The following is a 57671-nucleotide window of genomic DNA, read 5'->3' as shown; positions in this document are numbered from 1 at the left end:
CCGGGTCCGGCGTCGGCTTCGGGCGCTGGTCCGGGAGCGGCTGGCCGTGCTGCCCGCCGGCAGCACGCTGGTCGTCCGAGCGCTTCCGGCCGCGGCCGAGGCGTCGTACCCCCGACTCGCCGCGGACCTGGACGCCGCCATCGTCGTGGCTCGGTCACCCCGCGAGCGGAGGTCCCGATGACCACGGAGCCGACCGCCCCCCGCCCCTCAACCGGTGCCAGGGTGCTGATCGCGCCCATCATCGCGTACCGTCGGTGGATAAGTCCGGCACTGCCGGCCCGCTGTCGGTTCTACCCGTCGTGCAGTGCGTACGCCCAGGAGGCGGTGGCCCGGCACGGCGCGCTCCGGGGAGCCGCGCTGGCGGTCCGGCGGCTGTTGCGCTGCCACCCCTTCCACCCTGGTGGACATGACCCGGTGCCGGAGCCGGGCGGTCGCCGCCGTGCCGATGTGACTGGAGCACCGAATTGAGTCTCGACTGGATCTACTTCGCGATTTCGTGGATCCTGCTGACCTGGCACTCCGCCTGGGACGCCATCGGGGTGCCCGTCAACGCGGTGATCGGCACCAACTTCGCCTGGATCCTGGCCATCGTCTTCCTGGTTGTCACGGTCCGGGTGATCCTGTTCCCGGTCTTCGTCAAGCAGATCAAGTCGCAGCGGGCGATGCAGGCGCTCCAGCCCAAGGTCAAGGAGCTGCAGGAGAAGCACAAGGGTGACCGGGAGACGCTCCAGAAGGAGATGATGGAGCTCTACCGGAAGGAAAAGGCCAACCCGCTGATGGGCTGCCTTCCGATGTTCCTCCAGATCCCCGTCTTCCTCGGCCTCTTCCACGTGCTGCGCCGGCTCGACCCGGCCAAGCAGAGCAAGACCCTCTACGGCTGGACGGTCGATCAGTTCGAGAGCGCTTCGCAGGCGAAGCTCTTCACCGCTCCGATCGCCGGCAAGTTCGGGTCCACCGCCGACGAGCTGGCCCGCCTGGGCGCCAACGGCACCACCGTCAAGGTGATCGCCGGCATCCTGGTTTTGATCATGATCGGCACCACCTACCTGACCAGCCGTCAGATGATCCTCAAGACCGGCTGGGCGGAGGACCCGCAGCAGCGGATGATCCAGCGGCTGATGCTCTACGGCATCCCCGCGTCGCTGCTGATCTCCGGTGCGATCTTCCCCATCGGCGTGATCATCTACTGGGTCACCAACAACCTCTTCACCCTCGGCCAGCAGCAGTGGGTGCTCCGCAAGTTCCCGCCGCCGGTCACCGCCAAGAAGGCCGCCACCCCCGCCACCCGTAACCCGGTGCAGCCCGCCAAGACGGGCGGCCTGTTCGGGCGCGGCAAGTCGGCCCCGCCGGCGCCGGTCAAGGCGACCGCGCCCAAGGTGGCCGGGCCGAAGCCGGGCGCCAAGCCGGTGAACCCCAAGAAGAGCCGCCCCGCCAAGCGGCAGGGCTGACCTCCGGGCCGTCGTCGGGCGACCGACGACGGCCCGTTCCGCACCGCGCAGCCGCCGTACGGCCGGCGCCGGACGGAACCGACCGCGCGCGACGCGGCCACGGGCGACACTGCCCGTACAGACGTGCCCGTGGGCACCGGCGACCTCCCGCCGGCCCCGGGAAACCAGCGGACCCGACGGTCCGGCCGAGCGAGTACGGAGATGAGACCGTGACCGAGACCAGCATCCCCCGCGCCGAGCAGTCCCTGGACGAGGAGGAGACCGCGCCGCTCGCGGTGGACGACGAGATCGAGGCCGACGACACGGAGGCCGACGACGACACCGAGGCACCCGCCGGCGCTCGGGAGAAGAAGAGCGCGGGCGAGGGCGAACTCTTCCGGCAGAGCGAGATCGCGGCGGACTACGTCGAGGGGTTGCTCGACATCCTCGACTACGACGGCGACATCGACGAGCTGGTCGCCGGCGGCCGGCCGGTGGTCGAGGTGGTCGGCGCCCGGCTGCAGAACCTGGTCGGTCAGCGCGGAGCCACCCTGGAGGCGCTCCAGGAGCTGACCCGTCTCGCGGTCTTCCGGGCGACCGGCACGCCGAGCCGCCTGCTGCTGGACGTCGGCGGCTACCGCGCGAACCGCCGCAAGGAACTCGCCGCGGTGGCCAAGAACGCGGTCGAGAAGGTCAAGGAGTTCGGCGAGCCGGTCCGGCTGGAGCCGATGTCCGCGTTCGAGCGTAAGTGCGTCCACGACGTGGTCAACGCCATGTCCGGCGTGGTGAGCGAGTCCGAGGGCGTCGAGCCGAGCCGGCGCATCGTCGTACGGCCGGCGGACTGACCGGGTGACCCACGACGACACCACGGCTGACGCCGTGTCCGGCCCGGGCGGCACGCCGCCCGGGCCGTCCGCTGTCCGACTCGACACCTCGGGCACGGAGGCCGATCGGACACCGGACGGTGACCGTACGCCCGCACCCTCCGACGCGGAGCTGCCGGCCGAGCTGGCCCCGGCCGCCCTGACCCTCTTCGGCGATCGGCTCGACGTGGCCGCCGCGTACGCCGAGCTGCTGGCCACCGACGGGGTGGTCCGCGGTCTGATCGGCCCCCGGGAGGCGCCCCGGATCTGGGACCGGCACCTGCTCAACTGCGCCGCGGTCGCGGAGCGGATCCCCGCCGACGCGACCGTGCTCGACGTCGGCTCCGGCGCCGGTCTGCCCGGTCTGGTCCTGGCCATCGCGCGCCCCGACCTGACGGTGACCCTGATCGAGCCACTCGCCCGCCGCACGTCGTTCCTGATCGAGGTGGTCGAGCGTCTCGGCCTGACCCGATCGGTGCGGGTGTTCCGGGGGCGGGCCGACGAGGCGGCCAGCGGGTCGAGCGGCCGGGAACCCATCAGCGGGGACGTGGTGACCGCACGCGCCGTGGCGCCACTGGATCGGCTGGCGACCTGGAGCCTGCCCCTGGCGGTGCGCGGCGGGCGGCTGCTGGCGCTCAAGGGCGCGTCCGCCGCCGAGGAGATCAACGAGCACGCCGCGGTGGTGGAGCGGCTCGGCGGCGGAGAGCCCACTGTGCGTCTCTGCGGCGTCGGGGTGATCGATCCACCCACCACCATCGTGGAGATCGTGCGCGAGCGGATGGTGGGTCCGGCCCGCCCGGCCGCCAGCAAGCGCTCCTGGGGCGGGCGGCCACGCCGCCGTTGACGCTTCGCGCCATCGGGCGTCCGGCCGGTGGGTTGTCTCGTTGTACCGGTACGGATGGAACGAGGGGATGAGAACCCGACGTGGACCGGCCACGCCCGTCCGCCGTAGGCTGACCGCGCGTCGATAGTGTGGAGCGGGCGACGGACGTCGCGGGCCTCCGACCGCTCCCGAGGGGCCGTACGCTCCGGGGGTGCGAGCGCGGGTGCGGCCAAGTTGACCGGGGCGCGGACCGACCATCCGAAGCGGGTAGGGATGACAGGTGCATGACGACGGCAGGTACGACGATCCACGCGTGACCGGGTCAACCAGCGACCCTGTTTCACGTGAAACCGACTACCCGAGCTGGTCGCCCGGCGCTTCCGGGCCTTCGCCCCAGCCGGCGGACGACGATCCGCAGGTGTCGCGCGACGAACCCACGGGCCAGCCGGCAGGACCCGACGCCACGGAACCGGCGGCTGTCCGTCGGGGACCGGATGCGGTGGTGACCCGACCGGTCAACGCCGCAGACGTACGGCCGGCCACGGGCCGGCGGAACACGGTGGCGGCGGTCCGCTTCGAGCCGGCGGTTCCGCACCAACCAACTGCGGCGGCGGCTCGGGACTCGGCGCCGGTGGTTGCCGATGTGCCGGTCGCGTCAGCCGAGTCGCTGGCCGCCGTGTCGGCCGACCCCACGTACGTTTCACGTGAAACCCCGACGCGCGAAGAGGATGACCCACCGTTGGCTATGGAGGCGATGCGCGCCGTGCAGATCCTGAATCCCAGTGGCGAGGTGACCATGCCTCGGCCGGACCGGACCCGGGTCATGTGCGTCGCGAACCAGAAGGGCGGCGTGGGTAAGACCACGACCACGGTCAACCTTGCGGTGGCGCTCGCCCTGCATGGCAACCGGGTGCTCGTGGTGGACCTCGACCCGCAGGGCAACGCCTCCACCGGTCTCAACGTCCCGCACCACACCGGCATCCCCGACGTGTACGACTGCCTGATCAACAGCGTGCCGCTGGCTGAGGTGGCGCAGGCGGTCGAGGGCATCCCCAACCTGTGGTGCGTACCCGCGACGATCGACCTGGCCGGCGCGGAGATCGAACTGGTGTCGGTGGTGGCGCGGGAGTCGCGCCTCGACCGGGCCATCGCCGCGTACCCCGGGCAGTTCGACTATGTCTTCATCGACTGCCCGCCCTCGCTCGGCCTGCTCACGGTCAACGCCCTGGTCGCCGCCCAGGAGGTGCTGATCCCGATCCAGTGCGAGTACTACGCCCTGGAAGGGCTCAACCAGCTGATCAACAACATCAACCTGGTGCGGCAACACCTCAACCCCAAGCTCGACGTCTCGACCATCCTGCTGACCATGTACGACCGCCGTACCCGGCTGGCCGACGCCGTCGAGCAGGACGTCCGTAACCACTTCGGCGACAAGGTGCTCCAGGCGGTCATCCCCCGGAATGTGCGGGTCTCCGAGGCACCCAGCTACGGCCAGTCGGTGATGACCTACGATCCCGGTTCGCGGGGCGCCACGAGCTACTTCGAGGCGGCCCAGGAAATCGCCGAGCGGGGCGTCAAGGAGCCGGTGGGCCGGAATGCGTAGTGCGGACGATTCGCTGGGAGGCGTGGCATGAAGAACCGTCCTCGGGGCGGTCTGGGTCGGGGCCTGGGGGCGCTCATCCCGACCGGGCCGGTGCCGGGTGCTGCGGGCACCCTGACGGACGAGCCGGAGAACGGGCACGTGGAGGACGAGTCGGTCGCGGCCGTATCGGCGGCGCCCGCCGGTCCGCCGGCCCGCGAGCCGGAGCCCACGCTCAGCCCGGTGCCGGGCGCTCGATTTGCCGAGATCCCGGTCGACGCGATCGTGCCGAACCCGAAGCAGCCCCGCCAGGTCTTCGATGAGGAGGCGCTGGAGGAGCTGAAGACGTCCATCCAGGAGGTCGGCTTCCTTCAGCCCATCGTCGTCCGGCAGCTCGACGACGAGAAGTACGAGCTGGTGATGGGCGAGCGGCGGTGGCGGGCCGCCCAGGCGGTGGGGCGGGAGAGCATCCCGGCGATCGTGCGGGACACCCGCGACGACGCCATGCTCCGGGACGCGCTACTGGAGAACATCCATCGGGCCAACCTGAACCCGCTGGAAGAGGCCGCCGCGTACCAGCAGCTACTTGAGGAGTTCGGTGCCACCCACGAGGAGTTGGCCCGCCGGATCGGTCGGAGCCGGCCGCAGATTTCCAACACCATTCGACTGCTGAACCTGCCGGCGCAGGTGCAGCGTCGGGTGGCGGCGGGGATCCTGTCCGCTGGCCACGCCCGGGCCCTGCTGAGCCTCGACGAGTCGGAGGCGCAGGAACAGCTGGCGCTGCGGATCGTGGCCGAAGGGCTGTCGGTCCGGGCGACCGAGGAGATCGTGGCTCTGACGCTGAACGACGGACCGGCGAAGGGTCAGGCCGCGAAGCGGCGACCGAAGCCGCATGCGCCCGCCCTGACGGACCTCGCCGACCGGTTGTCGGATCGGTTCGACACCCGGGTGAAGGTGGACATCGGCCGGAGCAAGGGCAAGATCACCATCGAGTTCGCGACGGTGGACGACCTGGAGCGCATCGTCGGCATCATCGGAGTGCAGCAGGAGGAGGCCGGGGACTGATCGCCTCTCCTCTTGCGGCCGCGCTTCCTCTCGGGGTGGCGCGGCCGTTCTGCATCGCGCCACCCGGTCTACGCGGGTCGTCAGCACCGCGTCGAAATTCGCCACGCTGTTTCACGTGAAACGGATGTGATCTGGCCCCCGTGGTTTCGCGTGTCGGGGCGGCGCCGACGATGGCCGCTGTCGTACGACGCTTCCGACGGCAGGTGCTGTGTTCGGTCTGGGGTCGAGTCTGCTTCCCGTGCTGTCGGTTTCACGTGAAACACGGCGGCGTGGGTCGTGCTTGCACGACTCGCCCTGTCAACGGTGACGGAAGGCCTCTCGCGCCCGCTCAGCCGTCCGCTGCGGCCTCGTACGCCTCGCGTGGTGGTCTTGGTCGGGTAGCGCCTGCTCTCCCGCTCCTGGCCGTCTGCTGACCGACGGCTCCTCGCATCGACTACGAGCCGAATCTGATCGGCTCGCAGTGGGAGGGCTGAGCCGGTGCTGGGACGCCTCACTCGGGCGGCCTCGCGCCGACCTGCGGCTGCTCGTCAGGTTCTGTTGCACCGACGGACGGGACGGCGGCCGGTGCGCTCGGGTCTCAGGTGCCGCTCGCCTGCGCGCCCGGCGCCTCCGAGCCCGTGTCTCTCCCCCCGTTCGGCGGACCGTGGGCTGGCGAGTTCCTCGTCCCTGCGCGCTGTGCCCAGTAGACGGCCCCGAACCCGTGTCGTTGTGCCACGCGCTGATGAGCCCCCTCGCCGCAACCGGCACCTCGCGCCCCGTCCGCCGCCCGCCGCTCTCGTTCTCGCGTGCCGGGCTTGCGTCTCGCGCCGGGCTTGCGGCTTGCGCCGGGCCCGCGGCTTGCGCTCGGCTGGCGCTTCCGGTCCATCCTCGCGCCTCGCGCCCGGCTCGCGTCCCCTCAGGCTCACGCCTTCCGTCCGGACAGGCTCGGCCCTGCCTTGCGCTTGCGTCCGCCCCTGCTTTGCGCCTGCGTTCGGCCCCGCTCGCGTGCGTCCGCCGCGGTGGCTGCCAAGGCTGCGCCGAAGGCCACCGCGTACCGGCGCCGCATCCCGCCGTCCGCCGCCGCTAGCGTCGCACGCCGGATCCGGCCACGCGCGCGCCTGGACTTGGGATTCGTGATCCCCGCCCCCGGTGCCCGAGCCGGGCTTGGCTGAGGGCCGATGGCGTGCGACCGGGGCGAGGGGCGGTCGGACGACGGTCATGCGCGTCCTCCGCCCGCTCTGCCCCAACGCCGACTGCGTCAGGCCAAGATCTGAACAACTTCAGGGATATTGCTGTCTCCGGCGCTCGCAAGACGACAACATCCCTGAAACTGCTGCCTCGACCGCCACGGGAGCGGGCGGGCGCATTGAGGCGCGGAGGCGGAGCCGGCGGGCAGCGCACAGAGTCGCTTCGACTCGATCTGCCCTGGGCGCGAGGCCACCAGCCGCCGATCACCTGCTCAGCGCCTGAGGACCTCCAGCCATGCGACTCGTGTCATCGAAGCCCGGACGCGAGCCTCACCCAGCCCGCAGCCCGCAGCCGCCGAGCTGTGGATGATTACACCGCCTGCCGTCGAGCCTCGGCACCCTCTCGGCACTCGGCGTCGGCGCAGTCGCAGCCGGCGCAGCCGAGCGGCTCGGGGGCAACGAAAGACTGGCCAAAAAGTTATCCACACCAGTTGTCCACAGGTACCCCCTGTTTCACGTGAAACACCGCGTGAAAGCGGGTGCCAGCCTGTGGATGACTGCCCGTGTTCAGGATCTCGGCAGCCTGTGGATAACCCTCCTTCCAGGCTTCGGCGCTTCACACATCGATCGACGATGAGCGCTGATCGGCTGGGCCGGGAAGGGATCAAACTGGTAGGGACAGCCGTGCCAGACTCGGTTAGGGTCAGCGTCGTGCACGACACCCCTCCCTCAGTCCCGGACTTCACCCAGTGGCCCTCGTTTCCCTTCGAGGGCGACCTCCGCGTAAAGCAGCTCGATGATCCGGTCCCGGTCGAACCGCCACGCAAGGGCGAGGGCCTCCGGGAATGCACCGCCTGCAATGCTCCTGACGACGCCTACATCTGGGTGGGAGAGCGGTGGCGGGTACGCGCCATGGACCGGCCCACCGGCCTGCCCATGGTGCTCATCCTGGAATCGCGGACCCACCTCGACCTGGGTGACCTGCCGAACCTGCTCGCCGCCGAGCTGGGCGTGATGACCGTCCGTCTGGAGCGGGCCATCCGATCGCTGGACGGCGTCGCTCGGGTGCACGTCAACAGGTGGGGCGATGGCTCCGCCCATCTGCACATGTGGTTCCTCGCCCGTCCGTACGGGCGGCTTCAGCTGCGGGGCACCTTCCTGTCGCTGTGGGACTCGATCCTGCCGCCGATCTCCGAGGCGCAGTGGCGGGAGAACTTGGCGCTCGTCGCCGCCTGGCTCGCCGAGTTCGGTGGCCGGCCGCTCGCCGAGCCACCCCGCATCCAGTGGCAGGCACCGTCCAGCCTGCTGGCACAGTCTGCCGCTGCGGACGCCGCCGCGGCCGCAGCGGAGGCGGTCTCCGTCATCGAGGCGGCAGAGGAGATCCCGGAACCGGCACCCGACGCCGACGATGCCGCCGGCACCGACGACGGCACCGACAGGAGCGACCCGGTCGACACGACCGACGGCACCCCCACGGACGACAGCGGCACGGACGACAGCGGCACGGACGCCGGCGACAAGGACGACAGCGGCACGGACGCCGGCGACAAGGACGACCGCACTGTTTCCGACACCGGAACCGTGCGGTCTGCCACCGAAACCGATCCAGCCGGAACCACCGCCGACCCGGCAACCGAACCGGCCGGCGCATCAGCGCCCGTCCCAGCGGACACGCCCGGCCCCGGCAGCCGCACCGCTGCGGCCGGCGCTCCACCCACCAGCACCCTCAGCACATCCGGGGACGCGTCCACCGCTCGCTGACAAACGACGTGATCATGAGGTTGGCGGCGGCACCGGGCCGCGTGACACTCGCCAACCTCATGATCGTCCGTTCGGTGGCCCGGGGTGGAGACGCTGAGCGTGGGGCCGGCCCGTCGGCAGCCGGGCGGAGGCGCTGAGCGTGGGGTCCGCCGGGCGGACGGGGGGATGCGCGCAGGGGCCTCGAGAGGCCGGACGCAGGAGACGCTTAGCGTGCGGGCGCCGCGTGGAAGCTCAGCGCGATGGAGCGGGGCTCAGGAGGCCGGTTGCCGGGCGGCGGCCCGGGTGACCAGGGAGCCGAGGAGCCGACCGAAGTCCAGGCCGGCGGCCTGGACAGCGAGCGGAAGCAGCGACGTCTCCGTCATGCCGGGCGAGACGTTGACCTCCAGCACGTGCGGCTGACCGGCGGCGTCGACGATCACGTCGACGCGGGAGAGGTCACGCAGGCCGAGCGCGGTGTGCGCGGCGAGGGCCACGTCGGCCACCCGGGCGGCCACCTCCGGCTCCAGGCGGGCCGGGGCGTGCCACGTGGTACGCCCGGCGGTGTAACGGGCGGCGTAGTCGTAGACCCCGTTACGCGGCACGATCTCCACCGGCGGCAGAGCCTGCGGTCCGTCGCCGAGGTCGACCACGGAGACCGCAACGTCCATGCCCGGCACGTACCGCTCCACGAGGGCCGTGGAGTCGTACGCGAAGCAACCGACCATCGCGGCCGGCAGCGATGCGGCGTCGCGGACCACGGCGGCGCCCAGCCCCGAACCGCCCTGCGCCGGCTTGACCATCAGGGGCAGGCCCAGCCGGTCGGCGATCCGGTCGAGCACGGCCACCGCGCCCAGCTCGGAGAAGCGGTCGTGGGGCAGGGCCACCCAGTCCGGCGTCGGGATGCCGGCCTCGCGGAGCACCGCCTTGGCCGAGGGCTTGTCCCAGGCGAGTCGGGATGCACGGGCGTCGCAGCCGACGTACGGGACGCCGCACAGGTCCAGCACCCCGCGCAGCGAGCCGTCCTCGCCGGTGGCGCCGTGCAGGGCGATCACCACGGCGTCCGGTGGGTCGACGGCGAGCGCCGGCAGCAGAGCCACGTCGGCGTCCCGCAACTCGGCCTCCACGCCGACGGCGCGCAGCGCGTCGAGCACCCGGCGGCCGGAGCGTAGCGAGACGTCCCGCTCGTAGGAGAGCCCGCCGGCGAGTACCAGCACGTGCAGGTCGGCCGCGACGGCGGAGGTGGTCACGTGGAGGCGCTCGGCAGCGGTCGTACCCATGCCGGCATCATGCCAAGTCGGGCCCCGGCACGTCGGAGCCGGCCCCGCCGCGGCGCCCGGCGGCGCCTCCCGTGGTGCCGAAGACCCGACGCATGGCGATCTCCTGCTCCATCACTCCGGCCAGGCGGCGTACGCCCTCGCGGATCCGCTCGGGCGGCGGGAAGCTGAAGTTCAGCCGCATCGTGCCGGTGCCGGTGCCGTCGGCGTAGAAGCCGGTGCCGGGCACGTAGGCGACGCGGGCGGCGACGGCGCGCGGCATCATGGCCTTCGAGTCGAGCCCGTCGGGCAGGGTGGCCCAGACGAACAGGCCGCCGGCCGGGGTGGTCCAGCTGGTGCCCTCGGGCATCAGGTCGGCCAGCGCGTCGAGCATGGCGTCCCGGCGCTCCCGGTAGACCTCGCGGTAGACCTTGAGCTGCTGCCGCCATGGCATGGTGCCCAGGTAGGTGGCGACCGCGGCCTGGGCGTAGCCGCTGGGGCAGAGGATCTGCGCCTCGCTGGCGATGACCAGCTTGTCGCGGACCGCGTGAGGCGCCAGGATCCAGCCGACCCGCAGCCCGGGCGCGAAGGTCTTGGAGAACGTGCTGAGATAGAAGACGCCGTCCCGGCGGCGGGCCCGCAGCGGCGCCGGCGCCTCGCCCTCGAACCCCAGCTGACCGTACGGGTCGTCCTCGACCACGAGCAGGCCGGCGCGCTCGCAGATGTCGAGCACCCGCTCCCGGCGCTCCTCGCTGAGCGTCACGCCGGTCGGGTTCTGGTAGGTGGGGATGGTGTAGAGGAACTTCACCCGTCGCCCCGCGCGGGCCAGGTCGGCGATGGCCGTCTCCAGCGCCTCCGGGATCAGCCCGTCGGCGTCCATCGGTACGTGCGCCACCTGCGCCTGAGCGGCCTGGAACACACCGAGCGCGCCGACGTACGTCGGACCCTCGGCGAGCACCACGTCACCCGGGTCGAGGAAGAGCCGGGCCACCAGGTCCAGCGCCTGCTGCCCGCCCACGGTGACCACCACGTCCTCCGGGGAGGCGCCGCAGCCGGCGTCGATCCCGGAGAGCGCCATCACCTCGCAGATCCGTTCGCGCAGCTCAAGGGTGCCCTGGCCGATGCCGTACTGGAGGGTCGTCACGCCGTGTTCGGACCCGAGCCGGCCGAGCATCTCGCCGACCGCGTCGAGCGGCAGGGCGGCGATGTACGGCGCCCCACCGGCGAGCGAGACGACCTCCGGCCGGCTGGCCACCGCGAAGAGTGCTCGGATCTCGGAGGCGGTCATCCCGCGTACCCGCCGGGCGTACCGGTCGGTGTAGTCGTCGAGCGTCGTGCCGGTCATGACCTCACCTCGATCGCTGCTCGGGTGGCTCCCCCCGGGTACCCCGGACGCTGGCGACCATGGCGGCGGGGACACCGATTGTCGATCCTAGTCCGCCGGAGCCACGCTGCCGGCCTGCTGCGCCGGACCGTCCACATCCCGGACCGGTCCCCGGTGTCCCACGCGGCGGTGAGCATCTGCGCGTCCCCTCCCGTACCGTCGATCGGCGGCGTACGATCGCTCGTCGGGGGCAGGAAGGCGGCGCTGTCGTTCCGTGCCGGTTTCACCACCGAGCCTATTGTGGGGATGCGCCATATGTCGCGACGTCTGGTCAGCCTGACCCTCGACACGTTGGAAGACCTTCCTCGCCCGTGCCGACAGTGCGTCTACTGGGAGCTGGACCCGGTTTCCGCCGACCGGGCCTGTGCCGCCGGCGATCCGGGCCTGGAGAAGGAAGCGTGGGTCTCCCAGACGCTGCTGGAGTGGGGCTCGTGCGGCAAGCTCGCGTACGTCGACGGCATGCCGGCGGGCTTCGTGATGTACGCCCCGCCCGCCTACGTCCCCCGGTCGATGGCCTTTCCCACCTCGCCGGTCTCCGCCGACGCCGCGCTGTTGATGACCGCCAACGTGGTCGCCGCGTTCGCCGGTGGCGGGTTGGGCCGGATGCTGGTGCAGGGTGTCGCCCGTGACCTGACCAAGCGGGGGATCAAGGCGATCGAGGCGTTCGGGGACGCGAAGTTCGGCGACGCGGACGATCCGGCGGGCGGCTGTGTCGCGCCGGCCGATTTCTTCCTCTCCGTCGGATTCAAGACGGTCCGTCCGCATCCGCGGTTTCCCCGGCTCCGGCTGGAGCTGCGCACCGCGCTGAGCTGGAAGTCCGACGTCGAGTACGCGCTGGAGAAGCTGCTCGGCTCGATGAGCCCGGAGACCCTGCTCCGCCCGGTCCGGCCCGCCCCGGCCACCCGCTCCACCGGCGGCTGAGCGGACGTCGCGTCGAGCGTCTCCCGTGCCCGCCGCAGGGCTCAGTCGACCACCGTCCCGGCGGTCACCACCGCTCGCAGCTCGCTGACGTCGATCGAGCCGGTCGGGACGTCCCGCTCGATCGGGAAGTACATCCGTTGCACCGCGGCCACGATGGCCTCCACCACCCGGTCCCGGAACCGGGGGTCGATCAGGCGGGTGCGGTCCGTCGGCGAGGTGAGATAGCCGACCTCCACCCGGACCGCCGGCATGCGGGTCAGTCGCAGCAGATCCCACGCCTTGGCGTGGGTACGGCAGTCCCGCAGCCCGGTGCGCGCGACGATCTCCCGCTGCACCAGCCCGGCCAGCCGTTCACCGGTCGCCGAGGTCACCCCGTTGTTGGTGCCGTAGTGGTAGGTCGCCACGCCGTCCGCGTCCGGGTTGGCGTGCCCGTCCAGGTGCAGCGAGATGAACACGTCGGCGCCGAGTGAGTTGGCCAGTTGCGCGCGGTCGGTGTCCGGCAGGCAACTGTCGGGAGCCGGGCCCCGGGTGAGCTGCACCCGCACTCCGGACGCGGCGAGCCGCCCCTCCAGCCGGCTGGCGAGGTCGTGCATCAGGTCCGCCTCCGTCCAGCGCAACGACCCGTCCGGCACGACCACCCCCGGGTCGGTGCCACCGTGGCCGGGGTCGATGACCACCGTCTTGCCGACCAGCGCCGGCCCGGACTGCCGGATCGCGTCGGACTCCCGTAGCCACTGGGGGCGGCCACCGACCACCTTCCGGCCGATCCGGCGCAGCGCGTTCATGGTCTGCGGTCCGCAGGAGCCGTCGGGGGTGAGCCCGACCTCGCGCTGGAACTGGGCCACCGCCCGGGAGGTCCGGATGCCGTAGATGGCGTCCGCCCGGCCCACGTCGTACCCCATTTCCAGGAGTCGCTCCTGGAGCGACCGCACGTCCTCGCCGGTGAGCGGTTCGGGCACCGCGTGGTAGAGGGTGCGGGCGCCGAGCCGCCACCGGGCGGCGTCCAGGGCCCCCCACGTCTCCGTACCGACCCGGCCGTCCACGCTGAGCCCGCGGGACTGCTGGAACGCGCGGACCGCGCGTTCGGTGTCGAGGTCGAACTCGTCCAGGTGTGGGCTGGCGGCGGACGCCAGCAGGTCGAGGCCGGTGAGGATGGTACGGATCTCCGTGACCGCGGGTCCCCGGTCACCGGGTCGGATCGGACGCACGCACGACCCCCTCTGCACGACGCTGGCTGGCCGGGCGGCCCAGGCTTGAGGCTATGCGTTCCGGGGCTGCGAGGTGGCTCGGGCTGGAAAAACGGGCGGCGGCGTGGCCCCGGAGAACAGCGAACCCCGCACCCGATGACGGGTACGGGGTTCGGTGACGTTCCTGCTGGTCAGAGCGCCGATTCGATGAGCCGGACCAGCTCGCCCTTCGGCTTGGCGCCGGCGATCGACTGCACCGGCTGGCCGTTCTTGAAGACGGTGAGCGTGGGCACCGACATCACCCGGTAGGCGCGGGCGGTCTCCGGGTTCTCGTCGATGTTGAGCTTGACGATGGTGACCTGGTCACCCATCTCGCGGGCGATCTCCTCGAGCAGCGGCGACACCTTGCGGCAGGGGCCGCACCACTCGGCCCAGAAGTCCACCAGCACCGGCTTGTCGGCCTGCAGCACGTCAGCGACGAAGCTCTTGTCGGTGACCGCCTTGGTTGTTCCCACTATGCCCCTCCTCCGGGATGTGTTCGATTTTTCAGCTGAGCGTCGCGATGAACCGTTCGGCGTCGAGCGCGGCGGCACAGCCGGTGCCGGCCGCGGTGATCGCCTGACGGTAGGTGTGGTCGACCACGTCGCCAGCGGCGAAGACGCCGGGCACGTTGGTCCGGGTGCTGGGGGCCTGGACCTTCACGTAGCCCTCGTCGTCCAGCTCGACCTGGTCGCGGAAGAGTTCACTGCGGGGGTCGTGACCGATGGCCACGAAGACGCCGGTCACGTCCAGCACCTTGGTCTCGCCGCTGTGCACGTTGCGGACCCGTACGCCGGTGACCTTGCCGTCGGCGCCCAGGATCTCCTCGACGGTGCTGTTCCACTCGACCTTGATCTTCTCGTTGTTCAGCGCCCGGTCAGCCATGATCTTGCTGGCCCGGAACGAGTCGCGCCGGTGGATGATGGTGACCGAGTCGGCGAAGCGGGTGAGGAAGCTGGCCTCCTCCATCGCCGAGTCGCCGCCGCCGACGACCACGATGTGCTGGTTGCGGAAGAAGAACCCGTCACAGGTGGCGCACGAGGACACGCCGTGGCCGAGGAACTCCTGCTCGCCGGGCACGCCCAGCGGACGCCAGGCCGAACCGGTGGAGAGGATGACCGAGCGGGCCCGGTAGGCGGTCTCGCCGACCCAGACGGTGCTCACCGCGCCGGAGCCCGCGTCGCCGGTGTCGACCAGCTCGACCCGGGTCACGTCGTCGGTGAGGAACTCGGCGCCGAACCGCTCGGCCTGCTTGCGCATGTTGTCCATCAGCTCGGGGCCGAGGATGCCGTCGGCGAAGCCGGGGAAGTTTTCCACCTCGGTAGTGGTCATCAGCGCGCCGCCCGACTGCACGCCCTCGATGATCAGCGGCTTCAGGTTGGCGCGTGCGGCATAGACGGCCGCCGTGTAACCGGCCGGCCCGGAGCCGATGATGATCAGGTTGCGGACCTCGTCCACTGCCGTCTCCCGAGTTGTGTGTGTCGGCGTCGGCGCACGCACCGATGCTGATCCGAGTGCCGACGCCTGGAGGGTGCCGGCAGGTGACTTCCAGAACGTCATCGTACGAACCGGGGATTCCCGAGCCGGACATCCGGTGGGTCAGGTCACGCCGACGCCCAGGGCGCCGGGGACCGCAGATTCACCCTACCCGCGCCGAATACCGGCTGTCCGAGCCGGACCCGGGGACGCCACACTCCGGGCCGCTCACCCAGGCCCAGCGGGCCCCCGCCGCGTCGGTGAACCGGATGACCAGTGCCGGTTCGCCCCGGAACCCCGCGTAGTCGATCACGTCGACGACCAGCGGGGCGGATCCGTGCTCCGCCGCAACGTCGGCCAGGCAGGTGGTCAGCGCGGCCTCGTCGGTCAGCCTGGCCAACGGGCTCAGCCCGCCCGACGTCGCCGCCGTTCGCTGGTCCTTTTCGGCGTCCATCCCAGGCTGCCCTGAGAAGACGCTACTGCCGCCGCCCCGTAGTGGGGACGGCACACCCGTCGGGTTGCCGAGGGTCTGCGGCGTGTAGTTCGTACCGCTGTGCAGGGCCGGCCCGGTGGTGCGGACCGCGCCGGCGGCCGCCGCGCTCTCGGGCGCGCTGGCCGGTTGGTTCAGGGCACTCGTGCCGGCGGTGTCCGAGGAGTTCGTCGAGAGTTGGGTGAGGCCCAGCCCGACCGCGACGACGGCGACCGCCGCCACGGCCACCGGAGCGGCACGCCGGGACCACCTGCGCCGACCGCGACCCGGGCCGGTTCGCGGGCCGCGTGCCGACTCCGCCGGGGAGGGGCCGGCGGGCCGACGACCGCTTCCGCCCTGTGCGGGCACTACCGGTGTGGTGACGTCGGCTTCCGGCTCGACGTCGGCGGTGTCCGCGTCGGCCGAGGTGCCGTTCCGTGCGGGATCCGCCGCGGCCAGCGCTGCGGTGAGTCGGTCGGCGACCGCTGGCGGCAGCTCCGGGGCGGGCTCGGCCCACCGGGCCAGGTCGGCGCGGACCTCGGTCACCGCGTGGGCCAGCAGCGCGTACGCCCCGGCCCAGACCGGGTCCGTGTCGACCAGCCGAGCGACCTCCGCCTGCTGCGGGGTGCCGTCCAACGCCCCGCCGAGGTAGTCAGCGAGCAGGTCGTCGTCGACCTCCCTGTACCCCTCGGTCGTCACGTGTCCTCCTGATTGGCGTCCCGCCGGTACCGGCCCGACCCCGATCCGACGCCCTCCACCGGGCGTGGGTTCCCCTGCGTGACGCCGGGCACGTCCGTGACCGATCCGGACGGCTCCGGGCGGACCGCGGCCGCTGCCGTGCGGAGGTGCCCGAGAAGCACCGCCAGCCGGGCCCGACCCCGGGCGCACCGGCTCTTCACCGTCCCCTCGGCGACGCCGAGGATGCGTGCCACCTCGGCGACCGGATAACCCTGCAGGTCCACCAGAACCAGGGCGGCACGTTGCTCGACGGGCAGGGCGGCGAGCGCCTCCCGGACCACCAGCGCGGTGTCATGGTCCTGCGCCGGCGCGGCCGGCTCCACCCCGGGGGTGCCCGACCCGTCCGCGGCGCGGTTGCCGTCCGGCAGCGGAACGGTGGGGTGCGCCTGCCGGCGTCGGATCCGGTCCAGGCAGGCGTTCACCACGATGCGGTGCAGCCAGGTGGTGACGGCGGAGTCACCGCGGAACCGGCCAGCCGCCCGGTGCGCGGACAACAGCGCGTCCTGGAGGGCGTCGGCTGCCTCTTCCCGGTCACCGAGCGTCCGCAGGGCCACCGCCCAGAGCCGGTCCCGGTGCCGACGGAACAGTTCGGCGAAGGCGTCCCGGTCTCCGCTGACGTGGGCGCGCAGCAGCTCCAGGTCCGTTGCGGCGTCGCGCCCGTCCATCACCGCGTCCAGCGGATGCGGTGCCTGCTGTCTGGTGCCCGGCTCACGACCCCTGGACCGTGATCTCCTGCACCCCCAGCTTGAAGCCACCCTCGGCCGGAGGCAGTTCGGTGATCCAGAACAGCAGGTACTGGTATTTCGTGTCCGCGTCGAAGCCGTTGAACGTCATGGTGGTGCCGTCGTGGTCCTCGAACGGCTGCCCGATGTGGGTCTTGTAGCTCGCGACCAACTGCTTGTCGCCGCTGGAACTCGACGGCGGGTTGGCACTGCCGGCGAGGAGTTCGGCGGAGGCGCCGGTAGCGGAGAGCACCGCCTGCACCGACTTGACGCTGTGCGGCTCGCCGAGATCGAGCCAGACGCCCATGCCCTTCTTGAGGTTGCCGAAGTTGGGCCGGTCCCGGTACGTCTCCGTCTCCCAGCCCTTGTCCTCGTCACCGTCGATGACCTTGTCGGCGCCGTCGACCTCGCTGCGGTTCTTGCTGTCCGGGTCGATGATCCGGACGCCCTGCACGGCCAGCTTGCGCACGGTGGCGGCGGCCGGGGTGGCCTCGCCGGCCGGGGCGCTGGCGGTGGGAGCGGCCCCCGCGTTGCCCTTCGGGTCCTCGTCGTCGCCGCCCAGGGCGCTGATCCCGATCAGCAGACCGACCAGGGCGACCGCCAGCAGACCGGCGATGCCCACGGCGACCTTGCGACCACCGGCCGCGGCCAGCGGGGACGGCTCGTCCTCGGTCTCGGCGGCGAACCGCAAGGGCCCGCTGTTGTCGAGGTAGTGCTCCTCCTCGGCCGGCACGTCCAGTCGGGCCAACTCGGCCGCGAGAACGTCCGACGAGGGCGGGGCGATCTCGGCGTCGAGCAGGTCCATGGTCAGGTCGTCCAGGTACGCGGGCACGCCGGCCCGGACCTGGCGGGGCGCGGCGATGCCGCCGCTGGCGTCCCGGACCGCGTCCGGGATGGCGGCCCGGCCGTGACCGGCGGTGGCGCCGTGCAGCGGTGCCTCGGCGTGCGGCCAGTGGCCGGTCAGGGCGAAGTAGAGGACCCCGCCGACCGCCCGGATGTCGTTCTCCTGGCTGTCGGCGCCGTCGGTGCGCGCATCGGCCAGCACCACGCGGCCCTCGTCGCTGATCATGACGGTGCCGGGGTGCACGTTGCCGTGCACCATCCCGGTGGCGTGCACCGCGGCGAGCGCGCTGGCGACGGCGTTGCCGATCGCGGTGGCCCGGGCCGGGTCCAGCGGGCCCTCGGCCGCCAGGTCGCGCAGCGACTGCCCGTCCACCCACTCGCGCACCACGTACGCCCGCTCGGCCTCGTCGATGGCGTCGTAGACGCCGACCAGGTTGGGGTGGATGACCCGGCTGGCCGCGACGGCGGCCTGAAGCATCTCGGTGGCGGAGTCGCCACCCGGGTAGCGCAGCACCACCGCGACGGGACGGCGCAGGATGACATCGACCCCACGCCAGACCAGCCGACCCGCGCTGTCGTTGTTGATGTGCTCGACCAGCTCGTACCGCTCGGCGAGGATCTCACCGGCCGTGGGAGCACCGAAGGTCATGAGCGGCGGAGCGCTCTCGTCCGCCTCCTGACCCTCGCCGACCTGGGTCACCCGTCCTCCCTCGGTGATCGTGTCGATCGATGGACCCGCACTGCTGGGCATGTGGCTTCCCGCTCTGCCGTCGAAGGAACCGGCCGACCGGTGTCGACGCGCAGCGTCGGCGCCTGCCGTACCCGTCGAGAGCGACCTTACCCGGGTTGCCCGTCTCTCCGACATGTCATCTTCCCGCCGTACCCGGCGGGGTGCCGGGAGTCGGAAGAGTCGTCCGGTTACGACCGTTGTCAGCCACGTTGCTGGCACATGTACTAGCCAATCTACGGCTTCACCGCAAGTGACCGACGCCGGGGCCGGCCCAGGTGCGCGCCGCCGCCAACAGGCGTGTTCCCGCCGATCGGTCCGACACGCTCAGCCGTACGGTCAGTTATCCACAGGCGAATCGGTGGCTGACCGGCGAATCGCGGGGTTATCCACAAGTGCATCCCCAGGCTGGTGATCCACGGTCACGATCCGTGTGGATATTCGCCCTCCGCGACCGGCGGCTACCGCTCAGCGACCGATCCGGCGGCGGACCATGCCGACCACCTCGGTGATCTCCCCGATCCGCAGGAGCATGGCCAGACCGAGGTACGTACCGCCGATCACCGCTCCGCCGATCACCAGCTGGATGACGGCCTGGGTCCAGCTCGGCGTGTCGCCGCCGGGCAGCAGGTTGACCGCGAGCAGGCCGACCAGCGCGGCGCCGAGCGCGGCGACCAGGACCCGGCCCAGGGTGCGCATGATGTTGCCCAGCCCGATCCGGCCGACCCGCGGACGGAGCAGCCAGGCGGAGCCGATCGCCGCGGCCAGATACGAGACAGCGTTACCGATCATCATCCCGGCCGCCGCGAAGTGGGCGGCGAACGCGGCGAACAGCACGATCTGCACGCCGATCCGCAGCGCCACGACCGGAATGTTGATCAGCGCCGGGGTGCGGGTGTCCGGCAGGGCGTAGAAGGCGAAGGTGAAGAGCTGGCTGATCGCGAACGGCACCAGGGCGAGCGCGGCCAGCAGCAGTACGAGCGAGGTGTCGGCGGCGTTCTCGTCGCTGAACGCGCCGTAGCGGAACAGCACGACCGCCAGCGGGGTGGCCAGCACGGCGTAGCAGACGGCGATCGGAGCGAGCACCGCGGAGACCGTCCGGGTGCCCCGGGACAGGTCGGCGGCCACGTCGGCGTACCGGCCGTCGGCGGCGGCGGCGCTCATCCGGGGCATCAACGCGGTGATGATCGAGACGGCGATGATGCCGTGCGCCATCATCAGCAGCAGGAAGACGTTGTTGTAGATCAGGGCGCCGGCGTCCCCGTCGCCCGCCCGGTTGAGCAGGTTGAACAGCACGATCAGGCCGACCTGGCTGACCGCCACGTAGCAGAACATCCAGCCGCCGAGCCGGCCCAGCTCACGCAGGCCGAGCGCGCGGAAGTCGAACCGGAGCTTCCACTGGAAGCCCACCCTGCGTAGCGCCGGCAGCAGGCCGGCGGCCTGGATCGCGACACCGAGCAGGGTGCCACCGCTGATCAGGAGGATCCGGCCGGTGGTCATCTGCTCCGGCCGGACGATCTCCGCACCGAAGATCGCGATGTAGAGCCCGGCGGTGGCGATCACCACGATGTTGTTGAGGATCGGTGCCCACATCGGGGCGGCGAAGTGCCCCCGGGTGTTGAGTACCGCGCTGATCAGCGCGCTGAGGCCGGTGAAGAAGATCATCGGCAACATCAGGTAGGACAGGCTGGTGACCAGGTCCTGGTAGTCCGTTCCGCGGTTGTCGCTGGTGTAGAGCCTGGTCAGCAGCGACGCGGCGGCCACCGCGACCAGCGCGGCCGCGGCCAGGGTGACCACCGCCAGGGTGAGCAGCCGCTGGGCGTACGCCTGGCCGCCGTCGGCGTCGGCCCTGCGCCGGCGGACCAGCACCGGGATCAGCACGCTGGTGAGGATTCCGCCGAGGAGGAACTCGTAGACCATTCCGGGCAGGATCTGCGCGGTGGTGTAGGCGTCACCGACCAGCGCGCCACCCAGCGCCGCGGTCAGCACCAGCGTGCGGAGGAAGCCGGTGCCCCGGCTGACCAGGCTGCCGATCGCCATCACCGCACTGTTGGTCGCGGCGCTCGCCTCGCCCACCTGTTCCTGCGGTGGCGCGGTCGACTCCATGGCCGGCTGGTTCAGCGGCTCGGCGGAGATGAAGGTGGCGCCGTCCCCCGGCCCCAGGCCGGCTCCCGCACCGCCGCCCTGCGCGGCGTTCGCGCTGCGGTAGAGCCCGCCGCTCATCTCCAGCCTCCCAGGGGGTACGTCGAGCCGGGCACCGACCCGCACGTCACAGACCTTAGTCAACCGGTACCCGTTACCCGCGCCCGGCGGAGGGGATGCCGACCGGGCCCGATAGGCTGGCGATCCCATGTCCGAAGCCTCCGCTCCCCACGCCGCCGACCGCCGCGAACTCACCGCCGCGCAGCGCAACGCCGTCGCCGAACTGCTCCGGGTCTCCCCGGTCGCCGACGAGTTGGGCCGCCGGTTCGTACGCGCCGGTCACGAGCTGCACCTGGTGGGCGGTTCGGTGCGGGACGCGCTGCTCGGCCGACTCGGCGACGACCTGGACTTCTGCACCGACGCGCACCCCGACGAGACGCTGCGGGTCATCAAGGGCTGGGCCGAGTCGATCTGGGAGACGGGCCGGGAGTTCGGCACCATCGGCGCCCAGCGCGACGGCCTCCGGCTGGAGATCACCACCTTCCGCGCCGAGTCGTACGACCAGGTCACCCGTAACCCCGTGGTGGTCTACGGCACCAGTCTCACCGAGGATCTGCGGCGGCGCGACTTCACCATCAACGCGATGGCGGTCAGCCTGCCGGAGCACCGCTTCACCGACCCGCACGGCGGGCTGGACGATCTCTCGGCGAAGGTCATTCGTACCCCCGCCGATCCCCGCGAGTCGTTCGGCGACGACCCGCTGCGGATGCTGCGGGCCGCCCGGTTCGCCGCCCAGCTGCGCTTCGCCGTGCACCCGGACGTGCACACGGCGATGAGCCGGATGGCCGCCGACCTGGACCGGATCACCGCCGAGCGGATCCGTGACGAGTTCACCAAGCTGCTCTGCGGCGCCGACCCGATCACCGGGCTGCGGCTGCTGGTCGACACCGGGCTGGCCGAGCGGTTCCTGCCGGAGCTGACCGGGCTCAAGCTGGAGATCGACGAGCACGCCCAGCACAAGGACGTCTACGAGCACACCCTGACGGTCGTCGAGAACGCGGTCTCCTTCGAGGAGGAGGGCGGCTGCGACTTCATCCTGCGAATGGCCGCCCTCATGCACGACGTGGGCAAGCCGGCGACGAAGGCGGTCGGCTCCGACGGCCGGGTCAGCTTCCACCACCACGAGGTGGTCGGCGCCCGGCTGACCAAGGCCCGGATGAAGGCGCTGCGCTACCCCAAGGACATCACCGCGAAGGTGACCGCGCTGGTCGCGCTGCACCTGCGCTTCTACGGGTACGGCCGGGGCGAGTGGACCGACTCGGCGGTACGCCGCTACGTCGCCGACGCCGGTGACCTGCTACCTCGGCTGCACAAGCTGACCCGCTCGGACTGCACCACCCGCAACCGGCGTAAGGCCGCGCAGTTGGGCGCGGACTACGACGCGCTGGAGGATCGGATCGCCCGGATCGCGGCCGAGGAGGACCTGGCGCGGGTCCGCCCGGACCTGGACGGCAACGCGATCATGGAGTTGCTCGGCGTACCGCCGGGGCCGGTCGTGGGGCGGGCGTGGAAGCACCTCAAGGAGCAGCGCCTGGAGCACGGCCCGCTGGACCGGGACGCCGCGGAGGCGGAGCTGCTGCGCTGGGCCCGCGCCGAGGGCCTGATCTCCTGATATGCCGACGGGCGCCACCCCCGAAACCTGGGAGCGGCGCCCGTCGGCGTACGGCGTCAGCGGGTCTCGACGGCGGTCCCGTCCACGGCCGTGGTGCCCTTGCCGGTCGTCGTGCCGTTGCCGCCCGCGCCGGACGCCGAGCCGAGCCGGGCGAGCAGGCCGGCCAGGTCGATCCCGGTCAGGTCACTGCCGAGCTGCAACCCCTGGGCCACGTTGCCGGCCACCGACTTCGTCAGAGACGAGGCGCCGTCGGTGGAGATGACGGTCATCTTGTCGATCGCCCCGATCGGGGCGCTGGCCGCCTCCACCACCTGCGGCAGCACCTTGACCAGCAGGTCCAGCACCGCCGCCTCCCCGTACGCGGCGAAGGCTTCCGCCTTGCGTGCCATCGCGTCCGCTTCGGCCTGGCCCTTCGCCAGGATGGCCGCCGCCTCGGCCTGACCCTCCCGCTCCACCGCCTCGGCGATCGCGGAGCGCCGGCGCTGCTCGGCCTCGCCCTCCTTGGCGCCCTCGATCGCGTTCGCCTCGGCGAGCGCGGCCCGTCGGGCCCGCTCGCCCTCACCGGTGAGCCGCGCCTGCTCGGCGGAGGCCTGGGCGGCGGCGATGACCGACTGCCGCTGCGCGTCGGCGTGCAGCACCGCCGCGGCGCGGGACGCCTCGGCCTCCTGCTCCACCTTGTACCGGGCCGCGTCGGCCGGCTTGCGCACCTCGGTGTCCAGTTGGCGCTGCTTGAGTTCGGCGTTGCGCTCGGCGACCTTCTGCTGCTCGGAGAGGATTGCCTGGTCCCGCTCCGCCTGCGCGAGCGGCCCGGCCGCCGCCGACTTCGCCTTCGCCGCGTCGATCTCCGCCTGGATGCCGGCCTGCTTGAGGGACAGGTTCCGGTTCGCCTCGGCGATGGCCTCCTCGGCGAGCAGCCGCTCCTGCTCGGCCTGTTGCCGGGCCCGCGCCTCGGCGATCGCCGCGTCCTTGAGGACCCGGGCGGCCTCGGGCCGACCCAGGTCCTGGAGGTAGGAGCCCTCGGCCAGGATGTCCTGGAGTTGGAACGTGTCCAGCACCAGACCCTGGTTGGTCATCGAGTGCTCGGCCTCCTCCGCCACCGCGCTGGCGAACGCCGCCCGGTCCCGGATGACCTCCTCGACGGTGAGCCGACCGACGATCGAGCGCAGCGCACCGGCCAGCACCTCCCGGGTGAAGTTGTCGATCTCGTCCTGCTGGTGCAGGAATCGCTGGGCGGCGGCGCGGATCGCGTCCTCGGTGCCGCCGACCTTCACGATCGCCACCCCGTGCAGGTCGGTGCGGATGCCCTGCTTGCTCACCGCGCCCCGGATGCCGACGTCGATCCTCCGGCTGGACAGGTCGAGTGACTGGAGCTTCTGCACCACCGGCAGCACGAAGACCGAGGCGCCCAGCACCACCTTCTGGCCGGACATGTCGGTCGACCGGCCGCCGTCGGCGGTCTGTGTGGTGCGGCCCTTGCGGCCGGTCACGATGAAGGCCTCGTTCGGGCCGGCCACCTTGATCCGGGAGAGCACGAAGAACACCAGGACGAGCACGAGGAGTACCGCGCCGCCGATGGCGATTAACAGGGGCATGAAGGGTCCCGTCTGCGAGAAGGAGTCAGTAGGTCTCGACGAGCACGCTGGTCTCACTGAGCGCCTGCACGACGAAGACCTGGGCGCCGACCGGGATCGGCTGGTCGGCGCGGGCGTTGAGCTTGACCGGCTGACCGGCGACGCGTACCCGGACCTCGCCGTAGCCGTCGACGGGCACCGGGGTGACCACCAGGCCGAGCGCGCCGACCAGGTCGTCACGGGTGGGGGTGGGGTCGGTGCGCATGTTCCGGGCCGCCCGGCTCAGCCGGGACGCCAACCAGCCGGTGGGCACGGCGGCGATCAGACCGCCGGCCGCCGCCCCCGCGACCATTCCGGGTGTACGCGCACCGAGTAGCTCGTTGACGATGGCCGCGCCGAACCCGAACGCCCCGGCGAAGCCGGCGACCGTTTCGAGCCTGATCGGCCCGTCCACGTCGCCATGCCCGAACTGGAAGAGTTCGGTGCCGAGCAGGGCGAGCGCCAGCACGCCGACACCCGCCCCGCCGATGATGAGAAAGATGAGCGTCCCCGTGGCCACGACCTGCACGGTATCGATGTGGCGCAACGTTCAACCATCCATCCCGACGCGAAGATGATCTACCGAGGCCGGTCGGGCGGCCTTGATCGAAAAGGGGGCAGCGCCACCGGACGTCGGCGAGTTATCTCTCTGCGCCGCCGGCCGACCGCCGGCCTGGCGAAGGAGTCCGCAGCAGGGACAATGGGCCGATGCGCTGGACCGTCCTCGACTCACCGATCGGCGAGTTCTCCGTGGCCACCGACGGCACGAGCGTCTGCGGCGCCCACTTCGGCCGGGTCGAGGCCGCCGGCGAGGAGCCCGAGGACGCGCTGTCCCGCCGGGCCGTCGCCGAGCTTCGGGCGTACTTCGCCGGCGAGTTGACCGCGTTCACCGTCCCGGTGTCGGCACCGCGCGGCTCCGACTTCGAGCGGGCGGTGTGGCGGGAGATGACCCGCATTCCGTACGGGGAGACTCTGACGTACGGCGAGGTGGCGCGACGTGTCGACGATCCCGGGGCGGCACGGGCGGTGGGCGTTGCCTGCAACCGCAACCCGGTGCCCGTGATCGTGCCGTGTCACCGGATCGTCGGCGCGGGCGGCAAGCTGGTCGGCTTCGGCGGCGGGCTGCCCCGCAAGGTCAAGCTGCTGGAGCTGGAGGCCGGGGTCGCGCTGCGACACGCCTGGAACGGGCTCTGACGAGGGTGCGCGCGTTACGGCTGTCGCCGTACCTGGAGATGGTGGGCTGAACGCGGCGAGGGCCGGGTCCCTTCGGACCCGGCCCTCGCCGTGCTGGTTTCAGCGGGTCAGCGCTCGACCTCACCGGCGATGAACTCCTCCACGGCCTGGTGGGCGTCGTGGTCGGCGTACTGCACCGGCGGGGACTTCATGAAGTACGACGAGGCCGACAGGATCGGGCCGCCGATCTTCCGGTCCAGCGCGATCTTCGCGGCGCGGACCGCGTCGATGATGACGCCGGCCGAGTTCGGAGAGTCCCACACCTCGAGCTTGAGCTCGGCGTTCAGCGGGGTGTCACCGAACGAGCGACCCTCCAGGCGGATGTACGCCCACTTGCGGTCGTCGAGCCACGGCACGTGGTCCGACGGGCCGATGTGCACGTCGCTCTTGCTCATCTCGTGCGGGATCTGCGAGGTGACCGACTGGGTCTTCGAGATCTTCTTCGAGACCAGCCGCTTGCGCTCCAGCATGTTCATGAAGTCCATGTTGCCGCCGAAGTTGAGCTGGTACGTGCGCAGCAGCTCGACGCCGCGGTCCTCGAAGAGCTTCGCGAGGGCGCGGTGCACGATGGTGGCGCCGACCTGGCTCTTGATGTCGTCACCGACGATCGGCAGGCCGGCGTCGGTGAACTTCTGGGCCCACTCCGGGTCGGAGGCGATGAAGACCGGCAGGGCGTTGACGAACGCGCAGCCGGCGTCGATCGCCGCCTGGGCGTAGTACTTGGCGGCCTGCTCCGAGCCGACCGGGAGGTAGCAGACGACGACGTCGACCTGCGCGTCGCGCAGTGCCTGCGCCACGTCGACGGGGGTGGCGTCGGACTCCTCGACGATCTCGCGGTAGTACTGGCCCAGACCGTCGAAGGTCGGACCGCGCTGCACGCTGACGCCGGTCGGCGGCACGTCGCAGAGTTTGATGGTGTTGTTCTCGCTGGCGACGATCGCCTCCGCGAGGTCCATGCCCACCTTCTTGGCGTCCACGTCGAACGCCGCGACGAACTCGACGGCGGAGACGTGGTAGTCGCCGAAGGCGACGTGCATGAGACCCGGGACGCGGTCGTTCGGGTCGGCATTCCGGTAGTACTCGACGCCCTGAACCAGGGACGAGGCGCAGTTACCCACACCGACGATGGCGACGCGGACGGAGCCCATAGCGTCTGCCTCCTTCTTTTCTGTCACGGCCGCTCTTTCCTGGTCTCTCCAGGCGGAGGCGGGCTGTTGTCTTCTCGTCGGCCACCGGCCGTCCCGATGTCCGGGACCGTCGGGGCTCGGCCGGAGCGCTCGTTGGCGATGAGCTCCTCCAGCCAGCGGACCTCGCGCTCACAGGCGTCAAGGCCGTGGCGCTGCAGTTCCAGGGTGTAAGCGTCGAGGCGCTCGGCCGCCCGGCCCAGCACGTCGCGAAGTCCTTCGCGACGTTCCTCGATCTTGCGGCGGCGACCCTCCAGAATGCGCAGTCGGGTCGCCTGGTCGGTCCGGGCGAAGAACGCGAAGTGCACTCCGAAACCCGTGTCGTCGTACGTCTCGGGCCCGGCCTGCGCGATCAGCTGGGCGAAGCGTTCCTTGCCTTCCGCGGTGATTTTGTAGACCACCCGACCTCGTCGGCTGGTCAGCGCGGGAACCTCCTCGGCGGTGGCGGGTGTCTCGGCGGCTTCGGTGATCCATCCCGCCGCCTGCAACCTGCGCAGGGTCGGGTAGAGCGAGCCGTAGCTGATCGCCGCCCGGATCGCGCCGAGTTTGGCGGTCAGTTCCTTGCGCAGCTCATAGCCGTGCATCGGAGACTCCTGCAGGAGGCCGAGGATGGCGAACTCGAGCACTGCGCCACCCTCTCTTACCCCCGGCGCGGAGCGGTAACCGCCGCGATGTATCGGACCGATACATCGCACGTTAGCGGGTCGAGGATGCCAGGGCAAACCCCCGTTCCGGGATGCTGTCGTCACGGATCGTGACCGTGGTCGCCTGGTCGAGCCGGACCGCGTACCCTTCTCCGCATGCGTACGCAGCGCCAGGTCGTCGACTACTCGCTCCAGAAGCGAGCGGTGCTGCGTGAGCTCCTGGCCGGCCGGGTCGGCACGTACGACGTCTGCGACGCGTCGCCGTACCTGAAAAACGCCGCGCGGTTCCACGGCGAGCCGACCGACCTGCGCTGCCCGATCTGCCGCAGTGAGAACCTGACACTCGTCCACTACATTTACGGGGACGAGCTCAAGCAGTCCGCCGGCCAGGCCCGGACACTGGCTGAGTTGCCCGTGCTGGCGATGACGCTGCGTGAGTTCCAGGTCTTCGTGGTGGAGGTGTGCCTCGGCTGTGACTGGAACCATCTCGTCGAGCAGTACCTGCTCGGCCGGGACGGTCTCACCGGCGAAGGCGACGGCATCAGCGAGCAGGACGCGGCGGGCGCCGGTGGCGCCGGCCGGCGGAGGCGAGAGGCGCAACGGTGATCTCAGCTGGTTCGACCGGCCCCGGGGCCGCAGACGCTACCCGGGACGGCCGACCGCTCGTTGGTCTGATTGGCCCGATTGATACTGCAATGACCCCGGCGAACCGGCACCCCCGTGCCGGCGTCCCGGGTGAAGCAACTCACGGCAACCCGGTGGCGGCGCAGTCGCGCCCCACCGCGACCGGCAGGGTGTGAGGAATGAACTCGTACGGCGATCCCAGTTCTGCGCGTGGACGGACCCAGTACCCGGGGCCGGACGGCGACCCCGGACCGGGCGCGGACGACGCGTACCGCCGACCTGGCGGTGACTCCCGAGGGAGCGGATGGTCGGCCTCGGAGGCCGGGGCGTCCCCCGGTCGTGCCTCGGTCACACCGCGGGCCGCCGGTGGGCGGGCCTCGGTGGGTGGCGCCGCCGTGGTGCCGCCGCGCGGCGGAGCGGCCGCCGGATCCGCCTCGGTGGGTTCGGCCGCGCCGGGTCGGACCGGGCGGGCATCGGTGCCGGTGTCGCCGGCGCCCGGCGTGGCCGCCGGTCGTGCTGGCGCGGGCCGAGCCTCGGTGCCCGTGTCTCCCGCACCGGGCGCACCGGCCGGTCGGGCCGCCGTCGGCGCCGCGTCCGTCGGCGCCGCCTCGGCGGGCCGGGCCAGTGTCGGATCGGCATCCGTCGGTGGTCGGGCCGCGGTGGCCCGGGCGAGCGTCTCACCGGTCTCCGGCGGCCCGGGTGGCCCCGGCGGACCTGGTGGGCCGAACGGTCCGGGTCGCGGAGGTCGGGGCGGTCGCGGTCCGGGTGACCCGGGCGCGGCCCGGGCGAAGAAGCGCAAGCGGATCAACCTGCTGATCGCCGGGTTCGCGGTCTTCATCATGCTCGCCGGCGTCGGCGTGGTCGGCTTCACCTACTACTCGACCAACGTGGTCATGCCCAACGAGATGCCGCTGCCCCTGTCCACCACCGTCTACGCCAACAACGGCACTACCCAGTTGGCCAAGCTGGGCAGCGAGAACCGCACCTTCATCACCATCAAGGACATCCCGCAGCACGTGCAGGATGCGGTGGCGGCGGCGGAGGACCGGAACTTCTACCGGCACTCGGGCGTCGACTACAAGGGCATCGTCCGGGCGGCGTGGAACAACGTCTCCGGTGGTGACAAGCAGGGTGCTTCGACGATCACCCAGCAGTACGCCCGTAACGCCTTCGAGAACCTCCAGGACGACACGTACGGCCGGAAGGTGAAGGAGGCCATCCTCGCCTCCAAGCTGAACGAGAAGTACGACAAGCCGACGATCATGCAGCACTACCTGAACGTGATCTACTTCGGCCGCGGCGCGTACGGCATCGAAGCGGCGGCGCAGACCTACTTCGGCAAGCCGGCGAGCAAGCTCACCGTCGGCGAGGGCGCGGTCCTGGCCGCGCTGATCAAGCAGCCGGTGAAGAGCGAGACCCACCTGGGGTACGACCCGGCGGTCAACCCGACGGACGCCAAGTCCCGGTGGGACTACGTGATCGCTGGCATGAAGAAGGAGGGCTGGCTGGACGCCCCCGGGCGTCCGCAGTCGCCCACCGCCTACCCCAAGGTGCTGGCACCGAAGAAGGACGGCGTCGGGTTCGGTGTCGACAGCCCGCGGGGCAACGTCATCAACTACGTGCGCCAGGAGATGGACCAGATGGGTCTCTGCTCCGACAGCGGCGCCGAGGGCAAGGTCAGTTGCGTCGACGCCCTACGGGATGGCGGCTACCGGATCACCACCACCATCGACCCGAAGCTGCAGGCCGCCGCGGAGAACACGGCGATGCAGTCGAAGAAGGGTTCGGAGCTCAACGATCAGCCGAAGAACCTGATGGCGGCAGTGGTATCGATCGACCCGAAGAAGGGTCGCGTGCTCGCCTACTACGGCGGCGACAGCGGGGCCGACTTCGACTACGCCGGCAAGAACACCGACAAGAACGGTGACCTGACCGGTGGCCACCAGCCGGGCTCCTCGATGAAGGTGTACACGCTGGCCGCCGCGATCGAAGACGGCATCTCGGTGAAGTCGCACTGGGACGCGACGCCGTTCAAGCCCGAGGGCACCGATGTCGAAATCGGCAACGCCAACCGAGGCGCGGGCAAGTGCGGGAAGTGGTGCACCCTCGAAGAGTCGACCATCCAGTCCTACAACGTGCCCTTCTACTGGGTCACCGACAAGATCGGCCCCGAGAAGGTGGTCGACATGGCCAAGAAGGCCGGCGTGACCACGATGTGGGGTGTCGACCCACCGCAGGCCTTCGACCTGTCGAAGAAGCAGCGGACCCCGTTCGACAACTGGACCGGTTTCGGCAAGTACCCGATCACCGTGTTCGACCATGCGAACGCCCTCGCCACCTTTGCCAACGACGGTAAGTACATCAAGGCCCACTTCGTCATCAAGGTGGAGCAGCAGGACCAGGGCACCGGCAAGTGGAAGGTGGTCCGCAGCGAGCGCATCAAGCCGGAGCAGCGGATCGACAAGCGGGTCACCGACGAGGTCACCGGTGTCTTGAAGCAGATCCCCCGACCCAACAACCTCTCCCTGGACGACGGGCGCCAGGCTGCGGGCAAGACCGGCACCTGGGAGTACGACAGCAGGGACAACGCGCACGCCTGGATGGTCGGCTACACCCCGCAGATCGCCACCGCCGTCTGGGTGGGTAGCCGGGATCCGAAGAAGCCGAAGATCCGCCTCACCGGCGGTAAGGCCATTGGTGGATCGACGCTCCCCGGTCCGATCTGGGAGAAGTACATGAACACCGCGCTAAAGGGGCAGGAGGAGATTCCCCTGCCCAGCGTCACCGGCGAGGGCGACGTCACGAAGGGCAACGGCAAGGAGCCGGTGGTGACCCCACCTGTCATCCCGGGTCTTCCGAGTGGGCCCGGTGGACCAGGCGGGCAGCTGCCCTGTGACCCGCTGACCAACCCCTTCTGCCCGCGTACCGACGGCAACAACGGCGGCAACAACGGGGGCAACAACCCGAACGATCCCGGCCGACCCGGAAACGGCGGCAACGGCGGCGGGCTGTTACCCGGCCTGCCACCGACCAATCGGGACTGACCCGCACCGCTGAACGACGCCGCCGCCGGCCGGACGACCTGTCCGGCCGGCGGCGGCGTTTCCGTACCCGGATCCGCGCGCCGGGACAGGACGCGCACCCCCGTCGTACGGCAGGATGCCTTCCCATGAGCACCCAGTCGACGCCCGGCATCGACGACGCCGGAACCACCGACCACCCGTCCCGCTCCGACGGGTTCGTCCGCGGCATCTCCGGCGTGATCGGCGGACCCCTCGGCGACCACGCGACGGCACTGAACCGGCCCGCCGGCGGTGAACGCCGGTTCTGGACCGCCGTCCGGATCGTGCTGGCGCTGGTCTGCCTCACGCTCGCCCTGCACTGGGTGCAGAAGTCACCGTGCCAGGACGGCGCCTGGCAGAACAACGAGCAGTACACCAAGTTCTGCTACACCGACGTGCTCGCCCTCTACTACGCCGAGGGGCTCAACGAGGGCAAGGTGCCCTACCGTGACCACCCCGTCGAGTACCCGGTGCTGACCGGCTACTTCATGGGGGCGCTGGGCCTGCCGGTGCACGCCATCGGCGACGGCGACCCCAGCATCAACCAGGGCCAGTGGTTCTACAACCTCAACGCGCTGGTGCTGGGCGCGCTCGCGGTGGCCACCGTGGCGGTGATCCTGGCGCTACGCAGACGACGACCCTGGGACGCCGCGTTGTTCGCGCTCGCCCCCGCGCTGGTGCTCACCGCCACCGTCAACTGGGACCTGCTCGCCATCGGGCTGGCCGCGTTCGGCCTGCTGGCCTGGGCCCGGAAACGACCCGTGGTGGCCGGAGTGCTGCTCGGCCTCGCCGGCGCGGCGAAGCTCTGGCCACTGTTCCTGTTGGGACCGATCCTCATCCTGGCGCTCCGGGCCGACCGGGTCCGCGCCGCGCTCACCGCCATCGGGACCGCAATCGCCGCCGTGGTGCTGGTGAACCTGCCGGCCGCGCGGGCGTACCCGGAGAACTGGGACCGGTTCTTTGAGCTGAACACCACTCGACCCATCGACTGGGGCACGCTCTGGTACATCGGGCGCTACCTCGACGGCAAGGTCGGCGGAGACCCCGCCCGGCTCGGCCCCTTCGAGTGGCTGAACGCCAACATCCCCACCCTCAACACCATCTCGTACGCCCTGTTCGGGCTCGCCTGCCTCGGCGTGGCGGTCCTGGCGCTGCGGGCGCCCCGCCGGCCGCGGCTGGCCCAGCTCGCCTTCCTGGTCGTCGCCGCGTTCCTCATCTTCAGCAAGGTCTGGTCCCAGCAGTTCGTGCTCTGGCTGCTGCCCCTGGTGGTGCTGGCCCGCCCCAAGTGGGGCGCCATCCTGGCCTGGCAGTTCGCCGAGGTCTGCTACTTCGTCGCCTTCTACGGCGAGCTGCTCGGCGCGGCGACCAGCCGCCCGGTCTTCCCGGAAGGGGTGTTCGTGCTGGCCTCGACGCTGCGGCTGGCCACCGTGGTGGTGCTCTGCGTGCTGGTCATCCGGGAGATCCTGCACCCCGAGCGGGACGCGGTGCGGGCCACCTATCCGGACGACCCCGACGGCGGCGTGCTCGACGGCGCACCGGACGCCCCCTGGCTGGACCGCTGGCGACAGCGAGCGACGACCAGTGAACCCTCACGCGAACCCGCCACCACCTGATCCGCATTCACGCGGCCTGGCGACGTCAGGGTTTGCGGGGGAGCCCGCCCGGCGCAGGGATCAAGCCTGACCGCCCGGAGCCGGGTGGGCTCCCCCGCAAACCCCGCCCCCGACGCCAGCCGCGTCAGAGCCGGTACGCCACGGCGCCGTCGATCTCCTGCCGGGTGATGCCGAGGGAGTCGACCGGCGCGTCGATGGTGATCTCCCACGGCGTTCCGGCGACCTGCCCGCGCAGCAGCACCACCGTGCGGACGCCCAGCGTGCGCAGGTAGTCGACGCTGGTCTGGTCGGGGAACGACTGGGTCACCCGGCGGACGTCGTCGAGCTGGCGCGGCGTGAAGCCGCTGCCACCGTTCACCACGTCCGGGAAGCCGCTGGTGGACCACAGCATCACATGCTGGTCCAGGCTCTGGTTGCTGGGCAGCACCAGCAGCGGCCCCTCCACCGTGCGCAGCGCGGCCGGTTGCGTCGGCACCACCGGATGCGGGGTGGTGTTCAGGCCCTCCACGATGACCAGCAGCAACGGCAGCAGGGTGGCCAGGCGCAGCCACGGCCCCGGCCAGGACGGGATCCGTTGCGCGGCCAGCTCGCGGACCCGTTCGGTGAGGGCGGTGACCGCGCCCGCGGCGAGCAGGGCGAGCAGCAGCGTCGTCCAGAGCATCAACCGCCCGGGGGTACGCAGCGCGTTCCAGCCGGGTGCGTGTTCGAAGAGCGGGACGTAGGTGAAGGCGCCGTCGAAGAAGCGGGTGCCCATCGCGAAGGCCATCGTCACCAGAACCCCGGCGAGGAGCAGCAGCCGGTGCCGTAGCCGCCAGACCGAGAACAACAGCCCACCGGCGGCCAACGCGTACAGCACGAAGCCCGGCAGCAGAGTCATCTCCGGGTGCCACGGCAGCGCCGCTCGGGCACCCTCGTGCAGCCCGCCCCAGATCCGTGACTCCGCGGGCGCGGTCACGAAGCCGGACGCCGGCGGCGAGAAGATGCTGATGTCGCCGATGCTGCGCTCGGCGTACGGGTGCAGCTCGGTCACCTTGAAGTACGGAATCGCCATCAGCAGACCCACCCCGGCGAAGAGCACCCCGCCCACGAGGTCGGCGACGAGCAGCCGGCGGCCGAACGGCAGCGCCCGGCCGGTGCGGAGCCGCCGCGCGTAGAAGAGGACGGCGGCGACGAGCACCGCGCCGGCCAGGAAGTACGCGAACGGCAGACCGATGCCGAAGCCGAGGCTGAGCTGCCAGGCCGCCACCAGCCAGCCGCCGTACACCCAGCCGTCGTGCCGGCGCTCGGGCCGGTAGCCGTGCCGCAGCGACCAGCCGTGCCCGCGCGCCAGCATGGCAAGCGCCAGCGGGATCCCGCCGTTGGAGAGCACGTGCAGGTGCCCGGCCTGGGCCAGCAACCACGGCGCGTAGGTGTAGGCGACGCCGGCCACCGCCGCGCCGATCCGGCCCGAGCCGAGTTGCCGGGCCAGCGCGTACGCCCCGAGCGTGGCCAGCGCGTGCGCCAGCACGAACATGATGTTGTAGCGCAGCACCGCGTCCTCGGGGCCGCTGCCGAGCATCCCGGCCGGGGCGTAGCCGAGCAGCGTGTCGGAGAACGCGAAGCTCCACAGCTCGGGGAAGAACGTGTTGGACTGCCACAGGCGCGCCGGCTCGGTCAGCAGGATGTGCCCGGACCAGGCCATCTGCCATGCCTGCAGGCTCGGGTCCCAGTAGTCCTGCGGCAGGGTGTAGCGCGGGTAACGCAGCGTCGGCCAGGTCATCAACACGGCCAGCGCCAGCGCGCCGAGGCTCGCCAGTGTCCACTCGTGGATCAGGAACCGGCCGGCGGCGCGTGTCGCCCGGCTGAGCGGGGAGGGCACCGGCTCCGGGGCGGAAGCGAACGCCTCCCAGCGCTCGGATCCCGCCGACTTCGCCGCACCGTCGGTCTGCACCGAAGCGTCGGCATCGCCGGCCTTCTCACCCTCGGTCGTGTCGCCGCCCTTGGCCGCATCGCCCTTGCCCGTGCCGCCCTTGGTCGCACCGTTCGTGCCTGTGCCGCCCTTGGCCGCGTCGCCCTTGCCTGGGTCGTTCTTGGTCGCGCTGTTCTTGGCTGGGCCGTTCTTGGCCGTGCGGTTCTTGGCCGTGCGGTTCTTGGTCGCGCCGTTCCTGGCTGCGCCGTCTTTGCCCGCGCCGTCGGCGGCTGCATCGTCCGTGGTGGCGCCGTTCTTGGTCGCGCCGTTCTTGGTCGTGCTGCCCGTGGCTGCGCCGTCCTTCGCCGCGCTGTCCTTGGCCGCGTCGGGCTTGGGAGCGTCGTTCTTCGCGGGGCCGGGCTCGGGGCCGTCGTCCGTGGGGGTGGCGGCTTTCGTACCGTCGCTCGTGGTGACGCTGGCCGTCGTGCCGTCGCCACTGACCGGGCGGTCCGCGGCGGCAGCGGCGGTCGTGGTGTCGGATGCCGTGGCGGCGGTGCGCGCCGCCGGGGTGGGGGCGGCGCCGGCGGCCGGGACCGACGGCCGGATCGGGGCGTCCCCGGTGGGAGTGGGCCGGGCGCTTCCGGTCCCGGACTGGCCGGTCGTCATGCTGCCGTGCTTCCCGTCCCGAGCTGCTGACGGAGGAGCTCGATGTCGGCGGCCTGGCCGGCGACGCCGCCCGGTGTCTCGACGACCACCGGCGCCCCGGCCGCCCGGATGACCGCCACCACCAGCTCCGGGTCGATCGTTCCGCCGTCGAGGTTGTCGTGCCGGTCCTGGCCGGAGTTGAACCCGCCCTTGGAGTTGTTGGCGTGCACCAGGTCGATCCGCCCGGTGATCGCCTTGACCCGGTCGACCAGGCCGAGCAGTTCCTCGCCGCCGGCGTACGCGTGGCAGGTGTCCAGGCAGAAGCCGACCTCGTGGTCGCCAATGGCGTCCCAGAGGCGGGCCAGCGCGTCCAGCCGGCGGGCGCACGCGTTGTCGCCGCCGGCGGTGTTCTCGATCAGGACGGGCACGCCGAAGCCGCCGGAGTCGGCCGCGTACGCGAATGTCTTGCGCCAGTTGTCGAAGCCCACAGCCAGGTCGTCCCCGGCGTTGACGTGCCCACCGTGCACGATCAGGCCCTTGGCGCCGATGGCGGCGGCCGCGTTCGCGTGCCCGAGCAGCAGCTTGCGGCTGGGGATCCGGATGCGGTTGTTGAGGGTGGCCACGTTGATGACGTACGGCGCGTGCACGTAGAGGTCGACCTCGGCGGCGCGCAGCCGCTCGGCGTCCTCCCGGGGCTTGGGCGCCTTCCACCCCTGCGGGTCGGAGAGGAAGAACTGCACGGTGTCGGCGGACCGGGCGGCCGCCTCCGCGAGCGGGTCGGTCGAATCGACGTGGGCTCCGATACGCATGCGAGCGAGCCTACGTCGCGACCCTGACGGGTGGGGCGACCGGTCGGCGCGGTGTCGCCGTCAAGCGCGTCACCGAACGTACCGACGATCGTTGATGGGATGGAGCCCGGCGGCAGCGCCGGTGCCGTCGGTGGCGTGAACGCCGCGTACGGCATCCGGTGGTCGACGGCCCGACAGCGAGGTCACCCCCGCCGCGCGGCCCGGCGTGGCGGGGGCGGCCCCTCGGCACACCAGACCCGACCGATGAAGAATCTCGGAAATTTGTGCTTTTTCCCCCGACAAGGTACGAGAGCCGTTGTATCGTCAGATAACAACACGATAAAGCTCCGCGGGGCGTCTTCGGTCCAACCTCATCGGTGTGGTCGTTCCTCCCCAGGTCCCACCCAAGGAATGCGGACGGGACGCCCCGCGGCCTCGTTGACGGGGGTCCACCCATCGACCGGTGACGGTCGGACGGTGGGCCCCCGTCCGCACGTCCGGGCGCTGGCCCTACCACCACCGGCATGATCGTTCGGACCGGGTATCCTCGTGAGGTTGTCCGCGTCCGGCCGGGTTCCCCCGGTACGTGCGGGCAGCGACGCACGACCTCCTGCCACGGAAGGACCGTGGCCGCTTAGCCCACAGGAGGTGAGAACGTCTTGCGTCATTACGAAGTAATGGTGATCCTCGACCCCAGCCTCGAGGAGCGCACCGTCGCCCCGTCGCTCGACACGTACCTGAACGTGATCCGGACCGCGGGTGGCTCGGTTGAGAAGACCGACGTGTGGGGCCGCCGGCGCCTCGCGTACGAGATCAACAAAAAGGCCGAGGGCATCTACGCCGTCGTCGACCTGCAGGCCACGCCTGCCGCGGTGGCCGAGCTGGACCGTCAGCTCCGGCTCAACGAGTCCGTGCTGCGCACCAAGGTCATCCGGCCGGAGATGCGCTAAGCATTCAACCCGGTTCGCCCGGATCAGCCTCCGCGGCTCTGTCATACGGCTCTGGGAGCCTGTACGACGAGACGCTGAGTGCGCGAGGAGATGGTCATGGCAGGAGACACCACCATCACGGTCATCGGCAACCTGACCGATGACCCCGAGTTGCGGTTCACCCCCTCCGGGGCGGCGGTCGCCAAGTTCCGAGTCGCCTCGACGCCCCGATTCATGGACAAGGCGTCGGGCGAGTGGAAGGACGGCGAGCCGCTGTTCCTCGCTTGCACCGTGTGGCGGCAGGCCGCCGAGCACGTCGCCGAGTCGCTGCAGCGCGGCGCTCGGGTGATCGTGTCGGGCCGGCTCCGGCAGCGGTCCTACGAGACCCGCGAGGGTGAGAAGCGCACCGTCATCGAGCTTGAGGTCGACGAGATCGGCCCGTCGCTGCGCTACGCCACGGCGAAGGTGCAGAAGATGTCCCGCTCCGGCGGTGGCGGCGGCGGCTTCGGTGGCGGTAGCGGCGGCGGTGGTGGTCAGGGTGGCGGCGGAGGCAACTTCGACGACCCCTGGGCTTCGGCCGCACCCTCTCCCGCGCGTGCCGGTTCGGGCGGCAACTTCGACGAGGAGCCCCCGTTCTAATGGCGCCGAGCGCCCGCGATCGCAAACCAGGAGCACGAGCAATGGCCAAGGCTGCGGCACTTCGCAAGCCGAAGAAGAAGGTGAACCCGCTCGACAAGGACGGGATCACCTACATCGATTACAAGGACACCGCGCTGCTGCGCAAGTTCATCTCCGACCGCGGCAAGATCCGCGCTCGACGGGTGACCGGCGTGACCTCGCAGCAGCAGCGGCAGATCGCCCGTGCGGTCAAGAACGCCCGTGAGATGGCGCTCCTGCCGTACACGGCTACCACCCGCTGAGAGGAGGCACCGATATGAAGATCATCCTGACTCAGGAAGTGTCCGGCCTCGGTGCCCCGGGCGACATCGTCGAGGTCAAGGACGGCTTCGGCCGTAACTACCTGCTTCCGCAGGGCTTCGCGATCGCCTGGACCAAGGGCGCGGAAAAGCAGGTCACGGTCATCAAGCGGGCCCGCTCGGCCCGCGAGATCCGCGACCTCGACCACGCCAACGAGGTCAAGGGTCAGCTCGAGGGTCTCAAGGTCAACCTGAAGGCCCGCGCCGGCGACGGCGGTCGTCTCTTCGGCTCGGTCACGTCGGCCGAGATCGTCGACGCCGTCAAGACCTCCGGTGGCCCGGTCCTCGACCGGCGCCGGTTGGAGGTGCCCGGTCACATCAAGTCGACCGGCACCTACCCGGTGAAGATCAAGCTGCACCCCGAGGTGACCGCGTCGTTCAACCTGAACGTCGTTCAGGGCTGACGCCAGCGACACCATCACGAGGGCCCGTACCGAGCGATCGGTACGGGCCCTCGTGCGTACCGTCGTCGGGCCCGCGCCCGGTCAGCCGATCGGCTGACCGGTCACCGCGCTGATCAACACCGTGGAGAGGCCGCCGCCCACCACCGCGGCGGCGAGCGCGATGGTGGCCGAGCGCCACGTCGTACCGACCCGACGCAGCAGCGCCGCCACCACCAGACTGCTCACGAGCGCCAGGCCGAAGCGGGGCGAGCCGGCCAGCAGAGACTCCAAGGCACGCGACCGGGGCGAGTCGCACCCACCCCCGCTGATGTCGGTGACGCATCCGGCCGGCGCCTGACTGTCCAGGGTCAGCAGCCATACGAAGATCAGCACCGCCGGCACCAGGTAGCAGGCCGCCGTGTACAGCAGCGGTCGGATGGACCCACCGGGATCCGGGTCGAGCAGGTCGTCCTCCAGGCGCCGCGCCCAGCCGCCGGTGGCCACGGACTCCACCCGCCGCCGCACCGAGGCCACCCCGACCTGCGGTTGGTCCAACCGACGCCGCGGGCCACCACCGCGCGGTACGGGCGCAACACGCGGTACGGGTGCGCTGCGCGGACGCGGGGCGGTGTAACCCACCACCGGCGACCGGGGCGCCGACGTCGGCGGATCCATCCAACGGGGGTCGTCATCGGCCAGCCGGGTGCCGGACCAGAACCGGTTGTCCCGGCTCGGCCAACCCTCCGCCGCCACTGCCCGGTCGGAGCGGGGCGGTAGCGTCTGGTCCCACTGGTCGTCCTCGACCGCGGACCGCTCCCACTGGCCGGTGCGGTCGGACCGCTCCCAACCACCGATGCTCTCCGCCTGCGCCCACTGCCCACTCAGGTCCGTGCCGTCCGCATCGGCCACCGGCGGCCACGCGTGCACGCCCGAGGCGTCCCACGGGTCCACGGCCGGCGCGTACGACGGGTCGGGCTCGGGCGCCCGCTCGGCACCGCGCTCCCACGGGTCGACCGCGGGCCGGGTCCACGACTCCTCCGTGGCGCGGCGGCTCCGTCGGGTTGGCCGGTCCGCGTCCCGGCGGGGCGCCGGCTCGGCGGGGGCGGCCTCCAGGTCCCCGCCGGACCAGATCACCTGAGGGCGGCCGGCGGGCGCACGGCGGGGACGGCGGTCCGGAACCGCGCCGGAGACCGGGTCCTGCTCCGCCGCGTCGGCGCGTCGGCGGCCGGCGTACCCCTGATCCTGTGGGCGGTCGAGCGTCCACTCCCGCGTGTGGTCCGAGTCGGGTGCCGCGCCGATCGCCGGTCGCTCCCGCCAACCCGTCCCGCTGACCAGACGCCGGCTGCTCGTCGTCTCGCTGGCCCGCCAGCCGGCTCCGGAACTCGGCAGCTCGGGCTCGGCATCGTCGTCGTCCGGGGCGGCGTGGCGGCCGCCGCCGTCAGCGTGCCGGACCCCCGACTCCAGTGCCCATCGGGGCAGGTAGGCGTCGACCGGTTCGTCCTGGCCCCGGTCCAGGGCACGCCGACGGCTGGAGGTGCGGTAGCGCCCGTCCTCGTCGTACGGGTCGACCGGAAGGGATGGCATGCGCTCACCCCACGAGGCGGTCGGCTGGCGCTCGCGCGGGCTGCCCTCCCCGCGTCCCCAGTCCCGGTAACTCACGGCCGGAGTGTGACCCTTCTGAACCGAAAGCGTTATCCGCTGTCCAGGTGTAGCCGTTCGCTGGAGATAGTACGGGACGATCGTGTCACAGGCCCGACCGAAATATTCTCCTCCACAGGCTGGGGACCACGTCTTGGCAGGTCAGCGAGGTATGGCCGGGAATTCCCCAAGCGTTGTCCACAGGCTGTGCACACGCTGCGCACATGCTCGTCCACCGACATCCACAGGTTGTCCCGAGGCTCGTCCACCGACGTTGTTGAGTCGCTGACCTCGGGGTCCGTATGGTTGGCCCTCGACCGCCGGCGCGATGGCCCCCGATCGACCGGCCCGGTCGGACGGAACTGTCGTACCCGGGCGATAGAGCTGGGATCGGATCCGGCGCAGTGGAGGGGGGACCCGTGTCGGTCACTGACGACATGCGGGCGGAGCCACGCTCCGGCGGCCAGCCACCCGCGCAGCGCGACGGCCAGTTCGACAAGACCCCGCCGCAGGATGTCGCGGCCGAGCAGTGCGTCCTCGGCGGCATGCTGCTCTCCAAGGACGCCATCGCCGACGTCGTCGAGATCCTGAAGACCAACGACTTCTACCGGCCGGTGCACGCCACCATCTTCGACATCATCCTGGACATCTACGGCCGGGGTGAACCGGCCGACTCGATCACCGTGGCGGCGGCCCTCGCCGACTCCGGCGACCTGGTCCGTGTCGGCGGCGCGCCCTACCTGCACACCCTCATCGCCAGCGTGCCCACCGCCGCGAACGCCGCCTACTACGCGCGGATCGTCAGCGAGCGGGCGGTGCTGCGCCGGCTGGTCGAGGCCGGCACCAAGATCGTGCAGCTGGGCTACGGCACCGCCAGCGGCGGCAGCCGCGATGTGGACGACGTCGTGGACCTCGCCCAGCAGGCCGTCTACGACGTCACCGAACGCCGGGTCAGCGAGGACTTCGCCGTCCTGGCGGACATGTTGCAGCCGACGCTGGACGAGATCGAGGCGGTGGGCGCGCAGGGCGGGATGATGACCGGCGTCCCGACCGGCTTCACCGACCTGGACCGGCTCCTCAACGGCCTGCACGCCGGGCAGCTGATCATCGTGGCCGGCAGGCCTGGTTTGGGCAAGTCCACCGCAAGTATGGATTTTGCCCGAAATGCCGCTATCCGGGCCAACCAGGCGGCCGCCATCTTCTCGCTGGAAATGAGCAAGGTCGAGATCGTCATGCGACTGCTCTCCGCCGAGGCGCGGGTGCCGCTGCACGTGCTGCGCAGCGGTCAGCTCTCCGACGACGACTGGACCAAGCTGGCCCGGTGCATGGGTGAGATCAGCGAGGCCCCGCTCTTCGTCGACGACACGCCGAGCATGAACCTGATGGAGATCAGGGCCAAGGCCCGCCGGCTCAAGCAGCGGCACGACCTCAAGATGATCGTGGTCGACTACCTCCAGCTGATGACCTCGCCGAAGCGCACCGAGAGCCGACAGCAGGAGGTCGCGGACCTTTCCCGTGGCCTCAAGCTGCTGGCCAAGGAGGTCGAGTGCCCGGTCATCGCGGTCAGCCAGCTGAACCGTGGCCCCGAGCAGCGCACCGACAAGCGCCCTCAGTTGTCCGACTTGCGGGAATCAGGTTGCCTGACGGCGGAAACCCGGGTGGTGCGCGCGGACAACAACGCCGAGATCACTCTCGGTGAGTTGTTGGCCGACGGCGCAAAGGACATCCCGGTGTGGGCGCTCGATGAGAACCTGCGCTACGCCCCCCGCACCATGACGCACGTCTTTCCCAGCGGCACTCGTGAGGTGTTCCGGCTGACCCTCGCATCAGGTAAGCAGATCGACGCGACGGCCAACCATCCCTTCCTGGCGTTCACCGGGTGGGTGCCCCTGGGCGAACTGGCGGAGGGGGACCGCATCGCCACGCCGCGCCACCTACCGCCCCCGATGACCATTCGCCCGTGGGTCGACGCGGAGCTCGTGATGTTGGCACACCTGCTGGGTGACGGTTCCTTCGTGCGGCGCCAACCGATTCGATACGCCAGTCGTGACGAACTGAACCTGCAGGCCGTCACGGAAGCGGCAAAACACTTCGGGATCTCCGCTGTTCGGGACGACTACGCGGCAGCGAGGGTCACCACTCTCCGCCTGCCGGCGCCCTATCGGCTGGCCCGCGGTCGGCGTAACCCCATCGCGGCATGGCTGGACGGGCTCGGCCTCTTCGGTCTCAGGTCGCACGAGAAGTTCCTTCCCGCCGCCATGTTCAATCTGCCCAAGGAGCAGGTCACCACCTTCCTGCGGCACCTGTGGGCCACGGACGGCTCGGTGACCGTCAACCGTTCGGGTCGCGGCGGCCGTGTCTACTTCGCGTCCACGAGCCGTCGCATGCTCGAGGACATCTCCCGACTACTCCTCAGGTACGGCATCACCGCTCGACTGAAGCTCGTGCCTGTTGTGGGGCGCCGACTGCAGTACACGCTCGACATCTCCGGCCGGGACGACCAACTGCGGTTCCTGCGCGAGATCGGCGTCCATGGGCAGCGGTCCGAGGGCTGCGCTGAGCTACTCGCCGCGCTGGAGTCGACGGAGAGCAATACCGACGTCGACACCGTGCCGCGGGAGGTGTGGACCAGGGTGAGAGAGATCCTGGCCGAGCAGGGGATGACCCAACGTGAGTTCGCCGAGGCCATTGGCACCGAGTTCTGCGGCAGTGCCCTCTGGAAGCGCGCGCCCAGCCGCTCCCGCCTGGCCAAGATCGCTGCTGTGCTCGATGCCGCCGACCTGGACCTGCACGCCACCAATGACATCTTCTGGGACGCGATTGTGTCGATCGAGTCCATCGGCGAGCGCGAGGTGTTCGACGCTACCGTGCTGGGGAAGCACAACTTCATCGCGAACGGAATCGCCACTCACAACTCGATCGAGCAGGACGCCGACGTGGTCATCCTGCTGCATCGCGACGACTACTACGACAAGGAGTCGCCGCGGGCCGGGGAGGCGGACTTCATCGTTGCCAAGCACCGAAATGGGCCGACTGACACGGTGACCGTCGCGGCCCAGCTGCACCTGTCCCGCTTCGTCGACATGGCCATCGTCTGACCGGCGCGGGCACCGCCGCTCCGCTCAACCCAACAGCGGAAACCAGCCCGCCGACTCGCCCAGCTCCAACCGGTCCCGGTCGGTGAGCGGAAGGCGTCCGGTGGCCTTCAGCAGGAACTCGTGGTCGTCCCACGCCGTGGGGCGGACCGCGTCGTCGCTCATCAGGCCGTCCATCGTCGAAACGGCGACCCGTACCGCCAGGGGGCCGGGCGGCGGCGCGCCGGGCAGCTCCGGCGTCAGGTCCAGGTGGTGCACGACGGCTTCGGTGGTGAGGGTGGCGAGGAAGTCCGCCACGCGCAGCACGTGGCCCTGCGTGGTCACGTACCCCGTCAGGTCGGCTGCGGCGGCGGCTCGGACCGCCGCCGGGGCGGTCTCCCCCCAGAGCTGGACGATCCCGGTCGGCCGGTCGAAGGCGGCGGCCGATCGGCGGACCCACCAGGCGTGCCGGGCGTCGTCACCGCCGCCGGACGGGAAGCCGCGCCAGTAGCTCACGTCGTCCACGTCGGCGGGACCATCGGCGGGGCTCGCCAGTGCCACCAGGGCCCGCTGGGCGTCGCCGAGCACGTGGAAGAGCAGATCCGCGACGAGCCAACCCCGGCAGCGGGTCGGTCGTTGCAGGTCCGCGTCGTCCCGGCCGTCGACCACCGCGGTGATCCCGTCGTACGCCTGGGCCAGCGCCTCGACCGGCCGGATCGCGCTCATGCGATGCAGCCTCGCACGGACCCTGGCGCCCGCCAATGGTTGGCGGCGGGTGAAGCGCCCGGGCCGACGCGGGGATCGGCCCGGGCGGGATGACGGCCTCGGCTCAGCCGAACATCTCGTCGAGGAAGCCCTTGCGCTTCTTCTGCCGGTAGTGGCCGTGGTAACCGTGGTGCTGCTGACCGCCGTAGGCCGGAGCCGGCGGGTAGCCGTGGGCCGGCGGGGGCGGCGGGGGAACCGCACCGTAGCCCGGCTGGTGCTGCGCCGGGGCGTGCGGCGGCGGGTAGCCCCCCGGCTGCTGAGCGGGCTGCGGCGGCGGACCACCGGCCTGCTGGCGGCTCCAGTTGGCCTCCGCCTCGAAGAGCTTCTCCAGCTCGCCGCGGTCGAGGAAAATGCCGCGACACTCCCCGCACTGATCGATGACGACGCCGCTGCGCTCGTACTGGCGCATTTCTCCGTGACACTTGGGACAGGTGAGACTCATCATCCGAAGGTACCCGGTCGAGTCACGCGGTCGCCGTAAGCGCTTCGATCACCTCGTCGTCGGCCACCTCGTGGAAGTCGTCGTAGTAGACGCTCACCGCGCCGAAATCCTGCGGGCGCTGAGCGCATACGACCTGGTCGGCCTCGGCGGCCAGCAGCTCGTACGCCTCCTGCGCGCCGACCGGCACCGCGACCACCACCCGGCGTGCCCCGAGTCGGCGGACGACCTCGACGGCGGCTCGCGCGGTCGCGCCGGTGGCCAGGCCGTCGTCGACGATCACCACGATCCGTCCGGTGAGGTCGAGTGGTGGGCGGCCGCCCCGGTAGAGCCGCTCCCGGCGCTCCAACTCGGCCTGTTCCCGGTGGTTGACCTCGTCGATGTCGTCGCTGCTGAGCCGGCTGGCCACCGCCTCGTTGAGCACCTGCACACCGCCCGGGCCGAGCGCGCCGAAGGCGACCTCGCGGGCCCACGGCATGCCGAGCTTGCGGACCACCAGCACGTCCAGTGGCGCGCCGAGCCGTTCGGCGACGACCCGGGCCACCGGCACGCCGCCGCGGACCAGGCCGAGGACGACGACGTCCGGCTCGCCGATGAGTGCGGTGAGTCGGTCGGCGAGCACCTGGCCCGCCTCGGCCCGGTCGCGGTACGTGGTCATGCCTTCAGGTGTACGCCCTGTCGCGTCGTTCCGTCCGGGAGTTACGCCGAAGTGGCCCGACCGGACAGCTGGTCGGGCACGGGCACCGGGACGGTCGACGCGTCGGTGGTGCGGTGCAGGGCGGGCGCCCAGGTGAGCAGGGCCAGCGGGTACAGCAGGTAGCCGAACCGGGTCGAGGGCATCAGGGCGATCGCGGCGAGCAGCCCGTACCCGCAGATCAGCGCGGTGACGACGGCGGTGCGTGGCGGGCGGTGGGCGAGTCGGACGGCGATGGCCAGGCCGGCCGCGACCAGGAGCGCGGCGGCGATCAGCCGGCCGGCGGGCAGCGCGCTGGCGATCAGGTAGCCGGGGAACGGGGACTGCGCGGGGCTGGTGACCAGGCCGTGGCCGAGCGGAAAGCGCAGCACGTTCTCGGTCAACGCGTCGCGGTCGACCAGCAGGGCCGGGACCAGTGCCGCCACGGGCAACCCGATCGCGCCGGCGGCGACCCGGGTGCCCGCCCGCCGGGTCAGCCCCCACACGATCAGGACCAGCGCGATCGGCCAGGCGAACAGCTTCAACGCGCCGGCAAGCCCCACCGCGAGGCCGGCCCGGCCGGGCCGGTCGGCGGCGGCGAGCGCGAGAGCGAGCAGGCAGAGCGCGAGTACGGGCAGGTCGTCGCCACCGGTGGCGAGGGTGAGCGCGCAGATCGGCAGGACGGTGGCGGCCTGCACGCCGCGCAGCAGGGCGGCGTCCGGACGGTCGCGCGTGGCCGGGTGGGCGCGGGGGGTGGCGCGCAGGGCGGCCACGGCCAGGGCGAGCGCCAGCGCGGTGCCCACCGCGAACCAGACCCGGGCATCGGTCCACCAGGCGTCGACCAGGGCTCTGGGTAGGCCGAACGCCGCCATGCCGGGCTGGTACGGGGTGTAGCCGAGCAGTTGCTCGCCGGGCGGAAGGGCGGCTATGGCGTCGCGTCCGAGGTACGGCGTGCCGTGCTCCAGCAGGCGTGACCCGGCCTGCTCCACGACCCACACCTCCTCCTGGGCCCGGTCGGTGCGTCCGGTGGCCCGTTCGACGCTCTGCAGGAGCACGGGCAGCAGGGCGGTGCTCGCCCAGGCGAATCCGGTGACCGCCCACCGGGCCGGCAGGCCGACCAGCCGGGAGGCCGCGCCGCGCCGGCGAAGCAGGATCTGGACGATCACCGCCAGGGTCGCGACCAGGTAGCCGACGGCGGCGACCGCGCCCCAGGCCCGGTGCGGCAGCAGTGTCGAGGTGACCGCGGTGATCGCGGCGAAGACGGCCGAGACGGCGTAGAGGCCGAGGTCGAGCGCGAGGCCCCCGGCGGCGGTGTCGAGTGTCCGCCAGCGACGGCGGAGGGCGCTCGGGTGGTCGGCGGTCACGCGCGCCAGTCTGGCAGACCGCCCCGTCGGCGCCGGGTCAGGCGGGGAGGTGGGGAAGCCGGTCCGGCCGGGATCGGCCGCCCGGACGGCGGTTCTGGGTCAGCCGGATCACCGCGCCGGCGTCGTGCAGCGGCGGCGCGAGGGTGCCCGGGCGGCCGCCCGAACCGCGCTGCAACGCCGCGAGGAGGGTGCCGGCGGGCATCGGCCGGGCGAACAGGTGCCCCTGGCCGGCGGTGCAACCCAGCTCCCAGAGGGCCCGTCGTTGCGGCTCGCTCTCCACTCCCTCGGCAACCACGTCCAGGTCGAGGCTGCGGCCCAGGTCGAGGGTGGAGCGGATGACGGCGGCAGCCTCCGCCGAACTTTCCATCGTCGTCACGAAGCTGCGGTCGATCTTCAGCTCGTGCACGGGGATCCGGGAGAGCAGCGAGAGCGACGAGTAGCCGGTGCCGAAGTCGTCCAGCGCCAACCGGACGCCCTCGTCGCGCAATCGGCTCAACACCCGATCCACCACGTCGAGCTGACTGAGCGTCAACGTCTCGGTCAACTCCAGCACCAGTCGGTCCGGCGGCAGGTCGTGGGCGCGCAGACGGGCCAGCACCGAGCCGGGGAAGCGCGCGTCGAGCAGGCTGCGCGGGGACACGTTGACCGCGACCGGCACGTCGAAGCCCGCGTCGCGCCAGCCGGCCGCCGCGATCAACGCCTGGTCGAGAATCGCCTCGGCGAAGGCCGGTAACAGGCCGGAACGCTCCACCGCCTCCAGGAACCGGAGCGGATCGATCATGCCGTGGTTGGGATGGTGCCAGCGGGCCAGCGCCTCCGCGCTGGTCACCTCGCCGGTGCCCAGGTCGACGATCGGCTGGAAGTTGACGACGAACTCGTGGTCGGCCACCGCCCGTGGCAGCTCACCCCCGAGGGTGAGCCGGCCGAGGTCGGCCGTGTCCCGGGCCGGGGCGTACGTGGAGATTCGTTGACCGGCCCGCTTCGCCTGGTACATCGCCACGTCGGCGCGGCGCAGCAGCTCCACCACGCCCCCGCTGGCCGGGGCGACGGAGATTCCGCCGCTGGCCTCGACGCTGATCCGCATGCCGTCCAGCTCGAACGGCTCGTGCAACGCGGCGAGCAGCGTCTCCGCCCGGTGCGCGGCGACCGCCGGGGCCGGCAGCCCGCGCAGGAGTACGGCGAACTCGTCGCCGCCGAGGCGGGCCACCAGGTCGCTGCCCTGGGCGGCGCCGCGCAGCCGTTCGGCCACCTGCACCAGCACCTGGTCACCGGCGGCGTGCCCGAGCGTGTCGTTGACCTCCTTGAAGTGGTTGAGGTCGATCAGCACCAGCGCGGTCACCCCGTCCGCGTGCCGTCCGCTCAACTGCTCGGTGCCCTTGTCCAGCAGGTGCCGACGGTTGGCCAGGCCGGTCAGTGCGTCGTGCGCGGCCGCGTACGCGTGCTCGTCGGCGGCCCGGGCCAGCTCGGCGTACGCCTGGGCGTTGCGGACCGCCGTGCAGAGCGCGGAGGCGAAGGTGCGCAGCGTGTACTGCTCCCGCTCGGAGAGCTGCACGGGGCCGCGGAAGCGCAGCCGCAGCGTGCCGACGTCGACCGAACGGTCATGTCCCTCGAGTGGCGCGGGGACGACGGTGCCGTCGATGTCCGTGGGAGTGCCGGTCGGGCCGTCAAAGGTGATGCCCCCGGTGCCACCGCGTACGGTGCGGCCGCCGTCGCGCAGCTCGATCTCGACCTCGTCGGCGGAGAACAGCTCGGCGGCCTGGGTGACGGCGGTGGTGAGGACGTTGTCGAGGTCCACGACGTTGAGCGCGTCGGTGGTGCGGGCGAGCCGCTGCCACGCCTGCTGCTCGGTTCGTCCCCGGATGCGCGCCGAGTAGGCCAGGTGCAGGCTCAACATGAGCGGTGGGACGGCGAGCAGCAATCGCGGGTCGGCTCGGAGGATGAGCAGTGTGCAGAGGGCCACGACGAAGCGCACGCCGAAGCCGGCGAGCCGCAGGTCAAGGTTGTTGAGGAATTGTCGGGAGATTCGGGTGCCGCTCGCGAGCGCGATCACCGGGATCGCCAGCAGGTCGTCGAGGAGCGCGGCCACCAGGTAGATCGCGGCCAGCAGAGTGACGAGCTCCGCCAGGCCCACCGGTGGCCACTGCCAGTGGACCGCCACCGCGATGGCGCTCGCTCCACCGGCGACCAGGATGTTCTTGCTGACACCGAACGCCGTCTTGATCGCCGGAAGCTTCATGACCGCCGACGCGATGCCGACGCCCGTGCCCGTCGCCAGCACCACCCAGGCGGGTGGGGCCACCGCGAGCCCGATCACGATCGCCGCCTCGATCCAGGTGATGGCGTGCGTGGTCGAGCGGATGCGGATCGGCGACTTGACGATCGTGCCGAGGGCTGTCATGAATGTCAGCGCCACGAAGGTCGCCCCGTCGCCCACGGAGTCGGGCGGCCGGCCCAGCACGTCGGCGACGGCGAAGAGTGTCGGGCCGATGGCCAGTACGACGATGAGGCCGACGACCAGCAGCAGTTGCCGCTGCGTCCTGGTGGTGTTCTCCGGAGTGACCTGACTCATGAAGCTCCTGTCGTCGCCGACAGTTACATGTTGACGACGGGAGCTTACCGCTGAGTGTCACTCTGATGTCAGTGCCAGTCGCTGCCGCGCATTGCACGCCCCCTCCACTCATCCCGGACCGGGTTCGGTATCCCCGGCGGTCTTCGTGACGAGAGCCTAAAGCGAAGTCGGTGCGGTTAGCAGTAATAAATGTCGGTATGCGCAACATAAGCCAAGCCGGAGGGTTTTGTGACGTTGTGTCCATGGGCCCTGAGCGGAGCGCGGTCGACCTGTCCGGTCTGCAGCTCGCATGTTGCCAACCACCGTCGGAGGGTGTGCGCGGGGGTTGCCCCGACGATTCCAGTCTGACGAGCAGGCTGCCCGGCCTCATCCGGAGTTCGGGCCCAGGGTGGATCCGGTCGGCTGAATCTGTGCTCCATGCCTGATTGCCGCCGGTCCCGCAGCTGTCCTGAACGGTGGTGGCTCACATTCTGCACATCGCCTAATTCTCCGGGAGTGGACGTCCAAACACCATGGGCATGGAACCGGGGTGTATCAACGTGCGGCTTGCCGAACTCAAGTTGCAGCCCGAAACGCCAAAGCAACAGAGGGTGCTCGGGTCCGCCGCGTTTGTGGCCAAACGTTCACGGCAGCGATTCTCCGACACATGTTCGAATAGCGATTCCGACTCGGACTCTTTCGCGCGAGGCCGAGCGCGAACATTCCATATACGTCGCGTATTAACTACGCCGGGTCGGTCTTCGTCCGATCCTCGGGCGTCGTACGGCACCGATAGGCTCACCGCCGTGACCGAACACGCGCAGCTCAGCCACGTCGACCGCGCCGGCGCGGCCCGCATGGTCGACGTCTCCGCCAAGCCGGTGACCGGCCGGCTGGCCGTCGCGACGGGCCGTCTGCGGACCACACCCGAGGTCATCGACCTCCTGCACCGCGACGGCCTGCCCAAGGGTGACGCGCTGGCGGTCGGTCGGCTGGCCGGAATCATGGGCGCCAAGCGCACGCCGGAGCTGATCCCGCTCTGCCACCCGATCGCCCTGCACGGCGTCACCGTCGACCTGCGGCTCACGGCCGACACCGTGGAGATCACCGCCACCGCCCGCACCGCCGACCGGACGGGGGTGGAGATGGAGGCACTCACCGCGGTCGCGGTCGCCGGTCTCGCCCTGGTCGACATGGTGAAGGCGGTCGACCCGGCGGCCTCGGTGGAGGCGGTCCGGGTGCTGCGCAAGGAGGGCGGCAAGACCGGCGAGTGGGTCCGGCCGGAGGACCGACCGTGATCCGGGCCCGGGTGATCGTCGCGTCGAACCGGGCCGCGGCCGGCGTCTACGCCGACACCAGTGGCCCGCTGCTCGCCGCCGGCCTGCTCGAGCTGGGCTGCCAGGTCGACGAGCCGGTGGTGGTGCCGGACGGCGAGCCCGTCGGCGTGGCCCTGCGGGACGCTCTCGCCGATGGCGTCGACGTGGTGTTGACCAGCGGTGGCACCGGGGTCACCCCGTCGGACCGGACGCCGGACGTGACCCGCGGCCTGCTGGATTACGAGATCCCCGGCATCGCCGAGGCGATCCGCGCGCACAGTCGCGACCGCGTGCCCACGTCGGTGCTGTCCCGAGGGCTGGCCGGGGTGGCCGGCCGGATGCTGGTGGTCAACCTGCCCGGCTCGACCGGCGGCGCCCGGGACGGGTTGGCCGTGCTCGGGCCGATCCTCGCGCACACCGTCGACCAACTTCGCGGCGGAGACCACTGACCGGTCCGCGCCCAGGCCCGGCGGGTGTCGGTCCGTCCCGATAGGCTCGGTCGGTGAGCACGGAAACCGCACCAACCGCGGACCGGGTCGCCGCGCCCCCACCGGCCGGTTGGGAAGAGGCGCGCTCCCGCGTCTACGCGGTCGGCCTGGCCGCCGCGCTTCCCACCCTCTCCCGGCCGCTGATCGACACCGACGGGCTGACCCTGGCCGAGCCGTTGACCGCCCGCACCGACCTGCCCGCCTTCCCCACCTCCAGCGTGGACGGCTGGGCGGTGCGCGGCGCCGGGCCCTGGCGCGTCGTCGGCCGGGTGCTGGCCGGCAACACCCCCGAGCCGCTCACCGAGGACGGCACCACCGTCGAGATCGCGACCGGCGCCATGGTGCCCGACGGCGCGACCGCCGTGCTGCGTGTCGAGGAGTCCACCACCACCGGCGGCCTGGTCAGCGGCACGCCCCGCCAGACGCCGGAGTGGCGGCAACCGGGCGAGGAGGCGTACGCCGATGAGGAGCTGCTGCCGGTCGGCACGCCGGTCGACCCGGCGGTGATCGGCCTGGCGGCGTCCTGCGGGCACGACACCCTTCGGGTCCGGCGGGCGCCGCGCGCCGCGCTCCTTGTCTTCGGTGACGAGTTGCTCACCGCGGGTCCACCGGCGGCCGGCCGCGTCCGGGACGCGCTGGGGCCGGCGGTGCCCGCGTGGCTGCGCCGGTACGGCTGCCAGATCCGTCCGTCCGACGTGGTCGGCCCCGTGGCCGACACGCTGCCCGCACACGTGGCGGCCCTGCGCGCGGCGCTGGACACCGCCGACCTGGTCTGCACCACGGGCGGCACGATGCACGGCCCGGTCGATCACCTGCACCCGGCGCTCGATGCGCTCGGCGCCGACTACGTGGTCAACACGGTGGCGGTCCGGCCCGGCTTCCCGATGCTGCTGGCCCGGCTGGCCGGCGCCGACGGGCGGGTCCGGTTCGTCGCCGGGCTGCCGGGCAACCCGCAGTCCGCGATCGTCGCACTGGTGTCGCTGGTCGCCCCGCTGCTCGCCGGCCTCCAGGGCCGCCCGATGCCGGTGCTGCCGCAGGCCACACTGGCCGAGGCGGTGCCCGGCCGTGGCGACCACACCCACCTGGCTCTGGTCCGGCTGGACCGGGCCGCCGGCACCGCGTCCCCGGTGCGGCACGTCGGCTCGGCGATGCTGCGTGGCCTGGCCGGTGCGGACGGGTTCGCGATCATCCGGCCGGGCACCAACGGCGCCGCCGGCGACCGGGTGCCGATCGTGCCACTGCCGCTGCTGCCCGGGGAGCGTTCGTCGTGACGGCGCCGGCGCTCACCTTCGGCGAGGTCACCGACCAGCCGCTGGATCTGGCCGCGCACGAGGCGGCGGTCGCCGACCGGCGGGCCGGCGCGGTGGTCTCCTTCCAGGGTGTGGTCCGCGACCACGACCACGGGCGCCCGGTGGTGAGCCTGGAGTACGAGGGGCACCCGAGCGCCGAGCAGGTGCTACGGGAGGTGGCCGCCGAGATCGCGGCCGAGCCCGACGTCTACGCGGTGGCCGTCTCGCACCGGGTCGGTCCGCTGGAGATCGGTGACGTGGCGCTGGTCGCCGCCGTGAGCACCGCGCACCGCGCGGCGGCCTTCGCGGCGTGCGCCCGCCTCGTGGACGAGGTCAAGGCGCGACTGCCGATCTGGAAACGGCAGGTCTTCGGGGACGGCACCGAGGAATGGGTCAACTGCCCCTGAGCGCTCAGCGTCGGCCGTTGACCAGCACGGCCCGCGCGAGCCGATCGCCGTAGAACGCCGGCTCGGCGCCCGGGCGCCAGGGCAGCGCGGCGACCAGCACGATCAGCGCCAGCGCGAGCGAGTTCTCCATCAGCGCGCCGAACAGACCGTCCTGGTAGTGCGACATCTCGGGCAGCTGGTGCTCGTACGGCCAGATCGGGGAGATCAGGAACAGCAGGTAGAGCCCGATCGCGGCGACGCCGTGCCGGAGCCCGGTCAACGTCGGATACCAGATCGGCGGGCGAAGTCCGTTGACCCCGGGCAGGCCGCCCAGCGCCGGGCCCTGACCACCTCGCCCGGCCAACCCCCGGCTCGCCTCCCGGCGGCGCACCGCCGCGTCGGCGAGCACGATGATCGCCGGGATCACCCAGACCAGGTGATGCGTCCAGGAGATCGGACTGATCACATTGGTGGTCAGACCGACCAGCGTGAACGCGGTCAGCTCGTCACCGTCGGCGCGCGAACTGGCCGCCCGGGACAGGCCCAGAGCCAGGATCAGCACCGAGAAGGAGAGCCAGAGCAGACCGGGGGTCTCGATCGAGTCGTACAGCCGGGCCAGCAGGCCGGCGAGCGACTGGTTGGGCGTCATGTCCGCCGCACCGACCCGCTCGGTCTGCCAGAGCACGCTGCCGAAGTAGGCCCGGGACTCGTCGCCGACGATCGCGAAGCTTCCCACCGTCACACCGATCGTGGTGCCGATCGCGGTGGCCGCCACCCGCCACTGGCGGGTGATCAGCAGGTAGCCGATGAACAGCGCCGGGGTGAGCTTCACCGCGGTGGCCAGGCCGATGCCCGCGCCGGCCCAGGCGCCGCCGTAGATGAAGCGCAGCAGAGGGCCGTCGGTCGCCGCATAGTGGGTGCCCCGGCGGGAGCGCCACCGCAGCCCGATCAGGTCGGCCATGATCAGCGCGAACAGCAGGACGTTGACCTGGCCGTAGCCGAGGGTCTCCCGGACCGGCTCGATGGCCACCGCGAGCGGTACCGCCAGGGCCACGGTGAACCACAGCGGCCAGCCCAGCCGGTCCACGATGGGGCGGAGCAGCCCCGCCAGCACCAGCGCCAGCGCGGCGATGCTGGCCAGGGCGTTGACCATCCCGGCGGCGCCGACCGACAACTGCGCCATCGGCAGCATGACCAGCCCGGCGAACGGCGGGTAGGTGAAGCCGAGAGTTGTGTCGGGCGCGATGAACTCGTAGAGCTCGTGACCGCTCGCCCACCACACCACCGCGCCGTGGTAGATCTTCATGTCGAAGAAGTTGTACGGCCGCCCGAACGCGCCGATGGCGACCCAGGCGGCGTAGGCGACGGCGGCCACGACGGCACCCCGTACGACCATCGCGCGATCGATCCCACGCGTGACGCGTTGGATTTGGGCGAGGCGGTCCGCCCGTCTACCGACAGTCGTCGGCATGGCGTGGCCACCCCCGTACCAAGATCGTCCTACCCGTCCAGGTCCTGCACGGAGCCTAGAACGGCGCCTCACGTCAGTGCCTCCCGCGTTATGCGACCGTGTCCGATCCCACACATGTTTTTGACATTTCCACCGCGTTAACGCCTACCGGGCGGTTCAGGTAATTCGTGGCCTTAGCGGGGGGTGGAGGCGAGGCAGAGACGGATCGAAGCAGGTCAGCCCGGAAGTCGGCGCGCGGTTGCGGCGGACCGGACGGCGATCCGGGCCTCCCGCCGGGCCGTGCGGACGGCGCGCTGCATGGAACGTCGAGAGTGGCCGATGCGATGCCCCGTCCGCCACCGCAGACCCGGCTTGCCACCGGTGTCGGTCGCGGCGAGCAGCAGGCCGCCGAAGAGGCCGAGGTTCTTCAGGGCGTGAACCTGGTTGTTGTTCCGGGCCACCGGGTCGTCGTTGTTCCAGAAGGGATGCCCGGCGATGGTCACCGGCACCAGCGTGCCGGCGAGAACCAGCGCGGCGGGTCGGCTGAACCGCCCGGTGGCCAGCATCAGCCCGGCGCTGACCTGCACCGCGGCGTTGAGCCGGATCAGCGTCTTGGCGTCGGTGGGGAAGTTCGGATGCGCCTTCTGCAGCATCGGCGCGACCTTGTCGGTCACCGGCTTGGCCGCCACCGCCAGCCGGTCCGGGTTGCGGAAGTTGCGGTACCCGCTGACCACGAAAATGCCGCTCAGCATGGCGCGGGCGAGGGAGCGTACGGGCGTCATGGATCAGTCATACCCCGTCACGACGTTTGCTACCCCGGCAACCGCCGGATCCGGATCGGTGGTAGTCCACCTGCGCCACGCCGATTCGAGCGACCATCGCTGATGGACCGTCCGCCACGGGTAACGTCGCGCGGGTGACCACGCTGCGGCTACGACCTGAGGACCCGGCCGACATCGGCCCGGTGCGTCGGGTGCTGGCCGCCGCGTTCGCCCGGCCCGACGTGGCGACGCCACCGGAGGTGAGCCTCGTCGGCGAGCTGCGCGGCACCGACGCCTGGTTGCCGGAGCTGGCCATGGTCGCCGAGTACGGCGGCGAGGTGGTCGGGTACGCGCTGCTGACCCGGGTGCGGGTGCGACCGGAGCAGGGCAGCGACGCGCCCGCTCTGGCGTTCGGCCCGGTGGCGGTCGCTCCGCACCGGCAGCGGCTGGGGCACGGCACGGCGGTGGTGCAGGCCGCTCTGGACGCCGCCACCGAGCTGGGCGAGCGGTTGGTCGTCGTCCTGGGTGATCCGGCCTTCTACCGCCGGTTCGGGTTCGGTCCGGCCAGCGAGCTGGGCCTGACCAGCCCCTGGGCCGGCCTCGGAGAGCCGTGGCAGGCGCTGGTGCTGCCGCCGTCCACCAGTGAGGAGGGGCCTCCCCCTTCCGGCGAGGTGCTCTTTCCGGTGCCCTGGTCCCAGGTCTGACCACGCCGGATCAGGGCGAGGCCCTCAGGCTGGCTGGGTGCGCAGGTACCGGCCGAAGTGCGGAACGGTGAAGGCCACCGTGCCCCGCTCACCGGAGTAGATCAGCCCCTTCTTGATCAGCGCGTCACGCGCCGGGGACAGGCTGGCCGGCTTGCGCCCGAGAGCCCGGGCGATCTCCGCGGTGGGCACCGCGGCGTCCATGTCGTCGCGGACCGGGCTCCCCGACTCGCCCTCCACCAGGGACAGCGTGGCCATCGCCCGCATGTACTCGCGCTCGGCCGGGGTCGCCCGCTCGAACCGCGAGCCGAAGAAGCCGACCGCCAGCTCGGCCTCCGCCTCGGGCGCGGCGACCCGGACGTCCGCGGCGGTGATCGGCGAGCGCGGAGCATGATCCCAGGTCGCCTTCCCGTACGCCTGGACGAAGTAGGGGTAACCGCCGGACTTCTCGTAGAGAAGGTCGAGCGCCTTCTGCTCGTACTCGACCTCCTCGCGCTCGGCCGGCGCGCAGAGTGCCTGGTCGGCGGCGATCCGGTCGAGCCGGTCGATGCGCTGGTAGCGGAACAGCCGCTCGGAGTACGACTTCGCGGCGCTGAGCACGGCCGGCAGGTGCGGCAGGCCGGCGCCGACCACGATCAGCGGCGCGCCGAGCTGGGACAGCTCGTGGCAGGCGGCACAGAGCGCCGACACGTCCTCCGGGCCGAGGTCCTGCATCTCGTCGATGAAGACGGCGATGCCGGTGCCCACGTCGCTGGCCACGGCGGCCGCGTCGCTGAGCAGCTCCACCAGGTCGATCTCGATGTCGCCGGAGTCGGCCCGACCGCTCGCCGCGGGTACGTCGATGCCGGGCTGCCACCGGTCGCGCAGTTTGGTGGACGCGCCGGCCCGACCGGTCGGGGTGGACCGCTGGGCGAACGCCTTGAGGACGCCGAGGAAGGCGTCGATCCGGTCCGGCGCGCGGTGGCGGGGGGCCAGCTCCCGGACCGCCATGTGCAGCGCGGCGGCGACCGGGCGGCGCAGGGACTGATCCGGCCGCGCCTCGATCTTGCCGCTGCCCCAGAGCCGGTTGATCGCCTGCGACCGGAGGGTGTTGAGCAGGACCGTCTTGCCGACGCCGCGCAGCCCGGTGAGCATCAGGCTGCGCTCGGGCCGGCCTCGGGCGATGCGCTCCAGCACGATGTCGAAGACGTCCAGCTCCCGCCCCCGCCCGGCGAGTTCGGGCGGGCGCTGACCGGCGCCCGGTGCGTACGGGTTGCGGACCGGATCCACGCATCGCACAGTATCGGGCCCTCTAGCTGAGGGGCTAGACATGGATAGATGGGGCTACCGGCGTGTCGGGATCGTCGACAACAAACTAGGGCTGTCTAGCGTCCACGCTAGACAGCCCTAGTTTTGGCTACCGGCTACCGGCTACCGCTTCTTCAGGCAGAGCACGTAGTCGAACAGGTCGATCGAGTTGTCGTGCACGTAGTTCGCGGTGGCCTGCGGCGCGAGCGTCTCGCACCGGTCCCCGTCGCTCGTCGCCGGAATCCGCAACAACACCTGGTAGGTGTTGGGCCCACACGGCACCTTGCGCAACTCCGCGTCGTCCTCGGTGCCGTCGTTGACCACGCAGTCACCCTTGGCGAACTCGTCCTCGCTCGGGCTCGGCGCGGCCGAGGTCGGCACGTCGCTGGGCAGGACGGGCGGAGCGGCCGGCGCGCTCACCGAGGGCGAGGGCGCGGCGTTGCTGTCGGCGTCCACGACCTTCCAGACCGCCCAACCTGCCAGGCCGAGGCACGGGCAGAGCACCAGCACCACGACCAGCGCGATGATCAGGAAGACGTTCCGGCCGGTCTTGCGCGCCGGCGGGGCGGGCGGCATTCCGTACCCGCCAGGCGCCGGCGGTCCCCACGGCGCGCCCGGCTGGCCCGGCGTCGGACCGGCCGGCGGGAACGGGCCCGGCGGCGGCGGGTAACCGGGCCCGGCGCCGGGTGGCGGGTAGCCGGCCCCGGAGCTGGGCGGCGGGTAGCCGGCTCCGGCGCTTGGTGGCGGGTAGCCGGCTCCGGCGCCGGGCGGTGGGTAGCCGGCGTCGGCGCCGGGCGGTGGGTAACCCGGGCCCGAGGTCGGCGACGGACCCCACAGGGGCGCGGTCGGCGGCTCCGCGTCGGCCGGCGGTGGACCCCACTGCTGCTGGGTCGGGTCGACCGGTGGCGGGCCGTCGGAACCGGTCGCCGGGCGCTGGTACGGGTCGTCCGGCTGCCCGGCCCCCGATGGTCCGTAGGTTGTCATGTCATCCCCAGGGTGGGTGGGACTCAGCGCTGCTTGAGGCAGAGGACGAAGTCGAGGCCGTCCAGCTCACTGTCGAAGAAGTACCAGTTGGTGTAGCCCTCGACCTTGGCGCACTTGGCTTCGGCGTCCCGCTCACCGCTGGTCGGGCCGTCGACCCGGCGCAGCACCTCGTACGACTTCGGGGCGCAGCCGCTGATCAGCAGTCTGGGCTTGCCGCCGGCCGCGCCATCGTTGCGGACGCACTGGCCGACCTTGACGAACCGCGGGTCGGCCGACGACTCCGGCGCGGCGCTCGGTGCCGGCGCGGCCGGGTCGACAGCGTCCGCGCTGGGCTCCTCGGCGACGGCCGAGCCGGTCGGCGCGGTCACCGGGGCGGGATCGTCCGATCGGCTGAGGAACCAGAGCGCCCCGCCACCGGCCGCCACCAGCAGCAGTACGACGGCCAGCACCGCGATCAGCGGGCCTCGACCGCGCTTACCCGGAGCCGGTGCGGGATCTCCGCCGTACGGGCCGTCCTCGGGCCGGTACGGCGGCTCTCCGCCGCCGTACGCCGGAACGGCTCCGCCCGGCCGGTACGACCCGCCACCATAGGGGCTCTCCGCCTCGCCGTAGCGCGTCTCCGGCCCGCCACCGTAGGGCGCGTCGCCGTACGGCCCGGGTCGCCCCTGGGGTGCCGCCGGGTACGACTGAAC

49 protein-coding genes and 1 pseudogene (1 of these 50 running past the window's edge) are annotated in these 57671 nt (G+C 71.6%); 24 read left to right on the top strand and 26 right to left on the bottom strand.

Features of this window, described 5'->3' with window-relative positions:
- The 8 genes from rnpA to EAD89_RS13130 form a co-directional block, all read left to right on the top strand.
- Nucleotides 1-181: the 3' portion of a ribonuclease P protein component gene (gene rnpA, locus EAD89_RS13165; protein WP_121675902.1), read on the top strand. Its footprint begins 236 nt before the window's first position; only the last 181 of its 417 coding nucleotides appear in the window; its start codon lies beyond the left edge, outside the window; it ends in the stop codon at nt 179-181.
- Nucleotides 178-468, top strand: a complete 291-nt coding sequence (gene yidD / locus EAD89_RS13160) for a membrane protein insertion efficiency factor YidD (RefSeq protein WP_121654168.1) — start codon at nt 178-180, stop codon at nt 466-468. The genes rnpA and yidD overlap by 4 nt, the downstream gene beginning before the upstream one ends.
- The gene (gene yidC, locus EAD89_RS13155; RefSeq protein WP_121675901.1) at nt 465-1448 is read left to right on the top strand and encodes a membrane protein insertase YidC; all 984 of its coding nucleotides are present in this window, start codon (nt 465-467) and stop codon (nt 1446-1448) included. Before yidD ends, yidC begins: the two co-directional genes overlap by 4 nt.
- 209 nt (nt 1449-1657) lie before the next feature.
- Entirely contained in the window at nt 1658-2272 is a 615-nt protein-coding gene (locus EAD89_RS13150; protein ID WP_121654166.1) for a R3H domain-containing nucleic acid-binding protein, read from the top strand.
- A 151-nt stretch (nt 2273-2423) separates the two neighbouring features.
- Nucleotides 2424-3134, top strand: coding sequence for a 16S rRNA (guanine(527)-N(7))-methyltransferase RsmG (gene rsmG / locus EAD89_RS13145; RefSeq protein WP_233578632.1), 711 nt, complete (start codon nt 2424-2426; stop codon nt 3132-3134).
- Between the two features lie 259 nt (nt 3135-3393).
- Nucleotides 3394-4716 (top strand): ParA family protein, encoded by a 1323-nt coding sequence (locus tag EAD89_RS30735; RefSeq protein ID WP_121675899.1) that lies wholly within the window; start codon nt 3394-3396, stop codon nt 4714-4716.
- Between the two features lie 27 nt (nt 4717-4743).
- A complete protein-coding gene (locus tag EAD89_RS13135) occupies nt 4744-5757 on the top strand; it encodes a ParB/RepB/Spo0J family partition protein (protein ID WP_121675898.1) in 1014 nt (337 codons plus the stop codon).
- A gap of 1877 nt (nt 5758-7634) precedes the next feature.
- Entirely contained in the window at nt 7635-8684 is a 1050-nt protein-coding gene (locus EAD89_RS13130; protein WP_368666360.1) for a hypothetical protein, read from the top strand.
- A gap of 251 nt (nt 8685-8935) precedes the next feature.
- Here EAD89_RS13130 and EAD89_RS13125 read toward each other — a convergent pair whose 3' ends face one another.
- Nucleotides 8936-9940: a D-alanine--D-alanine ligase gene (locus tag EAD89_RS13125; protein WP_121675897.1), complete on the bottom strand. Its 1005-nt coding sequence runs from the start codon at nt 9938-9940 to the stop codon at nt 8936-8938.
- A 7-nt stretch (nt 9941-9947) separates the two neighbouring features.
- Nucleotides 9948-11261 carry a PLP-dependent aminotransferase family protein gene (locus EAD89_RS13120; RefSeq protein WP_121675896.1) on the bottom strand — a complete coding sequence of 438 codons (1314 nt, stop codon included), beginning with the start codon at nt 11259-11261 and terminating at the stop codon, nt 9948-9950.
- Between the two features lie 294 nt (nt 11262-11555).
- On the opposite strand from EAD89_RS13120, the gene EAD89_RS13115 reads away from it, so the two are divergent.
- A complete protein-coding gene (locus tag EAD89_RS13115; RefSeq protein WP_074315552.1) occupies nt 11556-12221 on the top strand; it encodes a GNAT family N-acetyltransferase in 666 nt (221 codons plus the stop codon).
- Nucleotides 12222-12262: 41 nt separating this feature from the next.
- On the opposite strand, the gene EAD89_RS13110 is transcribed toward EAD89_RS13115, so the two are convergent.
- From EAD89_RS13110 to murJ, 7 genes are all read right to left on the bottom strand, one after another.
- Complete coding sequence (locus EAD89_RS13110) at nt 12263-13429, bottom strand: N-acetylmuramoyl-L-alanine amidase (RefSeq protein ID WP_121654159.1); 1167 nt, start codon at nt 13427-13429, stop codon at nt 12263-12265.
- 170 nt (nt 13430-13599) lie between these two features.
- Nucleotides 13600-13923 carry a thioredoxin gene (trxA, locus tag EAD89_RS13105; RefSeq protein ID WP_030331849.1) on the bottom strand — a complete coding sequence of 108 codons (324 nt, stop codon included), beginning with the start codon at nt 13921-13923 and terminating at the stop codon, nt 13600-13602.
- 31 nt (nt 13924-13954) lie between these two features.
- Nucleotides 13955-14905 (bottom strand): thioredoxin-disulfide reductase, encoded by a 951-nt coding sequence (gene trxB / locus EAD89_RS13100; protein WP_121654158.1) that lies wholly within the window; start codon nt 14903-14905, stop codon nt 13955-13957.
- 181 nt (nt 14906-15086) lie between these two features.
- Nucleotides 15087-16091, bottom strand: a complete 1005-nt coding sequence (locus EAD89_RS13095; protein ID WP_121675895.1) for a hypothetical protein — start codon at nt 16089-16091, stop codon at nt 15087-15089.
- The gene (sigM, locus tag EAD89_RS13090; protein ID WP_121675894.1) at nt 16088-16795 is read right to left on the bottom strand and encodes an RNA polymerase sigma factor SigM; all 708 of its coding nucleotides are present in this window, start codon (nt 16793-16795) and stop codon (nt 16088-16090) included. The genes EAD89_RS13095 and sigM overlap by 4 nt, the downstream gene beginning before the upstream one ends.
- A gap of 43 nt (nt 16796-16838) precedes the next feature.
- Nucleotides 16839-18446 carry a protein kinase family protein gene (locus tag EAD89_RS13085; protein ID WP_121675893.1) on the bottom strand — a complete coding sequence of 536 codons (1608 nt, stop codon included), beginning with the start codon at nt 18444-18446 and terminating at the stop codon, nt 16839-16841.
- Nucleotides 18447-18890: 444 nt separating this feature from the next.
- Entirely contained in the window at nt 18891-20645 is a 1755-nt protein-coding gene (gene murJ / locus EAD89_RS13080; protein WP_121675892.1) for a murein biosynthesis integral membrane protein MurJ, read from the bottom strand.
- A gap of 127 nt (nt 20646-20772) precedes the next feature.
- Between murJ and EAD89_RS13075 the strand changes: the two genes are divergently transcribed.
- Nucleotides 20773-22236, top strand: a complete 1464-nt coding sequence (locus EAD89_RS13075; RefSeq protein ID WP_121675891.1) for a CCA tRNA nucleotidyltransferase — start codon at nt 20773-20775, stop codon at nt 22234-22236.
- A 56-nt stretch (nt 22237-22292) separates the two neighbouring features.
- On the opposite strand, the gene EAD89_RS13070 is transcribed toward EAD89_RS13075, so the two are convergent.
- Complete coding sequence (locus EAD89_RS13070; protein ID WP_121654152.1) at nt 22293-23828, bottom strand: flotillin family protein; 1536 nt, start codon at nt 23826-23828, stop codon at nt 22293-22295.
- Nucleotides 23829-23853: 25 nt separating this feature from the next.
- Nucleotides 23854-24375 (bottom strand): hypothetical protein, encoded by a 522-nt coding sequence (locus EAD89_RS13065; protein ID WP_233578615.1) that lies wholly within the window; start codon nt 24373-24375, stop codon nt 23854-23856.
- 179 nt (nt 24376-24554) lie between these two features.
- Between EAD89_RS13065 and EAD89_RS13060 the strand changes: the two genes are divergently transcribed.
- Nucleotides 24555-25040 (top strand): methylated-DNA--[protein]-cysteine S-methyltransferase, encoded by a 486-nt coding sequence (locus EAD89_RS13060; protein WP_121675890.1) that lies wholly within the window; start codon nt 24555-24557, stop codon nt 25038-25040.
- 107 nt (nt 25041-25147) lie between these two features.
- Here EAD89_RS13060 and EAD89_RS13055 read toward each other — a convergent pair whose 3' ends face one another.
- Nucleotides 25148-26227 (bottom strand): inositol-3-phosphate synthase, encoded by a 1080-nt coding sequence (locus EAD89_RS13055; protein WP_121654149.1) that lies wholly within the window; start codon nt 26225-26227, stop codon nt 25148-25150.
- Nucleotides 26228-26250: 23 nt separating this feature from the next.
- A complete protein-coding gene (locus EAD89_RS13050) occupies nt 26251-26889 on the bottom strand; it encodes a PadR family transcriptional regulator (protein WP_121654148.1) in 639 nt (212 codons plus the stop codon).
- Between the two features lie 174 nt (nt 26890-27063).
- Between EAD89_RS13050 and EAD89_RS13045 the strand changes: the two genes are divergently transcribed.
- The 3 genes from EAD89_RS13045 to EAD89_RS13035 all read left to right on the top strand — a co-directional run bounded on the left by EAD89_RS13045 (nt 27064) and on the right by EAD89_RS13035 (nt 32206).
- On the top strand, nt 27064-27513 hold the full coding sequence (locus EAD89_RS13045; RefSeq protein ID WP_121654147.1) for a DUF5318 domain-containing protein: 450 nt from the start codon (nt 27064-27066) through the stop codon (nt 27511-27513).
- A gap of 197 nt (nt 27514-27710) precedes the next feature.
- A complete protein-coding gene (locus EAD89_RS13040) occupies nt 27711-30575 on the top strand; it encodes a transglycosylase domain-containing protein (RefSeq protein WP_121675889.1) in 2865 nt (954 codons plus the stop codon).
- A 125-nt stretch (nt 30576-30700) separates the two neighbouring features.
- The gene (locus EAD89_RS13035) at nt 30701-32206 is read left to right on the top strand and encodes a glycosyltransferase family 87 protein (protein ID WP_121675888.1); all 1506 of its coding nucleotides are present in this window, start codon (nt 30701-30703) and stop codon (nt 32204-32206) included.
- Nucleotides 32207-32330: 124 nt separating this feature from the next.
- Here the strand turns inward: EAD89_RS13035 and EAD89_RS13030 are convergent, their stop codons facing one another.
- The gene (locus EAD89_RS13030; protein ID WP_121675887.1) at nt 32331-34760 is read right to left on the bottom strand and encodes a hypothetical protein; all 2430 of its coding nucleotides are present in this window, start codon (nt 34758-34760) and stop codon (nt 32331-32333) included.
- Nucleotides 34757-35548 carry a deoxyribonuclease IV gene (locus EAD89_RS13025; RefSeq protein ID WP_121654373.1) on the bottom strand — a complete coding sequence of 264 codons (792 nt, stop codon included), beginning with the start codon at nt 35546-35548 and terminating at the stop codon, nt 34757-34759. Before EAD89_RS13025 ends, EAD89_RS13030 begins: the two co-directional genes overlap by 4 nt.
- A 638-nt stretch (nt 35549-36186) precedes the next feature.
- On the opposite strand from EAD89_RS13025, the gene rpsF reads away from it, so the two are divergent.
- The 4 genes from rpsF (at nt 36187) to rplI (ending at nt 37837) form a co-directional block, all read left to right on the top strand.
- The gene (rpsF, locus tag EAD89_RS13020) at nt 36187-36477 is read left to right on the top strand and encodes a 30S ribosomal protein S6 (RefSeq protein WP_074315517.1); all 291 of its coding nucleotides are present in this window, start codon (nt 36187-36189) and stop codon (nt 36475-36477) included.
- 78 nt (nt 36478-36555) lie between these two features.
- Nucleotides 36556-37095 (top strand): single-stranded DNA-binding protein, encoded by a 540-nt coding sequence (locus EAD89_RS13015; RefSeq protein ID WP_172899022.1) that lies wholly within the window; start codon nt 36556-36558, stop codon nt 37093-37095.
- A gap of 41 nt (nt 37096-37136) precedes the next feature.
- Nucleotides 37137-37376, top strand: coding sequence for a 30S ribosomal protein S18 (gene rpsR, locus EAD89_RS13010; RefSeq protein ID WP_013289355.1), 240 nt, complete (start codon nt 37137-37139; stop codon nt 37374-37376).
- Between the two features lie 14 nt (nt 37377-37390).
- Nucleotides 37391-37837 carry a 50S ribosomal protein L9 gene (gene rplI / locus EAD89_RS13005; protein WP_121654374.1) on the top strand — a complete coding sequence of 149 codons (447 nt, stop codon included), beginning with the start codon at nt 37391-37393 and terminating at the stop codon, nt 37835-37837.
- 81 nt (nt 37838-37918) lie between these two features.
- Here the strand turns inward: rplI and EAD89_RS13000 are convergent, their stop codons facing one another.
- Nucleotides 37919-39400: a hypothetical protein gene (locus EAD89_RS13000; RefSeq protein WP_233578598.1), complete on the bottom strand. Its 1482-nt coding sequence runs from the start codon at nt 39398-39400 to the stop codon at nt 37919-37921.
- A gap of 458 nt (nt 39401-39858) precedes the next feature.
- Between EAD89_RS13000 and EAD89_RS12995 the strand changes: the two genes are divergently transcribed.
- The gene (locus EAD89_RS12995; RefSeq protein ID WP_121675885.1) at nt 39859-42552 is read left to right on the top strand and encodes a replicative DNA helicase; all 2694 of its coding nucleotides are present in this window, start codon (nt 39859-39861) and stop codon (nt 42550-42552) included.
- 24 nt (nt 42553-42576) lie between these two features.
- Here EAD89_RS12995 and EAD89_RS12990 read toward each other — a convergent pair whose 3' ends face one another.
- The 5 genes from EAD89_RS12990 to EAD89_RS12970 all read right to left on the bottom strand — a co-directional run bounded on the left by EAD89_RS12990 (nt 42577) and on the right by EAD89_RS12970 (nt 48338).
- Complete coding sequence (locus EAD89_RS12990; RefSeq protein WP_121675884.1) at nt 42577-43254, bottom strand: maleylpyruvate isomerase N-terminal domain-containing protein; 678 nt, start codon at nt 43252-43254, stop codon at nt 42577-42579.
- Nucleotides 43255-43357: 103 nt separating this feature from the next.
- On the bottom strand, nt 43358-43738 hold the full coding sequence (locus EAD89_RS12985; protein WP_074315506.1) for a zf-TFIIB domain-containing protein: 381 nt from the start codon (nt 43736-43738) through the stop codon (nt 43358-43360).
- Between the two features lie 19 nt (nt 43739-43757).
- Nucleotides 43758-44390, bottom strand: coding sequence for a phosphoribosyltransferase (locus EAD89_RS12980; protein ID WP_121675883.1), 633 nt, complete (start codon nt 44388-44390; stop codon nt 43758-43760).
- Nucleotides 44391-44431: 41 nt separating this feature from the next.
- A complete protein-coding gene (locus EAD89_RS12975; protein ID WP_121675882.1) occupies nt 44432-45769 on the bottom strand; it encodes a glycosyltransferase family 87 protein in 1338 nt (445 codons plus the stop codon).
- Nucleotides 45770-45806: 37 nt separating this feature from the next.
- Complete coding sequence (locus EAD89_RS12970) at nt 45807-48338, bottom strand: bifunctional diguanylate cyclase/phosphodiesterase (protein WP_121675881.1); 2532 nt, start codon at nt 48336-48338, stop codon at nt 45807-45809.
- A gap of 785 nt (nt 48339-49123) precedes the next feature.
- On the opposite strand from EAD89_RS12970, the gene moaC reads away from it, so the two are divergent.
- The 4 genes from moaC to EAD89_RS12950 are packed head-to-tail and all read left to right on the top strand — an operon-like array spanning nt 49124 to nt 51817.
- Nucleotides 49124-49615 carry a cyclic pyranopterin monophosphate synthase MoaC gene (gene moaC / locus EAD89_RS12965; protein WP_121675880.1) on the top strand — a complete coding sequence of 164 codons (492 nt, stop codon included), beginning with the start codon at nt 49124-49126 and terminating at the stop codon, nt 49613-49615.
- Nucleotides 49612-50082, top strand: coding sequence for a molybdenum cofactor biosynthesis protein B (locus EAD89_RS12960; RefSeq protein WP_121675931.1), 471 nt, complete (start codon nt 49612-49614; stop codon nt 50080-50082). The genes moaC and EAD89_RS12960 overlap by 4 nt, the downstream gene beginning before the upstream one ends.
- A 53-nt stretch (nt 50083-50135) precedes the next feature.
- Nucleotides 50136-51392 carry a molybdopterin molybdotransferase MoeA gene (locus EAD89_RS12955; RefSeq protein WP_121654382.1) on the top strand — a complete coding sequence of 419 codons (1257 nt, stop codon included), beginning with the start codon at nt 50136-50138 and terminating at the stop codon, nt 51390-51392.
- Nucleotides 51389-51817 (top strand): molybdenum cofactor biosynthesis protein MoaE, encoded by a 429-nt coding sequence (locus EAD89_RS12950; protein WP_121675879.1) that lies wholly within the window; start codon nt 51389-51391, stop codon nt 51815-51817. The genes EAD89_RS12955 and EAD89_RS12950 overlap by 4 nt, the downstream gene beginning before the upstream one ends.
- 4 nt (nt 51818-51821) lie before the next feature.
- On the opposite strand, the gene EAD89_RS12945 is transcribed toward EAD89_RS12950, so the two are convergent.
- Both EAD89_RS12945 and EAD89_RS12940 read right to left on the bottom strand, forming a co-directional pair.
- Nucleotides 51822-53267, bottom strand: coding sequence for a glycosyltransferase 87 family protein (locus tag EAD89_RS12945; protein ID WP_121654384.1), 1446 nt, complete (start codon nt 53265-53267; stop codon nt 51822-51824).
- Nucleotides 53268-53482: 215 nt separating this feature from the next.
- A complete protein-coding gene (locus EAD89_RS12940) occupies nt 53483-54028 on the bottom strand; it encodes a DoxX family protein (RefSeq protein ID WP_121675878.1) in 546 nt (181 codons plus the stop codon).
- 134 nt (nt 54029-54162) lie between these two features.
- Here EAD89_RS12940 and EAD89_RS12935 point away from each other — a divergent pair, with 134 nt between their 5' ends.
- On the top strand, nt 54163-54711 hold the full coding sequence (locus tag EAD89_RS12935) for a GNAT family N-acetyltransferase (protein ID WP_121675877.1): 549 nt from the start codon (nt 54163-54165) through the stop codon (nt 54709-54711).
- A gap of 24 nt (nt 54712-54735) precedes the next feature.
- Here EAD89_RS12935 and EAD89_RS12930 read toward each other — a convergent pair whose 3' ends face one another.
- The 3 genes and pseudogenes from EAD89_RS12930 to EAD89_RS12920 all read right to left on the bottom strand — a co-directional run.
- Nucleotides 54736-55977, bottom strand: coding sequence for an ATP-binding protein (locus EAD89_RS12930; protein ID WP_121654387.1), 1242 nt, complete (start codon nt 55975-55977; stop codon nt 54736-54738).
- Between the two features lie 141 nt (nt 55978-56118).
- Nucleotides 56119-56526 (bottom strand): hypothetical protein, encoded by a 408-nt coding sequence (locus tag EAD89_RS31355; protein WP_121675930.1) that lies wholly within the window; start codon nt 56524-56526, stop codon nt 56119-56121.
- A 476-nt stretch (nt 56527-57002) separates the two neighbouring features.
- Nucleotides 57003-57452 (bottom strand): annotated as a pseudogene (locus EAD89_RS12920) (hypothetical protein); the annotation flags it as partial.
- Between the last annotated feature and the right edge of the window lie 219 nt (nt 57453-57671).

This window comes from Micromonospora sp. BL4 (assembly GCF_003667505.1).
Classification (GTDB): Bacteria; Actinomycetota; Actinomycetes; order Mycobacteriales; family Micromonosporaceae; genus Micromonospora.
This window is presented reverse-complemented; position numbering and strand designations above follow the sequence as displayed.

What these genes read in the sequence shown, in the direction of transcription:
- yidD (WP_121654168.1), top strand. Translation starts at nt 178, where the DNA reads ATGACCACGGAGCCGACCGCCCCCCGCCCCTCAACCGGTGCCAGGGTG.
- EAD89_RS13135 (WP_121675898.1), top strand. Translation starts at nt 4,744, where the DNA reads ATGAAGAACCGTCCTCGGGGCGGTCTGGGTCGGGGCCTGGGGGCGCTC.
- EAD89_RS13125 (WP_121675897.1), bottom strand. Translation starts at nt 9,940, where the DNA reads ATGGGTACGACCGCTGCCGAGCGCCTCCACGTGACCACCTCCGCCGTC.
- EAD89_RS13120 (WP_121675896.1), bottom strand. Translation starts at nt 11,261, where the DNA reads ATGACCGGCACGACGCTCGACGACTACACCGACCGGTACGCCCGGCGG.
- EAD89_RS13115 (WP_074315552.1), top strand. Translation starts at nt 11,556, where the DNA reads ATGTCGCGACGTCTGGTCAGCCTGACCCTCGACACGTTGGAAGACCTT.
- sigM (WP_121675894.1), bottom strand. Translation starts at nt 16,795, where the DNA reads ATGGACGGGCGCGACGCCGCAACGGACCTGGAGCTGCTGCGCGCCCAC.
- EAD89_RS13085 (WP_121675893.1), bottom strand. Translation starts at nt 18,446, where the DNA reads ATGCCCAGCAGTGCGGGTCCATCGATCGACACGATCACCGAGGGAGGA.
- murJ (WP_121675892.1), bottom strand. Translation starts at nt 20,645, where the DNA reads ATGAGCGGCGGGCTCTACCGCAGCGCGAACGCCGCGCAGGGCGGCGGT.
- EAD89_RS13075 (WP_121675891.1), top strand. Translation starts at nt 20,773, where the DNA reads ATGTCCGAAGCCTCCGCTCCCCACGCCGCCGACCGCCGCGAACTCACC.
- EAD89_RS13070 (WP_121654152.1), bottom strand. Translation starts at nt 23,828, where the DNA reads ATGCCCCTGTTAATCGCCATCGGCGGCGCGGTACTCCTCGTGCTCGTC.
- EAD89_RS13060 (WP_121675890.1), top strand. Translation starts at nt 24,555, where the DNA reads ATGCGCTGGACCGTCCTCGACTCACCGATCGGCGAGTTCTCCGTGGCC.
- EAD89_RS13055 (WP_121654149.1), bottom strand. Translation starts at nt 26,227, where the DNA reads ATGGGCTCCGTCCGCGTCGCCATCGTCGGTGTGGGTAACTGCGCCTCG.
- EAD89_RS13045 (WP_121654147.1), top strand. Translation starts at nt 27,064, where the DNA reads ATGCGTACGCAGCGCCAGGTCGTCGACTACTCGCTCCAGAAGCGAGCG.
- EAD89_RS13040 (WP_121675889.1), top strand. Translation starts at nt 27,711, where the DNA reads ATGAACTCGTACGGCGATCCCAGTTCTGCGCGTGGACGGACCCAGTAC.
- EAD89_RS13035 (WP_121675888.1), top strand. Translation starts at nt 30,701, where the DNA reads ATGAGCACCCAGTCGACGCCCGGCATCGACGACGCCGGAACCACCGAC.
- EAD89_RS13030 (WP_121675887.1), bottom strand. Translation starts at nt 34,760, where the DNA reads ATGACGACCGGCCAGTCCGGGACCGGAAGCGCCCGGCCCACTCCCACC.
- EAD89_RS13025 (WP_121654373.1), bottom strand. Translation starts at nt 35,548, where the DNA reads ATGCGTATCGGAGCCCACGTCGATTCGACCGACCCGCTCGCGGAGGCG.
- rpsR (WP_013289355.1), top strand. Translation starts at nt 37,137, where the DNA reads ATGGCCAAGGCTGCGGCACTTCGCAAGCCGAAGAAGAAGGTGAACCCG.
- rplI (WP_121654374.1), top strand. Translation starts at nt 37,391, where the DNA reads ATGAAGATCATCCTGACTCAGGAAGTGTCCGGCCTCGGTGCCCCGGGC.
- EAD89_RS13000 (WP_233578598.1), bottom strand. Translation starts at nt 39,400, where the DNA reads ATGCCATCCCTTCCGGTCGACCCGTACGACGAGGACGGGCGCTACCGC.
- EAD89_RS12990 (WP_121675884.1), bottom strand. Translation starts at nt 43,254, where the DNA reads ATGAGCGCGATCCGGCCGGTCGAGGCGCTGGCCCAGGCGTACGACGGG.
- EAD89_RS12985 (WP_074315506.1), bottom strand. Translation starts at nt 43,738, where the DNA reads ATGATGAGTCTCACCTGTCCCAAGTGTCACGGAGAAATGCGCCAGTAC.
- EAD89_RS12980 (WP_121675883.1), bottom strand. Translation starts at nt 44,390, where the DNA reads ATGACCACGTACCGCGACCGGGCCGAGGCGGGCCAGGTGCTCGCCGAC.
- EAD89_RS12970 (WP_121675881.1), bottom strand. Translation starts at nt 48,338, where the DNA reads ATGAGTCAGGTCACTCCGGAGAACACCACCAGGACGCAGCGGCAACTG.
- EAD89_RS12945 (WP_121654384.1), bottom strand. Translation starts at nt 53,267, where the DNA reads ATGCCGACGACTGTCGGTAGACGGGCGGACCGCCTCGCCCAAATCCAA.
- EAD89_RS12940 (WP_121675878.1), bottom strand. Translation starts at nt 54,028, where the DNA reads ATGACGCCCGTACGCTCCCTCGCCCGCGCCATGCTGAGCGGCATTTTC.